Source organism: Olivibacter sitiensis DSM 17696 (assembly GCF_000427965.1).
GTDB classification, from domain to species: Bacteria; Bacteroidota; Bacteroidia; order Sphingobacteriales; family Sphingobacteriaceae; genus Olivibacter; species Olivibacter sitiensis.
On record NZ_ATZA01000033.1, the window covers coordinates 1 to 57,671 of the forward strand.

Here is a 57,671-nt window from a genome sequence, read left to right on the forward strand (position 1 = left end):
CATAGAATCACATCGGCTGAATATTCCGAACAGCATCGTCATGAGTTGTGTCCATGAATCAAAGGTCTTGTAATAGCGGTCAGACCGGTGCTTGCTCACAAGCATCTCAAATTTGTTCCTTGGAATAAAACCTAATAATTGTTTGAAGATTGGCTGACCGACTAATTTCTTTTCTGTATTTTTATCACTCATATTTTTAGTTTGTCGTAAAACCAAAATATGAAAAAAGGAGCTTGCCAGATATGGCAGCTCCTTAAATTATTTTTTGTCGGTCAGTAGTGATAGAGAATATTAATACAAGGTGAATTCCACGCGACGGTTTTGCTGACGACCTTCGGCAGTGGCGTTCGTGGCAATTGGTTGTGAAGGGCCGTATCCGGTAGCTTCTATGCGAGAAGCATTAGCTCCCTTGCTTACCAAGTATGCCTTTACGGCTTCCGCCCGTTCCTTGGACAAACGCATGTTTGTTTGCAAAGAGCCGGTGTTGTCCGTATGTCCTGCCAGCTTCAAGCTAAAGTTCTTCTCTACAAGTAGGGCCGCAACTTTATCCAGGCTCGCATAAGAAGTTGGACGTATGGTAGCCTTTCCTAGGTCAAACTCAAGGTTGTCGATGGCGTCCTTCACTACACGCCTGTCTTCCTCGGTAATTACTTTTTCTACCCTTTCGATTACCTTGGTTTCGTTTTTCATTTCAGGCAACGGACAACCAGAACCATCCACTTTCACGTCCTTAGGTGTATTGGGGCACTTGTCGAACCTGTTCGCTACGCCATCTCCGTCATCATCGTTGAGGTCGCTGTTCAGCTGATCTACTTCTGCCTTTAAGGCATCGCGTTCTGCTTTCAACTGATCATACTTGGTAGAATAGTCGTTGATGAGCGTGGCAACGGGATTGGAATTGCTCAAAGCTGGCTTGTTGCTGCTGCCAAGTGCAAATTCCAAACCGGCATGGGCATAGGAGAACACGTCGGTTCTATGGGCCGTACCAGTCCTTCCGTCAAAGCGTTGGTTGGCAAAGTTCACTTGATAGCCTAAATCGATATTGATACCTTTTCCTACTGCAAATTTCAGTCCTGCATCTACGGGAACAAACCATTTGGTTTTGGCATCAGCAGTAGACGAATTTCCGTTTTGTACGGTAGTAGTCTCGAAGTTCAACGCACCTACACCGATGGCGGCGTATGGTTTTACGAGACTATTGAAGAAGCGCCAGTTGGTATTGGCCAACGTAAACTCTCCCGACAAGGCGGCAGACCATGGGGTCTTAGCTTCAAACGAGGTGTTGGTCGAGTTGTCTATTCCGCCGACTTTGCCACCCATGTATTGGGCTTTCAGACCGAATGAAGGTGATATTTGCTTTTTAATGTAGGCACTGTAACCAACGTTATGCTCCAGTTCGTTGAAGCCATCTTGAAAAACACCCAATATGTTGGACTGGTTGAGCACACCTGCATTGATACCGATGGACCAAGTCCGATATTGGCTTTCAGGTCCAAGTGGCGTGGTGCCTTCAATGGATCCCGATTTGTCCACCTGTGCGAAAGCGGCACTTGTCAACAAAGCTGAAGAGATAAATAAGCCTGTTTTTTTTAAGTTAATGTTCATTCTATTTTCTATTTGTTAAGTGTTACAAATGTCCAATGGTCAATGTTCAGGCCAGTATTTTTAATAAAATTGTAAAATAGTGTAACTACTTGTACAGTAAATAATTATTTTGACAAAAACTGACTTTTTTGTCGGATTGGTCGAATAATGCGTGCTGTACTAAAAAACAAACAGAGAGCCTGCTTGTAGCGTCAAACTTCTTGCTGATGTTATTAATATGTGAACGTTTTTCTGTTCAGGTGGTGGTATTCCTGATTTTCTTCTGAGTACCAAAGTTGCGCAGGGGCATAGCCTAGGCAAAATTGATGAAGTACTTAAGCTTGGAATAGGAAACTTGTTTTGTTCATGTTACCCTATCATTTATAGGCGAATGTAATCCCGATCGTCGTCACTCAGGCCGTTTTCATCGTCCTCATCGTCTTGCTCTTCCGTGTCCTCCATGTCTATAAATCGTCTATCTTCATCAGATAGTTGCCGGCCGGCAGCTTTTCTTTTTGCCGCGATAAGTAGGCCAAAGAGCATTCCGAATGCCAAAGAGCCACCGATGACCAGTGACTTGGAAACAGACCGATTTCCCAAAAGCCAAAAAGACGCTTCTTCTCGGTTCTGCAGCAAGACAAGAATTGCAAATGTCGTTGCAATCAGTAAAACAATGGTTTTTATACGCATATGTGTTTGGTTATCGTCAATAAGTATAACTCAATCCATAAGTGAACACTACGGGGCGGGCGCTGCTCTCATTCACATAGATCATGCGGCACGCCAAGTCAAAATTAGGCAAATAAAACCGTAATAAGTTCATGTCCGAGCGCAATTCCAGCCCGAAGGTACGTGGGCGGTAGTTATTGTTTCTGCCAAAATTTTCGAAGTCGCTGAAAAAGCCGGCCCGAAATCGCTTGATATAGGCCAAATTGCCGATGGCCCAATCTGGATAGAATAGAGGGAAACGGTAATTGGCCAATAGCGTATTGGTCACATGGGTAGCCTGGAGTTGGTCGTATCCGCTCACCATTGGTATCTCATTTCGATTGCTGAATCCTCCATCGCCATATTGATAGTTGAAACGTAGTTGCAATGAGTGGTTGTTGACAATGCCAGGGAAATAAAAGGTGCTTCGGGCACTGAGGTAGGAACCCGACTGATTGGGATGAAGTATCAGGGTACGGTGCACCAAGTTGATGTTCTGCCCCCATTTGGGAGCTATATCGCGCAAGCTTTGCCTGCTGTTGCGGTTTATATAGTATTGGAATACGAGTGGATATTGTTTAGTGTTCGAGTCATTAACCCTCAGGCTGTAACCATAGCGTTCCAAATAGGCAATACCGGCTACCCATGCCATGTTGTACACGGTATTGAGCCGGTTAAAGCGCAGCGGGATGGTAGTGCTGAGGGTCCATTGGTTTTCCCTCCATCGTAATGGAATCCTTTCCCGATTGCTAGTCAGTGCACTGGTAAGTATGGCTCTGTTTTGGTATTCGAGGTTTATCTTGGGGTAATAGCGTTGGAAACTGAGATGGACGAAATAATTGCTCCTACTGATATTGGGATCGTATTCAAAACCGATTCGCGTTTGCAGGGTATTCAGTAGATTGTCCGATAGTAGCTGAAGTCCGGGCTTGATGTCGCCAATGTCAGAAAAGTCATCGCCCACGGGCGAGACACTGTGAAAATTAAAAAGATGCTTCCAATCGCTGTAAGAGCGGCTCTGGAATACTTGGTCCGGCACGCTGTCCAAGGCTGTTGTCCCTGCGTTCTTAGGCCGTAATGGCCTGCTGTAGTCTATGAACAGGTCGTGTTTGGCAACCGCTGCTTTTTCAAATAGCTCCACCCGCTTGACTTGGCTGATAAGGTGGCCCTTTGCCTGATAATCGTTGAACAAAAGCCTGTCCTTCTCTGCATCGTAAAAAGGATTGGAAGCTCCAAAGGAAGAGAAAGTCACCTGGAGCGGTTGACCCATCGGGGCTTTTAGAAGATAGATGTTTTGTATCCCCGAATAGTGCGCCTTAAAAACTATGCCCCATGGCGCGTACCTGGGGCGTTCTATTTCCTGGCGCTGCCAGGGAAGCAGAAAATACGAAGAGTCGGCTTTTAGATCGAATTCGATGAGGTTAGTGCCTTCTTTAGACCGCGCCAGGGCAATTATTTTCTTGCCGGTGGGGTGGAAGCTTGGCGTGGCCAAAACAACGCCTTGTGGGGCTTCTATTCGCGCCGTTTCTTTCCCGTTGTTCGAATTCAGTACGATTAGGGCATTTTTATTGTCCTCTGCCACCTCTATGGCTGCTATATAAGCATCATCACCGCTCACCGCAGGGGAGAATAGGCGGCTCTTGCTAGTAAGCTGTTTGTGTCGTTTCTCTGTCAAATCATAGGTCATTATAACTTGATAATTACGCTTGTGAAAACGCTTGTCGTAGCGTACTTCGTGCCATGCAAGTAGGTGCTCGCCGAGGCTATAATGTGCATCGGTCTGTGGCCCCACTTTAGTGAGGGGAGTGACCTCTCCGAGTGTGTCTATGGAAACAATGCTCGGTACACTATGGTAGCTCGTGAGCAAGGCAAATATAGAACCACTTTTACTCGTTTGTGGCAGTAAATAATTCTCCACATCGGTGCCGCTATTCTGAGGTAGGTGTGAATAGGGGAGCGTAGTACTCGCGTCGTCCTGCAAACGCCACAAGCTGTCTAGTTCCTGGCGCGTGGCACTGTGCCAAGAGTCGGTAGTTTTTCCGGTCAGCTTTTTAATGGACCGACTAATATTGTATGGGCGAAATGGATTGCTTGCCGCGTGTTCTAAGATCCCCTCGATACTTCCGTTTCCAAAGTCGCGCGCAAGCTTGGTGGTCATGAAATAACCAGATACATAGTAATTGGGAGTGATATCCTTGAACGAGCCGAAAATGTCCTTTTGGTAACTGTACTTTTTATTACTTAGTGTATTTGTTCTGTATGTCATCTCCCAAGATGGAAGCCTTCCACGGCCAGCATGACTTAGTAAGGTTTCATGCAAAACGGCATCACCTTCGTAGAACCAAGGAGGGAGGATGATGCCGAAAAAAGCAAGTCCCAATTGCTGGAGTAAAGGAGCTCTTGCATAACTGGCCATGTTGTCAAATTGAACTACATGCCGCCATTCGTGGATGGCCAAGCCGTCTAGCCAATCCTGGTAGTCGTTGCTTTGGGGTGGGGTGCTTATGAACTCCGAACGCCTTGGGGCAAGTTGTACAAAGCCGTTGGAAAAAAGATCAGCGCTCTGTAAGATGATGGAGATTTTGCGTGGCTTTTTGGAGTAGGAGAGGCCTACTTTGTCGATCATATGCATCAACGTATTGCTCAGACGCTGGGCCTCATTTTCCATTTCCTGCGCATAGATCAATTGAAAATTTTCCGTATTTATTTGCTTCCATTTTACACTAGGAGCATTTTGCTCACTGTCGAAAATTTGGGCAATACATGAATATGAACTAAATATTAATATATTAATAGCTATTGTTTTGATTATCAGGTTGTGTATTTTAATTTTCATTGCTTATTATGGTGATAGCTAATTAATTTAGTAATTCATATTGACGTTTTTGATGTTTATTTCTATTGTTTGTTTATATATTTATATTTATAAATCTGATTTATATGTATTTATTATTTTTTGTTGAAAGCTTTTAATCTACTTTTTACATCGTAAAAATAACCAAAAATTATTCATTTCGTTGATCTTTTACTGAATTTATTTCATGGCGGAAACATAACTATCTCAATACACTATCTGCTGCCTTTTCATGCCTTCGGAAAAAGACTTCGTTGACTTTAATTGCCCCACAGGTTGCAAGAATGGCTGGTGGGAAATGTCATGCACCTTTTCGACCGAAAGTCGTTTTTTACTGTTTTATTTAGTTTGGGAATTTTGTTTATGGTGACGAGAAGGCAATACCGTTTTTGTATGCTGTTGCCGTTTTTTTAGGGTGCTGATATTGGTGTTTTTGTGTCGTTCGATGGTCAGATGCTAAGGGGTGCTTTTCTTGCCTGCACAACTGCTGCTTGTTCTTTTAAAGACATGATGCCGGTATTGCTAGTTGTGACGCAACCGCTAGGTCGCATCTTAATGCCTACCACTATTTTGCCGATGGAGCTGTATGTCCAGACAGGTTAATTTCATTTTCTTTCGTGTGTTGAAAATCTGTTTAGTTCATCACTTAGTGTATTTTATTGGTTTTTTTAGTTTGTGTTTTACTGTTGTTTTTCTGGCTAAAGGAAAGAGAGATAATTCCATCTTGGAATCTACGAGGAGTGCCTACTTAAATGTGGGTTTTTACTTTGTTAGATCAATTTGGTTTTAGTCCTATGGACTACGGCGATCATAGGTTGGAATGTTGCGCTTTTTCCTAGGGGGGATGTTGGTGGTTTTCATCGGACAGCACAGGTATGGTTTATGATGTTTTATCTTTTTGCCATGCTATTGGGCTGGCTTTTTATCCTGTTGCCGATTAGGATTTCATTGGCCCAATGGCGGGTTTCAATCTTTGGGAAATACGTCGGTTTCATAGTAGATATCTTGTTGGTTATTCAATCGAGATAATTATATGAAAATACACTAAGTGTCTTTTTTTTCTTGAGCCAAAAAGGCGCTTCCAGTATGCCGAATGAGCATCGTTTTTCTTTTGTTTTTGGTTTATATTTTTCTCTTCGGAAGCAGCATTTTCGTTGAGGAAGATGGATCCAATTTGGTGGTAAATGGGCAAATGATGGAAGAAAATGAAACGTGTGAACAGGTTAAATTTTTTATTTTCGTGCGTTTTTCAATGGCACACTGTGTTTGTTGAGCCCAACTTATTGACATATGCTTTTACGATACTATTTGTTCTTTCTATATTTCTTTTGCCTTCTACATATCCATGCTCAAGTCCACCCTCGGTTTTTGGTTGGCGACAGTATTGAGAGGCCCGTGCCTCGCAAATCGAGGCTGGTATTTCAGCTCGAACATGAGAGTGGCGGGGAGTTGAAATTTGATGATAGGGCAAAGGTTTCTATGGCCGATTCGTATTACAACGCAATGAACTTTCGTATAGGTTGGCAGACTCAGTATAGCGATTCGGCCTCCCATATTTACCATGAGCTGTACAACTATCCCATATACGGCGTGGGTTTTTACAGCAGCACCTTTGGACTGGAACATGTGGGACATCCTTATGCCGTATATGGTTTTGTCTCGGTGCCCATCAGTCCCAAGGTGAACAGGAGATGGAATTTCAACTACCGCATAGCCTTGGGATTATCGAGTAGGTTCAATCCATATGACGCGGAAGAGAACCCGCTCAACCTGATTATCGGTACCCGAAACAATGTGTTCATTGATTTAGGGCTACAGGCTAGCTATATGCTTAGTAAACGTTTTCAGATAGGTTTGGGTACGGCGTTCCACCATTTTAGTAACGGGGCTCTGGTGCTGCCCAATACGGGGATCAACCTGTTGCCTTTGATGGCGTCTGTCACATACATTCCCAGCGATAAGCCTTTTGACTTTAGGAAGGATGAGGTACCGCCAATGTCACGCCTACATCAATTACATGTTCATTACGCTTTTGGGCTCAAACAAATCAGCCTGGAAAATGAAAAACAATACTTCAAATCGACCTTAGGCGTATTCTGGAGTGCCCATGCGGGTTATAAATGGCGCTTGGGGGCTGGGCTTGAAACTTTCTACTCAGGAAGTGGGAGAGACGCCGAAGTAGCTGGAGATCGTGTAAATAAGTTTGGTTCTTTGTTCTCTTCGGGAGCGGCTTTCTACATAGATCATGTGCTCACGCAACGCCTGTATATGAATGGAAATGCGGGATACTACCTGCATCGCAATCGATTCAACGGGGAAAGGACGCCGTACTATCTACGGATTGGAGTACGTTATAAGGTCTATAAGGACTTTTATAGCGGCGTATCTATTAAGGCGCATGGTGGGAAAGCCGATTTCATAGAGTGGACCAATGGCTATGCTTTTAAGTGGTGAAGAGGTGTTAAGGCGGTAGCGTGCAGGGTGATCTTCCTCATACCTTTTCCGTCTTATATTTCCTTGCCTTTAAATATGGGTAAAAGAATACGGCCGCCAATACAATACCTGCACCTATGTAAAATCCTAGACTCATTTCTTCTTTTTTTCCAAATATAATCCATGCCAAGACGATGCCATAAACGGGTTCTAGGTTTGTGGTAAGTGCTACCCGAAAGGCACTAAGCTCGCGCATCACTGCCACCCCGGCAACGTAGGCCACGGAGGTGCAAACCGTACCCAAAAGCAAGAGATAAAAAAAATCCATTAGCGTCATTTGCATGGATGACGCATCAAAACCACCTGTCATAAGAAGAAATAGTGAAAGCCATAGCCAAGCTCCAAGCATTTCATAAAAGCTAATGGTAGAGGCCTCGGTGGTTTTTACTAAGCGTGAATTCAAGATCGAAAAAAGGCTGCCCATCAACGCGGCACCCAATCCCGCCATGATGCCGGCAATATACTGTGTCTCGAACTTGAAAATGAGGTAGATGCCTGATATGATGATTAAGCCGATAGAGAGGTCGAGCCTCGCTATTTTTTCCTTGGTAAACAGCGGTTCCAAAAGAGCCGTAAACAGGGTAAGCGAAGAAAGGCACACCAGCGTGACCGATACGGTTGACAATTTAATGGACCAAAAGAACAAAAACCAATGTAGTCCTACCAACCCGCCTACGAAAAGAAATTTGAATAGGTCATTTGCGTGTACAGATATGGATTTGCCACTAAACTTGAAATAAACGAACAATGAAAGGAAAGCGATGAGAACACGGTACCATACTAGCTGTAGGGCAGAAATAGATATGAGCGATCCGAGGATACCTGTAAACCCCCAGACAACTACTGTGATATGCAGTATGAGCAGATTCTTGTTGATCTTCATTGTCGAGATGTTGTCGGGTTTATTTAGGAGCCTTGAAATATAGGTATAGGCTGACAGCTAGAAATATCATATTTGGGATGAACACAGCAATCAGCGGTGGCAGTCCTCCCTTGAGAGAGAACATGGTAGCAAACTGAATTAGAAGAATGTAAGTGAAACTCAGGGCAATACCTATACCCAGGCTGAGGCCTATGCCCCCGCGTACTTTTTTTGAGGAAAGAGCTACTCCCATGAGGGTAAGAATATACGCAGACAAAGGGGAGACGAATCTTTTGTATTTCTCCAACTTCAGGTCAACCATTAAACCGGTTCCTCTGATTTCTTCTTTTCGTATACGTTCGTTCAATTCTGATGTGGTCATGGCCGTGTAGATATTGTTACGTACCTCGAAATCTACAGGACGCATGTCCAATGTGGTGTCTTTTTCGGTCCCCTTGGTCATGGTTTCCTTTAGCCCATCGATGGTGCGGATAGAATAGTCATGAATCTTCCATTTTGTCTGCGTCGAATCCCAGGTAATGCGTTGGGCTATAAGCTTTTGTTTCAATTCTTGTCCTTCAAACTCTTCTATGATGAAGTTGTAGCCCACCTTACGCTCATTATCGAAATTGTCTATATACACAAAGGTGCCCGGGCTGATTTGCATATGGGTAGACACCTTGTTTCCGCCAGCATCGGGCTTGATATACACGTTGTAAAAGCCGTTGTAGAGCTTGTTGGTACGAGGTATAATAAACAAGGTAAAAAGATAAGTGGTGAAGCAGATGATCGATGCCGATATGAAGTAAGGACGGAGTAAACGCCTGAAACTCATTCCTCCACTCAATATGGGGACAATCTCTGTTTGATTGGCCATTTTGGCCGTAAAGAAAATGACAGCCACGAAGTTGATCAACGGGCTGAGCATGTTGAGGTAAAAAGGCACGAAACCGGCATAGTACTCAAATACGATTTTCTCCAGCGGCGCATGCCTTTTCAGGAAATCATCCAGACGCTCGGAAATGTCGAAAATGACGGCCACCACAGAAAATATCGCCATCGTGAACACGAAGGTCCCCAGGTACTTCTTGATGATATATTTATCAATGATGTTCATTTCTTTGTTAGTACCAAGTATCAAGACTGATTTTCCAGTTTGTCAGGATGCTTTAGTCTTTCAACTTTAGTCTCTATGCGCTGTCCAAGTTACAATCTTTCACCCAATTGCTTCACCATGCTGTTTTTCCATTCATAGAACGTGCCTTCCAAGATTTTGTTACGTGCCTCTTCCACCAGCCACATATAGAAGCGAAGATTGTGCAGCGTAGCGATCTGTGCTCCCAGCAGTTCCTTCGAATGGATGAGGTGCCTTAGATAAGATTTGCTATAGAACAGGTCGGTTGCCAGGTCGCTATCGGCATCTATGGGCGAGAAATCATCTGCCCACTTCTTGTTCTTGATGTTGATAATCCCCTTGCGCGTGAACAACATGCCGTTCCGGGCATTTCTGGTAGGCATCACACAGTCGAACATGTCTATGCCCAAGGCAATATTTTCCAGTATATTGATAGGCGTGCCCACGCCCATTAGATAGCGTGGCTTATCTCTGGGTAAAATATTGTTCACTACTTCGGTCATGGCGTACATTTCCTCGGCCGGTTCGCCTACGGACAGACCACCGATGGCATTGCCGTCACGACCATAGGAGGCAATTACCTCGGCCGATTTTTCCCTTAGGTCCTTGTACACCGATCCCTGTACGATAGGGAAGAGGCTTTGTTCATAGCCATACAGGGGCTCCGTATTGTCGAAACGTTCGCAGCAGCGCTGGAGCCAACGATGTGTCATGTCAATGGAATCTTTAGCATAGCGGTAGTCGCACGGGTAGGGCGTACATTCGTCAAATGCCATGATGATGTCCGCACCTATGATGCGTTGGGTATCCATTACATTTTCTGGCGTAAAGAGGTGTTTGGACCCATCGATATGCGAACGAAAGGTTACCCCCTCCTCCCTTATTTTCCTTACTTCCGTAAGGGAATAGACTTGGTAGCCGCCACTATCCGTGAGTATGGGCCTATCCCAGCTGTTGAATCGGTGCAGTCCACCAGCGCCGCGTATGGTATCCAATCCGGGGCGTAGGTACAGGTGATAGGTATTGCCCAATATGATTTGAGCTTTTATTTGCTCTTTCAGCTCGTGTTGGTGCACGCCTTTCACTGTTCCGGCAGTGCCCACAGGCATAAAGATGGGAGTCAGTATGTTGCCGTGGGCGGTTTCTAAGGTTCCCGCTCTGGCCTTTGAATGTATATCTGACGTTTGTAAGGTGAACTTCATGGATTTTTTGCCATCAATAGCAATGGCTGCTGCATTTAAGGATGCAAACTTAGGTAAAAAAATTATCTTTGCAGTTCCTTACCAGTACTTTTCAAACGGGGCCGTCCAAATCTTGTTTTTGGATACACTCATTGCAAAGGTTGGGTAGGAGAAAATTCAGATTAAAGATTTTCTAGTGTCTCTACAAGTTCTCTATTTTGCCCTTTTGATAATCGCGCTACTAGGTCTCTTGGTGCAATTTTACTTTATATTTGGCCCTCAAGGTGCTGTAAAGCGCATTGCACCCCGGGAACCAGAGGAAGGCGTTAAGCTGCCTGCCATATCCGTTATTATCTGCGCTCGCAACGAAGTAAGCAACCTTAAGCTCCATTTAACGAAAATATTGGAGCAAGATTATCCGCTATTTGAGGTAGTGGTGGTGAACGACTGCTCTACGGACGATTCAAAGTGGGTGCTAAAGGATTTTGAAGAAAGATATCCGCATCTTAAAATTGTGCATTTGGGCGAGAGCATCAAATTAAAGCATGGCAAGAAGTTTGCCGTCACCCTGGGCATCAAAGCTGCCCAGTACGATGATTTGGTCTTTACCGATGCCGATTGCTATCCTTCTTCCAACGAATGGTTGAGGTACATAGCTGCCAGCTTCGGTACGGACAAGGAAATCGTCTTGGGCTACTCGCCTTACGTGCGTGAAAAGGGATGGCTGAACGCTTATATTCGCTATGAGACTTTTCTTACTGCTGTTAACTACCTTGGCTTTGCTTTGCGCGGTAATCCTTATATGGGTGTAGGAAGGAACTTGGCCTACAAAAAGGAACTTTTCTTTCGCAATAAGGGTTTTGGATCCCATATGCACGTGCTCTCTGGAGACGATGACCTTTTTGTCAACCAAAATGCCACAGCAGCCAATACGGCTGTGTGCTTAGACGAGGGGTCATTTATGTGGAGTGAGCCGAAACATACCCTGAAGGAGTACCTAAGGCAAAAAAAGCGTCATTTTGGCGCTGGAAAATGGTATAAGGCAACAGATAAGAACATGTTGTCCGTCCAAGCGGGCAGTGGCTTCTTGTTTTATGTCTTTCTGTTCCTCGCTTTGTTTGTTCAATGGAACGGATGGCCTTTTGTGCTTGCTCTTTACTTGATACGGCTGCTAGGTTTGTATATCGGTTATACGGCATCGATGAAGAAGTTGACATTGGGCGACTTATTGGTCATTTTGCCTTTGCTGGATCTGCAGTATCAGTTGGGCAATCCATTGATTGCCGTTTGGACATGGCTGGGAAAGGAACAAGTAACATGGAGATAACGATACACGGATTATGGAGAAGGAAATAGACGCTAGCCTTATATTTAAGTATTTTCCAAGATTGACTGCATTGCAAAAGGAGCGTATGGAGGCACTTTATGGCTTGTACGAGCACTGGAATGCACAGATCAATGTGGTTTCTCGAAAGGACATCGATAGCTTGTATGAGCGGCATGTGCTGCATTCATTGGGCATTGCCAAATTTACGTCTTTTGTACCGGGCAGTACGATATTGGACGTGGGCACGGGCGGTGGTTTTCCGGGCATCCCTTTGGCCATCCTATTTCCGGAAGTGGAGTTCTATCTGGTAGATTCCATAGGAAAAAAGATCAAGGTGGTACAGGCGGTGGCCCGAGAGTTGGGATTGGACAATGTGGTGGCCCTGCACAGTCGGGCTGAGCAACTGGACGAGAAGTTTGACTTCGTGGTGTCTAGGGCCGTCACCCGGCTAAAGGAGTTTTATCCCTGGGTGCAAGGCAAATTCAAGAAAAAAGATGTCAACCCTATTCCTAACGGTATTTTATATCTCAAGGGCGGAGACCTGAAGGAGGAGATCAAGGAGTCCAGGCTGAAGGTGGAAAGCTATGCCTTGTCTGACTATTTTGAGGAGGAATTCTTCGAAACCAAGTATTTACTATATGTCCCTTGTTGATGCTGTTACCTAATACATATTGACATGGACTCTTCTAAAGACCAAACGGCGCAATTGCCTCAATCTCCTAAAAGCTGGCTTCCGGTCATTTGTTTGGCCTTTGCCGCATTTATTTTCAATACAGCGGAATTTATCCCCATTGGTCTTTTGACTAATATTGCCAAGGACTTCCATATGACCGAGTCGCGTGCAGGTATCATGATTACGATCTATGCCTGGGCCGTGGCAGTACTTTCCTTGCCGCTTATCCTGGTTTTCGCCAGAATGGAAAGCCGTAAATTGTTGGGGGTAGTGTTTTTTCTTTTTGTAGCCAGTAATATAGGGTCTTATTTTTCTAATTCTTTCGCCTTGCTTATGGTTTCTCGGCTTGGGGTGGCTTGTGCCCATGCTGTTTTCTGGGCTATTGCCTCACCACTAGCGGTACGAATAGCGCCTCCCGGCAAGCAATCCGCGGCATTGGGCATCATAGCTACGGGTACCTCATTGGCCATGATACTGGGGCTTCCCTTGGGGCGTACCATTGGTTTATATTTGGGCTGGCGCACCACTTTTTTGTCCATAGCCGTTATTGCGCTGCTCGTCATGATTGTATTGTTATGGGACTTGCCCAAGCTGCCAAGCAAAAACGCGAGCCCCCTACGAAGCCTTCCATCTTTGTTTCACAATAGGGCCTTGATTGAGGTTTACCTGCTCACGGCCATGGCCATTACCGGACATTTTTGTGCTTATAGCTACATCGAGCCCTTCTTGGCAAATATTGCCCGTTTTTCCGAACACCTGTCCACCTTTGTACTCTTGTTGTTTGGCCTTACCGGTATCTTTGGTAGTTTGCTGTTCTCTCGTTACAACGATGCACATCCTACCATGTTTACCTTTTTGCCCGTGGCGAGTATGTTTGTAGTACTACTTTTGTTATACCCTCTGTCGTTCAATGTCTTCAGCCTGAATGCGCTGTGTATGGTATGGGGTATTTCTATCGCAATTTTCAACTTGGCCTTTCAGTACAAGATTATACAGCTGGCACCGCAAAATACGGATGTTGCCATGGCCATTTACTCTGCCATTTATAATATTGGCATTGGTGGTGGCGCCTTTATCGGGGGACTTGTAGGCACGCACTGGGGCTTGCAGGAAATCGGTTTTGTGGGTGGCGGCATCACCTTACTAGCGCTCGTGTATGGCTTATGGATACTCAAACCGCAGCTAACGCAGCTGTTGGATAAAAGGACTCTGTAACTGTAGACAAAATTAAGCATTTGATGAAGAAACTCAATTACGCCTTGAGCTTACGGTCAATCTGCTGTTAACCAGATAGTTGACGTTAAATCATTTGGCTTTTAAGTATTGTTGTTTGATAATCAAAGGAAAAACTACTTTGTTTTGCCCGTATATTTCAAATGTTTATCTTTATATCCATCATGAAAATAGACTTGACGGGCAAAAAAGCATTGGTAGGTGGAAGTTCCAAAGGCATCGGTGCCGCCTCCGCTCTACTGCTGGCACAAGCCGGTGCAGAGGTGACGCTTATGGCGAGAGATGAAGACCAATTACATGCGACATGTGCACAACTGGACCGTTCACATGAACAAAAGCATGGATTTATAGTGGCCGATTTTTCTTATCCGGACGACGTACTGGCCAAGGTGAAGGCCCATATGGACGAAAGGGGAGGCTTTGACCTCTTAATCAATAATACGGGCGGGCCCAAGCCTGCTCCGTTACTGGCGGATCGGCCCGAAAAATTGGAACTTGCTTTCAGGCAGCATATCTTGATGAGCCAGGAACTGGCTCAACTACTGGTGCCCTATATGAAGGCCAAATTCTTTGGTCGTATTATCAATATCATCTCTACCTCGGTGAAAGCTCCCATTCCGGGCTTGGGTACCAGCAACGTAATACGGGGTGCCATGGCCTCTTGGAGCAAGACCCTGGCCACAGAGTTGGCCTCCTATGGTATTACTGTCAACAATGTATTGCCTGGAAGTACAGATACGGATAGGATACGTTCCATGGTGGCACAGCAGGCCGAGGAACAGGGTAAGAGCGAAGACGAAGTAAAGCAAGCAATGGAAGCACAAATTCCCATGGGTCGCTTTGCCCATGCGGAAGAAATTGCCGCTGCCGTGGTCTTCCTTGCCTCTTCCCAAGCTTCGTATATTACGGGCATCAACCTGCCAGTGGATGGTGGGAGGATGCCTTGTTTGTGAGTTGTGAGTTGTGAGTTTTAAAGGGCAACAATTAACCATTGATCATTAACAATTAACCATTAAAAATTGAATCAGGTTTACCGATTGGCATTTCCGAAGATCAAAGGGATAGGGCCTGTATATGGCAGGCAAGTCCTTGACTTGTTTGATGATGATCTGGAGGCTTTTTTCTCGGCCAGCAAAAAGGAATTGTTGCAGATCCCGGGCATCACAGAGCACACGGTAAGCAGCATCAAGGATAAGCTGCTATTGGAGGAGGCGGAGAAGGAATTGGCTTTTGTAGAAAAGCACCAGATCCAAAGCCTGTTCTTTACAGATGTGGACTACCCCACGCGTTTGTTGCATTGCCCTGATGCACCGTTGTTGCTGTTCTATAAGGGCAGTGTTGCACTCAATCAACCGCGCGTTGTCAGTATAGTAGGTACGCGCAATGCCACAGCTTACGGGCAAGAGTTGTGTGCCGCTTTGGTGGCTGGCTTGAAGGAATACGGCGCCTTGGTGATAAGTGGCCTAGCCTACGGCATAGATAGCCATGCCCATCGTGCCTGCCTGCAATATGGCCTGCCCACAATAGGTGTGCTGGGACACGGGCTCGACCGCATCTATCCCATGCAGCATAGGCGGCTAGCCATGGACATGCTGGACAATGGCGGCTTGCTTACGGAATATCGCTCCAATACCAATCCCGATAGACAAAACTTTCCCGCGCGCAACAGGATCATAGCCGGACTGGCGGATGTGGTGGTGGTGGTTGAGGCGGCCCTGAAAGGGGGAGCGCTCATCACGGCAGAGATAGCCAATGGCTATAATCGAGACGTATGTGCCTTTCCGGGCAAGGTGGGTGATGCCTATTCAGCAGGGTGCAACCACCTGATCAAAACGCATAGGGCACACCTCATCAGTGGGGTGAAAGACTTAGCGTATATCATGAACTGGGCGACTGCAGAGCACGTTCAGTCCGCTCACGGACAGCAATTGGCCATGCACCTTGATCTGAACGATAAAGAAAAACCGATTTATCAGTTGATCCAGCAACAAGAAAAGATAAGTATAGATGAACTGTGCCTGCAATTGCAAGTGCCACAGAGCAAAATCTCCATTACCCTGCTGGAAATGGAGATGAAAGGCCTGCTGGTGGCATTGCCCGGCAAAATGTATCGGGTACCTTGAGGCAGGTGGAAATTAAATAATAGTCAACACGACTTTCGTTATTTTATATATGACACCGTTTTGTGTAAGGTTAGTTTCTTCCCCGTGAGGACAAGCTCTCTCATTTCTGACGTATTTTCTATCTGCACGATGAATTTTGGCCCAGCATAGCTTGCACGTATTTCAAATGCACGCAATATGTCGAAATCGGGATATTTTGATTGGACGGTCTTAATTGCTTCTTGATCAATCTTATTATATGGATAATAGGTGACGGTATGTTTCCACACCCCATGATTGTCATAAAGACTCATATGGTTTAGCCCTTTGGCCTCAAATCTCGCAATGATTCCTGTTTCATAGACGAACCAATTTAAGGATGTATAATCACCGTGTCTTTTTTGGAAGTGTTTCCGTGCGGATGGATTCAGGCTCGTATTTCCCCGCATATCGTAAATTTTGGCGACTTTGCCTTTTTCTTTCGGATCTGTATAGGCATAAAGGGGCTCGTCTTTTATTCCTTGTGCCGTAGCGGCTTTATAGCCGACGAATACAGTCATGATCATAACTGCAATTCCGATTAAGCTCTTTTTCATATTTTTTATTGATAAGTGATACCATCTGTTTTCAATCTTTTGGAAACTATAGTCGTCCCCTACGTTTCGCTTGCTGCAAATAAAGCCCAATGACTACTGGGAATGAAGTGATTTTCGACCATCTACGGTTTATTGGACGAAATAATGTCAAAGGCCGTTGAGGGTCATTTGTCGTGAATAAAAGGTTATTGGTCTAAAATTTCTGTATATAACTGATTGATTCCTAAATTTGTAAGCAAAAGCCAATTATGAATACCGACTCTACCTATAAATGTTTCAGTTCTCAATATTCATTTGTCGTTGCGTTCTGGTCGTTGTACTTCCTCTACGAATGGTTGACGCAAGCCTCTATGAGCGACGAATATGCAAGATATCTGCTTTGGGCCAGCGTTATGGTGCCCATTACCATGCTTACCGGACTGCTCATCGTGCATCTTTATTTTAACAGGTTTTATATGAGGGGTAGGAAGGAACTGTTCTGGATATGTTTGGTATTGACCATACTCATTGCCTTGGTACTGAGGCGGTGGTTTTATTATGGCTATACCTATCCACGTTATTATCCCGAACTGTTGGTGCAACCTTTCTTTTATTTGCCCAAGATGATTATCGATATGGTCAATATGTGCCTTATCGTCGCACTTTATTCGCTGATTCACTTCTTTAGGGCCTATTTTGAACAACAAAAGCTTACCGAAAGCTTGCAAAAGGAAAACATCAGGTCGGAACTGGAGCTTTTGAAGATGCAGGTACATCCGCACTTTATCTTCAACACGCTGAATAATATATACTCCTTCTCTATTCAGCAAAATCCAGCAACTCCAAGCCTCATACACGGCCTATCCACGTTCTTGGACTACAACCTCTATTCTTCCAAGCAACATACCGTGGCCTTGGAGACTGAATTGGAATATATCAAAAATTATATGGAACTGGAGAAGATTCGATGTGCCAACAGACTGGATATTTCCGTAAATACATTAACGCCTATTACTGGCTTTCATATCAGTCCAATGCTCATTTTGCCATTCATCGAAAATGCATTTAAGCATGGCGTGGCAAAGGAGAAAAGCGCGTCTTGGATTCGGGTAGATGTTGCAGTAAGACAAGATAGGCTGAAGCTAACGATCGAAAACAGTTGCCCAACAGGGGCTAATACCACGGCTGATAAACGATCGGGTATAGGTCTCCAGAACGTAAAGCGACGCTTAGAGATACTCTACGACGGGTCGCATAAAATCGATTTCCTGAAAAGTGAGGGTGCTTTTTTGGTCATTCTAGAACTTCCAAATATAGTAGTATGAACGCGCAAAGCCTTATCAGATGTATCGCTATTGATGATGAACCACCTGCTCTGGAGCTGTTGGTATCCTATATTTCCAAAGTGCCTGCATTGGATCTACGCTATTATACGACCAATCCATTGGATGCGTTTGGCTATATTCAACAATATCAGGTAGATCTATTGTTTATAGACATCCAAATGCCCCATTTAAATGGGCTCGAACTGCTGAGGTCGCTCGCCGTGAAGCCACAGATTATCGTCACCACAGCTTTCAGGGATTACGCGGCCGAGTGTTTCGATCTGGATACGCTTGACTTTCTGTTGAAACCCTATCGTTTTGACCGTTTTTTGCGAGCTATTTCCAAATATAGAAAATTCATGTCTCTCAATATTGATCTAGAAACTAGTAAAATAGAAGAGACAATACCCGATGCTCCATACATGTATTTCAATGTCAACAAAGAAATGGTCAAGATTTTCTTGGCAGACATTATTTATATTGAAAGCATTAAGGACTACATCAGGATTGTCACTGAAAAAAAGACGATTATCACCTATCAGCGTATCGGTTATATGGAGCAAAAGCTTCCGGAAGCAGATTTTGTCAGGGCGCATAAATCCTATATAGTAAACTTGAACCGGATATCTTCCAAGCGAGGCAATAATATTTCCTTGGGTAAGGTCACTATCCCAATAGGCAGGAACTACAAAAACAAATTGCACGAATTGTTCAGTAGAAAAATGGAAGAAATATAGCAAAGAGCTCTCTTTTGCCACATCCAGTATCATTATCTGTTTTATTTGTCTATTTTTATTGTCTAAATTTGATAAATCATTACCTATCTTGCTTCTTCATTGCTTAATGGGATGTAAAGCGAAAAAATAGGTGGTGGGGAGGTGGTATCATTAGAGAATCATAGCTATTGAAAACGATGTCGGTCCTTAAAAACAGAAAATTGCTTCGTTTCTCGTTTTTGGTGCTTATGGGTACAGCAATGGCTACATCCCTATCTTTTGCCCAGGTTAGAATTACGGGACGCGTGACCGATGCCATAACCGGAAAAGGCGTTTCTGCGGTGACGGTACGCATGCTGCATACCTCCATAGGTGCCGCTACGGACAGTGCAGGCTACTACGCGATATCGACCGGCGTTTCTACGGGCACGCTTCAGTTCACGGCATTGGGATTTAGGTCTGTTACTAAATCGTTGCCGGAAGGAAGCGTTGTAGAGGTCAACGTGCAACTGGAGCAAAATATAAACCAGCTTCATGAAGTGGAGATAGGGACTAAGCGCCCTATTCCTAAACACGATCGCTCGGCGGCCGAGCTTATACGTAAGGTGATAGGTCGCAAAAAGCAGAACAGGATGTTGAGATTTGACGCTATCTCGTTTCAAACCTATGAAAAGCTGATGATCGCATTTGCGGATATTCCCCGGGTTTTGGCCAATAGTTCGCTCAGTAAGGGATACCGCTTTGCTCTGGAAAATGTAGATACCGTATCGGTTCCGGGCAGGGCCCTGGTTCCCGTTTACCTCGGGGAGTCTTTTGCGCTACATTTCAAGGGCCGGTTTCCCAAGATCAATCGGACGCTGGTCACAGCTGAACAAAAGACCAAGCTGGACGAACGTTATGTGAACAATGAAAACTTGAATACCTATTTTGATTTTCTGAACAAGGAAGTGGATATCTATGACAACGATATACTGATTCTCGGTCGTCCATTTCTGAGCCCCATTGCCGAAAGCGCCTTGCTCTTTTACAACTACTATGTGACCGATACTGTTGATGTAAACGGGGCAGGTTTTGTGGAGGTAACTTTCCTGCCTCGAAATGATAAAGACCGCCTGTTTTCGGGCAAGCTCCACGTCTCTATGGATGGCAATTATGCTATTGGACAGGCCGATTTATCGGTAGATGACAAAGTCAACGTAAACTGGCTTAAGTCGATCCGTATTTTTCAGCGTTTTGGACAGCAGGAAGGAGCTTACCTGCCAGAATCGTGTGAAATTACGACCGTGATGAGTGTAGGGAAAGAAAAAGGAGGGGTAGTAGGGCAGCTGAATGTGATCTATAGCGACTACGATACGAAAGGGGACGTTCCCCCAGAACTGAAGTACAAAGCATATATGTCCTACGATGCAAAAAAGGATACCTTGAGCGAGGCAGAGTGGGCGAGACGACGGCCTATTCCCCTGTCTACGGCCGAGGCCAACACCTATTCCAATATAGATAGCCTGAGCAGCAGCCCATCCTTTATCCGTACCTTGCGGCTAGGCTACCTGGCCACTAAAGGATATTGGTACCAAGGACCAGTTGAATTTGGTCCTTTTGGGCGTATCGTCCACCACAATCAACAGGAAGGTACGCGTATTCGTTTGGGTGGGCGCATTACGCCGGAGCTTTCCGATAAGTATTATTTGGAAGGATATATGGCCTATGGCTTTGGAGACAGGCAATTTAAGTATTATGCTGGAGGTGCCTATACGCTGAACCGGCGCGAAGTGGGACGATATCCGAGTCATTACCTACAAGTATCCTTGCAGAAAGAAGTGAACCAACCTGGCGAGAAGCTCGGATTTAACCACAAGGACGAATTCTTGAGGTCGTTTCGTAGGGGCAACCAAGATTATTGGCTGTACAATACGGTATTCAACCTGGGCCATGTCGTCGAATTTGGCAACCATTGGATGCTGCAAACGCATTATAGCGCGCATAAGCAGCGGCCCGCCGGGAATATCCATTTCTTCTCTGCAGCCAACACAAATGATACCTTGCGGGCGGTGAAGACCTCTGAATTGGGGGTTTTGCTGCGATGGGCTCCTTATGAGGAATTTTTTCAACAAAAGCTGGATAGGAAATACCTTACCAACAAGCATCCCATCTTTACCTTCAGTTATAATATGGGGATTAAGGGTTTATTGGGAGGCGAATACAACTACCACGCCTTGCGCTTCAACGTTTCCAAGCGCTTTTGGCTGTCCCAGCTTGGATTGGCAGATGTAAACCTAGGTGCCGGTTATATATTCGGGGCTTTGCCTTTTCCACTGCTGGATATTCCAACGGCCAACCAGACTTACCTTACGGTGCCAGATGCCTTCGATCTGATGAACAGCATGGAATTTGTAAACGACCAATTTATCAAGATGACCGTCAGGTATCGCATGCTTGGATTTGTATTTAATAAGATTCCATTGTTGAGCCGTTTGAAATGGAGGGAAACTTCTCAGCTTAGCGTGCTTTATGGTGGCCTCCGCAATGAAAACCTGCCTGAGTATAATCCCGAAGTATTTCGTTTTCCGACCTATTCGAATAATGTACCGGCGACATTTGAGATGGGCAAAAAGCCCTATATGGAATGGAGCATAGGTATTGAGAACATTTTTAAATTGTTGCGGATAGAGTATGTGCGTCGCTTGTCTTATCTTGATCATCCCAACATAGACGGGTCGGGCATTCGCTTTACTATAAGAAGTGGTTTTTAATTCTTCCGACGCCATTAAAATACCAAAAGTAGTTGTTACTTCCTTGCTTATTTACTATGGAAGGATTTACTTACTTTGAATTCTTCAAAGTCCAGTACCGATAACCCAAAATGGCTTTTTCCGTCTTGGTTAGCTTTGCTGGGTCCTTGTGGATGAGGCTCGGCAGTATCTTATTGTTGAGGCTCACGATAGCCTTGAATATGTTTTTCTTGATTTTCATAATACGTGTTCTTAATTGCTATAGGGAAAAGAACAAGAGAAAAGGGGCCAATGTTTTCAATGCGTTGAAAACATTGGCCCCTTTTATGGGCGGACTTTTATTGTCTATTGCTGCGGAAAAGCAAAAGATGGGGGTAAAGCATCATCTTTTGCTCCCCAGTTTTTATTGGGATGCTTGCCCATCACAAATTCCAGTTTACCGCCCTTGCTGAGATCCTCATGGCTGATCCATGATTTGTTCCAGTCCTTCCCGTTCAATTTGGCCGACTGTATGAACTTGTTTTCCGGATCATACTCATGACATACAATCTCGAAGGTTTTGCCATTGCCCATATGAAGTTTGGCATTTTTGAACGTAGGACTGCCAATGACATACATAGGCAGACCCGGTGTCACGGGATACAGACCCAACTGGGAGAATACCACGAAAGCCGTCATGCCGCCTCCATCTTCATCGCCGGGTATGCCCATGAGGTCGTTCCTGAACCACTGTTTCAATAGCGTGCGTATGCGTTTTTGCGTTCTCCAGGGTTGGCCGGCATAGTTGTACAAGTAGGGGATGTGCAAGCTCGGCTCGTTGGCCATGGAAAATTGACCTACATTGCCCGTATGATCACCAAATTGGTGGTAGAAGTCTGGTTTGCCCTTGCCCAATGGCGTGTCGTACATCTTTTCCAGCTCATCGACAAAAGATTGCTTGCCGCCCATCATTTTCACCAGGTCGGCAATGTTGTGCTGCACGTCCCAGCGGTATACCCAGCCATTGTTTTCATCATAGGCTTCACGGGCACCGATACCGCTCGAATAGCGGTAGTCAAAGGGTTGGATGAAGTTGCCGTCCTTGTCCTTTGGGTGAAAGAACTTAGTTTCTTCGTTAAATACCTTATGGTAATTGAGGCTCCGATTCAGAAAGTAATTGTAATCGTCTGTTTTACCCAATTCCTTGGCTATCTGTGCCAGGCACCATTCGTCATAGACCGTCCCCAGCGTAACTGCTATAGGTTGTCTTTTTTCCCATGAATGCACTTCAGGCACGGTTTCCTCGGCGCCTGGCGGCAAAGCCGGGAAATAGCCGTTTTCCTTGAAGAACTCGTCGAGCACCCCTGCTTTTTTACCAGACCACGGAGCCAGTGTTTTTTCCGTTATGCCCGCCTTACAGGCTTCATAGGCCTTCTCGAGGTCAAAACCTCTTAGCCCTTTGTTATAAGCATCTATAACGGTGGCCACGCCATGGTTGGAGTTCATGCGGCGGCTATCGCCATTGACTTCGGGAAATGTGGGCATCCAGAAGTGGTCCATTTGCTCGGCCATGCGGATGAAGGAGCTGATCATATGCGTTTCCATCTCCGGTTCCATGATGACACGCAAGGGATGCGTGGCGCGATAAGTGTCCCAAATCCAGTCGTCCGTGTAGAACGGTATGCCATTGTCGTCATGCACTGTGCCGTCAAAAGCACTGAAATATTTTCCATCTTCGGAAATGCATATCATACGTTCGTAGGTGCGGTAGAGCGAGGTGTAAAAAACGGTCTTTTGATTATCGTCATCCCCATCGATGGCTATTTTGCCAAGGGTCTGGTTCCAGGTATTTCTTCCTTGTTCGGCTATTTTGTCCAGTTCATAGTCCTTGATTTCCCTTTTCAGGTTCTTCTCTGCCTGTTGCTCGCTGATGAAACTGATGCCGTATCTCACCCTTAGTTTTTTTGTGTTTGGGGCAAATTGCAGCACGAGGGCGGCATCCTTGCCTTCCACAATGTTCGACTGGGTATTTATTGTTCCATTTTCCAATGCGCCACTTGCCGATGGCGTGGCCTCCGTTTCTACGTAGATGTATACCTTGGTATTGTTGCCTATACCCTGATAACCGCTGATGCTATTGCCCTTTGCCTGAAGTTTACCGTCGCCTGAGCTTAAAAGTAGTATGGGAGCCTGCTCATCGGTGAATTGCAATTCATATATGGCCGATTGATGGGAAGGGGCATACCTCACGCCAATGCCGTAGTCGTCTAGGTCTACGCTATAATAATAGGGCTTGGCCACCTCATTGTCATAGCCATAAGCCACGAAGGAGGGGAGTTGTTCCGCGGCGCCCTGATAAGGACTTAGCTTGAAAGCCGATTTTCCCCTATGGCTGGTCACTATAAGAGGCAGACCCTTCAGCTTGTTGCCCGTGAAATCATCCCGTTCTGGATACACGCGCAACATACTGTTGGGCAAGTGCACAGTAGGGTAGGTGGGAACCAATAAATGGCTGATGTTGCCAATGTAGGAATTTACATAATCTACCGCTTCCTTCTTGCTTTGTCCATAACCCGATAAGTGAACCAATAGCGTGAAACTAATAAAGGCTAGGCCACGTAAACAGATTTCTTTCGTTTTTTTCATTCGAGTTTTTTCTGGTTTTGATCGTTCAATAATTTTAGATATAAATTGGTTTTATTTTATTTCCATGAAAAATAAAACGTTTTAGCAAAACTAAATAAAAATATGGAAATAAAAGAGCTGGAAAATTGAACGAAGTGTTAATGGTTGGGCAATTTTTATTCTTACCAAAGCAGTTTTGTATAGATTGATTTTTTTGCAAAAATGGTTTATATGACTTTTAAAGACAGGTCCTTTTATGTAGTGTTGGGTTTGGTGTGGTCTTTTAGGTAGTCGGTATACATCAAAAGCTGGGCTGAACAAAAATAGTCTCTTCATCTTGGGATTTCAGAAAACAATTCAATTTCAGCCATGTTGCTTGTGTAAGCTGATTATATTTCGTCTAGCCATATTTACCTTAGAGTAGGCGAAAATATACCATAAGGCGCACCATCTATTTTTCATACATCTATCTATAAAAACACCATGACTAAGAAAAATTCACAGAAAAAAGGCAATAGCAAGGAGGACAAGCTATTGGCGCACACCGAGGACGGTAAGGATCAGTTCTTGACCACCAACCAGGGAGTGAGGGTCAACGACAATCAAAACTCGCTGAAGGCTGGTGAAAGGGGGCCATCGCTGTTGGAGGATTTTATCCTCCGGGAGAAGATTACCCATTTTGACCATGAACGCATACCAGAGCGCATCGTACATGCGCGCGGTGCAGGGGCACATGGCGTATTTAAGCTATACGATTCGCTTTCCAAGTATACGAAGGCCGGTTTTCTGACGGATACCGCCAGGGAGACGTCGGTATTTGTACGGTTTTCTACTGTGGCGGGCTCGCGTGGGTCTACTGACCTAGCCAGGGATGTGCGCGGATTTGCCGTAAAGTTTTATACAGACGAAGGGGTGTTCGACCTGGTAGGCAATAATATTCCTGTATTCTTTATTCAGGATGCAATGAAATTTCCAGATCTTATCCACGCCGTGAAACCCGAGCCGCACAACGAGATTCCCCAGGCGGCCTCTGCTCATGACACTTTTTGGGACTTTGTATCGCTCATGCCAGAGTCTGCCCATATGGTACTGTGGACCATGTCTGACAGGGCCATCCCGCGCAGCTTTCGCATGATGGAGGGTTTTGGCGTGCATACCTTTAGGCTGGTGAACGAAGAAGGGAAAAGCACCTTCGTGAAGTTTCACTGGAAACCCTTGCTTGGCATGCATTCCGTGGCTTGGGACGAGGCTCAGAAAATATCTGGAAGGGATCCCGATTTTCACCGTCGCGACCTGTGGGAAGCCATTGAAAGCGGTGATTTTCCGGAATGGGAACTTGGCGTGCAATTGATAGACGAGGCCGATGAGCATAAATTTCCTTTCGATCTGCTAGACCCCACCAAGATAGTCCCCGAAGAACTGGTGCCAGTACAAAAAGTAGGGAAGCTGACACTGAACCGAAATCCAGACAACTTCTTTGCCGAGACCGAGCAGGTGGCTTTCCATCCGGGACATGTGGTACCGGGCATCGATTTCACAAACGATCCATTGTTGCAAGGCCGGTTGTTCAGCTATACGGATACGCAGCTCAGTCGGCTTGGCAGCCCAAACTTTCACGAAATACCCATCAATAGATCCATTGCCCCGGTACATAATAACCAGCGAGATGGACATATGAGGCAAACGATCAATAAAGGAGTGACCAGCTACCAACCCAATAGCCTTGGCGGTGGTTGTCCCTATCAGGCAATGATTGCCGATGGTGGTTTTTCTTCCTATCCCGAGCGTATCGATGCCAATAAGGTAAGGGATCGCAGCGAAAGTTTCAGTGATCACTTTAGTCAGGCCACCCTGTTTTACAACAGCCAATCGGCATACGAGCAGCAGCACATCATAGAGGCCTATAGTTTTGAGTTAAGCAAGGTCAACTACCCACATATCCGCAAGCGTGTACTGGGCTTGCTATCTGCCATAGACAAGAGTTTGGCGACAGCAGTGGCCTCTTACCTGGGTATGGAAGTGCCCGAAGAACTAGAAAAGCCAATAAACGAAGGTATTCCGGCCGATGCTGATAAATCAAAGTACGAGCCAAGACAGGTGAAGCAGAAATCGGCCACTTCACCTGCATTGAGCATGGCCAATACGATAAAAGATAGTATTGCCACGCGGAAGATCGCTTTTCTCCTAGCCAATGGAGCCGATGCAGATGAGCTGACTACTGTCAAAAAGGCATTGGAAGAGGCGGGTGCTGTAGTGGAAGTCATAGCACCCAGAATAGGCGACATTCCACTCAGTGAGGGGACGACAACAGCAAAGCATAGTTTCCTTACCGCCAGCTCTGTTTTGTTCGATGCGGTGTTTATTCCAGGGGGCAAGTCGAGTATAGAAAGCCTGAAAGCCGAACCCGACGCCCTGTTGTTTGTTAATGAGGCCTATAGGCATTGCAAGGCCATTGCCTTGAGCGGCGATGCTAAGGACTTTCTGTCTGCTACTTCATTGGCAAATGCCAAAGAAGATCCGGGACTTATCGTTCAGCAGAACGATTTGGGTACATTGGCAAAGCACTTTATCAAGGCCATTTCACAGCACCGTGTTTGGGAAAGGGAGACCAAGCGCAAGGTGCCAGCCTAAGGTATATATCTTTAAAAACCAAATTAAAACAGCGCATTGGAAGAACAATGCGCTGTTTTTGGAGATAAGAAATCCGTTCTTTGCGCCAAAGAATTTATAAAATTTTAACGCGGCTTTTTTTGCTATGTTTCAACGGGGTTATCCCAATACAAAAGTTTGCCCTTTCATTGGGATTTCCACTCGGTAACCCTTTTCTTCGAGGTCGTTTTTTAGCGCTTCCATGCTTATGGGTTCGCCATGCACCAAAAATACGTTTTTGAGCTTATTGTTGTCTTGTTGCAGTACGTTATTGACCAGGTCATTATGGTCGCCATGTCCACTCAACGCATCGGTGCGCTGTATCTTGGCGAAGACCGAAAGATCGCGATGACGTAGTTTCACGATGGGATCGCCACGTAGTAAGCGATTGCCCAAAGTTCCCGGCGCACAGTAACCTATGAAGAGGATGGTACAATAGTAATTCTGGATATTGTTATATAAGTGATCCTGTATACGTCCACCCTCCAGCATCCCTGCAGAGGAGATAATAATACAAGGCTCGTAATAATTGGAGATTTCCTGACTTTCCTGCAGGTCTTCCACATACCTCAGGTTATCGAAGCTGAATTGGTCGCCCTCCCGAGCATAAAATTCCTGGGCCTCTTGATTCAGTAGGGAATTGAATCTTCGGTAAACCTCGGTGGCGTAGTTGGCCAAAGGACTGTCTACAAAGATCTTGACCATGGGCAACAGCCCTTTACTGAAAATGCGATTGAGGCTATATACGAGGGCTTGTGTGCGACCAATACTGAAAGCTGGGATAATTAATTTTCCCCGTGTTTTGATACAGGTCTCCTCAATGGCCTTTAGCAAGACCTCTTCCAGATTTTGGTCGCTATGCCAACGTCCTCCGTAGGTCGATTCGCTGATAAGATAGTCGACCTGTGGAATAGGTTCGGGGTCTTGTAAGATTGGGTAGCCCTTACGGCCTATATCGCCCGTGAAGGCAATGCGTTTGGTCTTGCCCTCATCTTCTATTTCAAATACGACGGCTGCTGCGCCCAAAAGGTGCCCAACGGGAATAAATGTCACTTGGATACCGTCCTTTATATGAAACGGTTTTTTGAAAGCAATGGTCACAAAACGGTCCGCTGTTTCCATTACGTGCTTTTGGAGGTAGAGAGGAGGGTTGTGAAAGGTCACCGTACGGTTTTTTCGTTTTACCTTTCTTCTTTCCTTTCTCATAAAAATATTGACCGAGTCCAGCATAAGCAATTCGCCCAATCTTGCCGTAGGGGCTGTGCAAAGCACTTGTCCTGCAAAACCTTTCCGCACCAGTGTGGGGATATTGCCCGAATGATCGATATGGGCATGCGTCAACACAACGAGGTCGATATCGGTAGGGCTGAAGGGAAAATCCTCGTTTTTCAGCATATCATTGTTGCCATGCTCGTAGTCTAGGCCACAATCGACTAATATTTTATAGCCGTCTATTTCCAAGAGATGCATGCTGCCGGTAACCTGCTGAGCGGCACCCCATGTTGTCAATTTTATCATGGTATAATATCTTGGGCAGTAAACAAACTACTGCCATTAGCTGCAAAATAAGGAAATTTGGGGGGAATTAGAAATGTTCTTCACACGACTTTCTGCTCCTGTTGTAGGCCGCAAAGGTATCTGTAAAGGCCATTCTCATTGAGTAGCAGTTCATTGTGCGTACCACATTCCACCACGCGTCCTGCATCTATGACAATGATTTTATCTGCTTCGCGTATGGTGGATAGCCTATGTGCTATGATGATGGAGGTGCGGCCTTTCATGAGTGATTCCAGCGCCTGTTGCACCAGACGTTCGGACTCTGAATCGAGAGAGGAGGTAGCTTCGTCCAAGATCAGTATGGCGGGGTCTTTCAGAAGGGCCCTTGCTATGGCAATACGTTGGCGTTGGCCACCGGAGAGTTTGACGCCACGTTCACCTACCATGGTGTCATAGCCTTCGGGAAAAGCCTCTATAAAATGATGGGCATTAGCTTTGCTTGCCGCTTCTATTATTTCTTCGTCTGAGGCACCCAGTTTGCCATAAGCGATATTTTCTTTGATGGAACCACCAAATAGCAATACATCTTGCGGTACAATGGCCACTTGGTTGCGAATGTCAGTCAATTTAAAAGAGAGAGCTGGACGCTCGTCAAAATAGATCTGGCCTGCCGTCGGGTCGTAAAAGCGGAGTATTAAAGAGGCTAAAGTAGATTTTCCGGTGCCACTCGGGCCTACGATGGCCACTTTTTCTCCTGCATCTAGGTCAAAGGAGATATCTTGCAGCACGGGCACCTCTTTTCTCGAAGGATAGGAAAAACCGACATGTTCAAAGCGCAATTGGCCTGCAATGTGTTCTTTTACTTGATTATCTTCGGCCACGATGGATACATCTTCCCGTTTTTCTTCCAATATTTCAACGACACGCTCAGTAGCACCCACGGTTTTTTGTACGGTGGCATAGAGCTCGGGGAAACTGCCCATAGAGCCCGCTACAAACAAGGAAGAGATGATATAGGTCGTAAGGCTGCCCACCGTTAGCTCGCCTGTTGCAATGAGCGAAGCACCGTACCAGATGACGGCCACGACGGCACCAAATATGCAAAACAAAATAAAGCTGGCAAATAAGCCACGATAACTTGCTCCTTTTAAAGCCAGATTAACCACGGACTGTAAGGAATTGGCGTATCGTTTGGCCTCATAGGCCTCGTTGACAAAAGCCTTTACATTGCTAATGCCTTGCAAGGTCTCTTGAACAATGGTATTGGACTCGGCAAGTTTATCCTGTGCCTTTCGGCTTAGATTGCGGATAAAACGACCGAAAAAAGCCGCTACAACAACTACAACAGGCAAGATGGCGAGATTGAGCATGGTGAGCTTAATGGACACGATAAACAAGAAACAGATACCACCAATAAGCAATATACCCTGCCTGATCATCTCGGCAAAGGTAGTGGTCATGGTATCCTGTATCTGACTCAAGTCAGACGATAATCGGCTATTTAATTCACCCACCCTGCGGTTGGCGAAAAAATCCATGGGTAGGGTGATGAGGTTAAAATAGGTGTCTTTGCGTATATCGGCCAAGGTGCGTTCGGCAACTTCTACGAATAGACGGATTCTGAAAAAGGAAATAAAAGATTGGAAGGCAAGTATGCAAAAGGTGACGACTCCTATGGTCTTCATATCGCTTGGTATGACAGCAAGAGTCTGCTCGCCCTGTGCCGCATCCACCATGCTTCCCATGAGGGCCGGAAGAGCCAAAAGTGACAAACTGGAAAGTACGAGGAAAAGAAACCCAAAGAAGAACTTTAACCGGTAAGGTCTTAGATAAGTCAATAATTTACCAATGTTTTTGATTGATTTTTTGTTGATCTTCGCTTTCGGGAAATCATCTTGGGAACAATCACCGCTGTTTAATCTCGCTCTTGCCATTAATCAAATGTCCTTAACAAAGGACAAAAGTACTGACAATATCTCTCTTGCCAATCACTGCAACGTCATTTATTGGTTTTGAGATACCAGATGTGAGATATGAGACATCAGATAGGGGACTAAATAACGAAATGCTTTAGACTTTCACGTCCAGCTCAATGGATGTCTTTGTTCTTGCTACTTGTTATTCTATATCTCATTAACAGTACAAGGAGTAATAAACTTAGGGTACCCAAACCGACACACAGCAACAGGTAGATGCTGTTCTCGCTGCGTAGGGCATTGATCTCCGTTTGCCGGTCGTCATTGGCTTTTTGCAGTTTGCTGATGGTGTTGATGTAGCCGTTGATACGGTTGCCCGATAAGCTGACCTGCTCTTCTATGTTTTTTCTTTCGATATCCTTGAAGTCCAGCAGGGCCCGCGTCTCCTTAAAGATGAGTTCGTCGTTTTGTACAATCTGCTTCAATATATCTATCGAAGCTTGCATGTCTTTCTTGGTTTTCAGTCCAAAAATGCCTGTTTTTGCCTTTAGGCTCTTATCAAAATCGCCAAATCTACTGCTTCTTTCTTGCAGTAGCTGGTTTATTTTCTGTCGTTGTATATCATAGGCACTACTGTCGCGTTGGGCAAATACATTGCCAATACCACTGATGATGAGTACGAACGAGATAAAGACCTTTGCGATGAAATTGCCCATATTTGTACTATTTAAAACTTATAACGTACAACGTATAACTCACGATCCTAGTCTCGCTTATTAAAAAAAGTGACCAGTATAGTATCATTAAGCCCCATGCCTAGGAGCCCCGCGGCTTTGCCTCTGTTGAGGGCGATTTCAAGGTGATTGCTGATGCCGAATAGACATAGCTTTTCGCCATTCTCTACCTCATTGTAATGCCAGCTGAGATTTTTGATGGTCTCATTTCTCCTAAAAGCCAGTTCGAAATTACGACCTTTTTGCACTTTATTGAACAATTCCTTGCTAATGTTTGTGATGATGTTTTCGAACGAATCGATGTATATGACACTCCCGCGTATGGTGTTGTCGGTAATGGTTGGTTGCAATACATTCTTCAATACAATGTCATCGATGGGATCACCTATTTCGCCTAATTTGCCCCCTTGTGCCAAGTGGCTGGCCGCCTTAGCGAAAATATCTGTAAGAGGGAAGTGGAGGAATTTGAGATCCTGAACTATATTGAGCTCCACGATTTCATCGGGTTTGCACTCAAAGATGAGTGAAAATATGCCGCTATCGGCACCAACGAAATAATGGTTTTCATGCCTAATGGCCACATAACGCACATTTTCACTGAATACCGATTCTATACCAATAAGATGGACGGTCTCATCTGGGAAAAATCTATACGCATTTTTCAATACAAAAGCTGCCTGTTGTATGTTGAACGGCGCTATGTTGTGTGAGATGTCTATCAGCTGGGCATTGGGATATAGGCTGATGATGCTGCCCTTGAGGGCAGCCTGATAAAAATCCTTGTATCCCAAATCTGTTGTAAGCGTAATGATGCCCATATGCAGTTTAAACCCCTCGTGTTGACACGATCAAATCCCAAAGGACAAACTTAGATAAATTGTCTTTCAGATGCAATTTACTTAGAAGCATAAGAGAGCAATTCGTCCGAAAGTCACTGACCACTTAAACTGGGTTGAAAATAGCCTGTTATAGCTACTTTTATTTGTGCCTTTATTTTAGTAATCTTGCCTTTGTTTTGCTATGCAAACCTAGCACGAATTTTCAATATTTAGTATTTGGTCAATGCAAAATATCTGAATTCCTTGATACACAAAACGAAAATGGTAGGGCCTTGTTTGCTGGTCTGAGAAAAAATGAAAGAATAACAAATTATCCGTATAGATTTGAACGAGTTACTAGTTAAATTGGAACAGGTAGATCCTGTGATGCTATGGGGAGCACAAAATGAACATTTTGAGCTTATCAAAAAATACTTCCCAAAATTGAAACTCGTAGCAAGAGGAAATGAGCTGAAGGTATTAGGCGAAATGGATGAAAGCCAATTGTTTAAGGAGAAGTTTAATAACATATTGCAGCATTTGGAAAGGTTTCATTCGTTGAGTAGCAATGATATAGAGCATATTCTTGATGCTAGTCCCGCTGTGAATCAAGGAGTGGCAAGCACCGTGGAGAAAGCTTCTACTTCGTTTGGTGGCGAGCCGATAGTCTATGGACCCAATGGTATTGTGGTGCGGGCGCGTACGGCAAATCAGCGCAAGATGGTGGACAGCATTATCAAAAATGACGTATTGTTCGCTATTGGCCCGGCCGGTACGGGTAAGACCTATACTGCTGTGGCACTTGCTGTGCGTGCTTTGCGCAATAGGGAGGTAAAACGGATTATCCTTACAAGGCCGGCAGTGGAAGCTGGCGAGAACTTAGGTTTTCTGCCAGGAGATTTAAAAGAAAAGGTAGATCCCTATCTGCGTCCGCTGTACGATGCCCTGGATGATATGATCCCGGTGGAGAAACTAAGGATGTACCTAGAGAATAGAACCATCGAGGTGGCTCCCTTGGCTTTTATGCGTGGGCGTACATTAGATAATTGTTTTGTGATACTAGACGAGGCGCAGAACGCTACCGAGATGCAGCTCAAGATGTTTCTCACACGTATGGGGCCTACCGCCAAATTTATCATCACCGGTGATATCACCCAGATAGACTTGCCCAAAAAACAGCAATCTGGCCTGCATAATGCCCTGAAGTTATTGGATCATATAGAAGGCATAGATATGATTTACCTTAGTGGCGCAGATGTGGTAAGGCATAAGCTGGTGAGACGTATTTTGGAAGCTTACGGAGATATAGATTAATAAATAAAGGTTTTTTGATGAACGTTATAAAAGAAACGCATTTCGAATTCCCTCGGCAAACCGCATTTTACAAGGGAAAAGTGAGAGACGTATATACTATTGAAGATAAATTTTTGGCTATGGTGGTCACCGATCGCATCAGCGCGTTTGACGTAGTGCTGCCAAGAGCCATACCTTACAAAGGGCAGGTGCTCAATCAGATTGCCGCACGTTTTTTGAAAGCTACGGAAGATATTTTACCCAATTGGGTTATCGACGTGCCAGATCCCAGTGTCACCATTGGGCGTATAGCAAGTCCATTTAAAGTAGAAATGGTGATAAGGGGATATCTCTCCGGACATGCTTGGCGCGAGTACGCGGCAGGAAAACGGGAGGTATGCGGAGAGAAGCTTCCAGATGGCTTAAAAGAAAACGATAAGCTGCCTCAGCCCATCATTACGCCTACCACAAAGGCCGCTGTGGGCCATGATGAAGATATCTCCAAAGCGCAGATCTTGAAGCAGGGCATAGTAAGTGAGGCGGATTATGAGCAACTGGAAGCATATACCAAGGCACTTTTTCAGCGCGGCACCGAGCTTGCCAATAAGCAAGGGCTTATCTTGGTCGATACCAAATACGAGTTTGGAAAAATAGGCGATACGATTTATCTCATCGACGAAATCCATACACCAGATTCGAGCCGCTATTTTTATGCGGATGGCTATGCAGACTTGCAGGAGAAAGGACTGCCACAGCGGCAATTGTCTAAAGAGTTTGTGCGTAAATGGCTTATGGAGAATGGATTTCAAGGTAAAGAAGGGCAGGCAATGCCGGGAATGTCCGATGAACTGGTGCTTTCTATCTCCGAGCGATATATTGAGCTATATGAACACATAGTAGGAGAAAAGTTTGTGCGTCCGGATATAGGCAATATAATAGAGCGTGTGGAACAAAATATTCTACGAGCAATAGAGAAATTGAATTAAAAAAAAGAAAGGGTTTGTGGTATGAGATTTTCAATAGATAAACACGACCGCTATGTGGTATTGAAACCTCTGGAAACGATATTAGACGGTGAAAAGGCCCAACAAATAAAGTCGGAGTTTATTTTGCTGAATACAGATGGGCAGCGAAATATCGTGCTGGACCTTTCTGAAATAGAACATGTGGACTCTTCCGGTTTGAGGTGTGCGCTAATGGCTCATCGCTTGTGCAAAGCGGCGGGAGGGGTTTTTGTCATGTGTTGCGCGAACGAGGAACTGAGGCGGCTCATCAGCCTGTCTCAATTGCAAGATGTACTAATGAACGTGCCCACTACGCAAGAAGCGGAGGATATTATTTTCATGGAAGAAATTGAGAAGGAGCTTCGCGGTTCCGTAGAGGAATAGTTCTGACTGGATGAAATTTGAGTTAACGATACTTGGGAGCAATTCCGCCACACCGGCGTTTGGGCGCAATCAAACAGCTCAGATACTCAACAGCAATGAGATTTTTTACCTGATAGATTGTGGGGAGGGGACGCAGCTGCAGCTACAGCGTTTCGGCCTGAAATCCAGTCGCATCAAATATGTGTTTATTTCCCATTTGCATGGTGATCATTACCTAGGCCTTGTAGGACTCATATCCTCCATGCACCTTAACGGACGCAAGGAGGCGCTCCATGTTTTTGGTCCTGAGCCTTTGCTGGAAATCATACAGATTCAACTGCGCTTTTCTGAAACAATTTTGAGCTACCCCTTGCATTTTGAAGCTACAGACCCTTTGCAGGAAAGCTTGATATTGGAAAATGATGACCTATATGTGTACAGTTTTCCTTTGCAGCATCGCATCCCATGTACGGGGTTTCGGTTTGTGGAGAAAAAGCGCTTGCCGCATATATTGAGGGAGCGTGTCGAAAAACTGGGGATTCCAAAAGTGTTCTATTCGAAAATAAAGCGTGGTATGGCATATACAGATCAAAACGGGCTGACCTATCCCGCCAGTGAGCTGACAGTACCTGCACCCATGCCCAAGTCATATGCTTTCTGCTCAGATACGGTGTGCTCTTGGAGTTACCTTGAATCCATACGGGGAGTAAATTTGCTTTATCACGAAGCTACTTTTCTGCAAGAGATGCAGGCAAGGGCCCTGGAAACCTATCACACCACCGCATTCCAGGCAGGCGAAGTAGCTTTGAAAGCAAATGTACAGTCCTTGCTCATCGGCCACTTTTCCTCCCGATACCGTGATTTGGATCCCTTGCTTGCAGAAAGCAAATCTGTTTTTGCTAATGTCAAGCTGGCCATAGAGGGACAAACGTACGAGATTATGTAGAGACGGATGATCATCCATCTCTACGGTCATTAATTATTCTTACGTCCAAAAATAGAGAAATGAACGTAGCGTCCTGGATTTTCACGGAGATCTATCATCAAGCGGTCGAGATTTTTCGATGATTTGTTGAGGTTGTCATACAACTCTTCGTCATTGAGCAGAAGACCTAATGACCCCCTGCCTTCGTTGATGTTAGAAACAATGGCCTGCAGGTCGGCTACTGCCTGGTTGGCATTGTTGATGGTTTTCTCAAAATCGGCCCTTGCTACCTTGTCAGATACCTCTTCTAAGTTACTGAAGATAGCGTCTATCTTGGGTCCATTATTCTTGAAATGATTTGAAATCGACTCTGCATTGGCTAGTATAGTGCTAACCTTTGCCTTTTGAGTTCCCACCAATTCATCAAGTTGAGAGGTTGTGTTCTCCAAGGTGCTAAGCGAATTGGCAATGCTATGGATACTTCTGTTGAAATCTTTCCTGAAACCGGGATTTAATGTGCTGTGTATGTCATTTAATACAGAATCCAAGGTAGCAACCACTGCCTCGGCCTTCTTTTGTACCGGTTCCACTTGATCTAGGAAGTTCTGTTGGATATTGGCCCTAAGAGTATCCCCGTCTTGGGCATAGCTTTGGCTATTTCCCAATTCAAAAACAATGGCCTTGCCTCCCAGCAAGTCCGTACTGGCCAGCCTTGCCATGGTATTGGCAGGGATGGCATAATCGCCCTTGATTTTAAAAGTAGTGAGGATAGTACCATCGGGACGGAGCTTCATGCCGGCCACCCGGCCTATACTATAACCGTTGACCATCACAGGTTTTGAAACCGTAAGACCATCGACACGCGTATATACGGCATAAAATGTGTTCTCGCTGGAGAATACATCATTTCCCCTTAAGAAACTGTATCCTATTATAAGCACAGCTATGGCTATTGTTGCCATGATGCCTACCTTGGTTTCGTTAGATATTTTCATCAAGTAATGTTCAAATCAATTCTTCGGTTCAACAAGTAAAAGCTAACAATTGTTTAATTCTCCACTTGTTTTTTGTATGTTTTTATGGCATTGAGCAGATTGTTTGCAATTTCTTTCCTGCCAGACTCACTGTTCATGTAGCGTTCTTCCTCCGGGTTACTGATAAATCCGATTTCGGTGAGCACAGCGGGCATGCCTGCTGCTGCCAGTACCGCAAGACTCTGTTCTTTCACACCGCGGTTCGTCCTGTTGGATTTAGCGTACTCCCGTTGTACCAGATCGGCAAACTTAATACTTTGATCGCGATAGGCATTTTTCATCAAGGATAGGATAAGAGCTCCTTCGGGATCATTGGGATCAAAGCCTTGGTAGTTTTCCTTATAGTTCTCCTCCAAGAGGATGGAGGCATTTTCACGCATGGCTACATCTTGTTCTCCAAGTCTGTTGAATCCAGACACAAAAGTCTCCGTTCCCGATGCCGATGTGTTTTGGGACTTTACAGTTTTATACACAGGGACCCGTTGTCCACGCTTGTTTTTGGTATACCCCGTTCTGACCCTTTTAGAAACTAAGGGCATCGAGTTACAGTGTATGGAAATAAATAAATCAGCCTTGTTGCTATTGGCTATCCCAATACGTTCATATAATTCTATAAAGGTATCCGTGGTGCGGGTATAGATGACCTTGACATCTGGAAGTTCGCGTTTGATGGCGTTCCCCAGCTCTAAAGCCACCTGCAAGGCCACATCCTTTTCCTTACTGATCAGACCGTGTGTGGCGCCGTCTTTTCCTCCGTGACCCGCATCTATCACCACGGTTTTGAAGCGATAAGGTGTCTGTGAAAAGCAGTCGTGTATGACTAAAATGTTAAAAAATATAAATAAACAATATAAGGAACAGATTTTAGTTATAGAAGTATTCATTAGTATCTTACGTGGTTAAAATAAAAAGCTTTTGTATTATAATGCTATAATTAAAAACTTATTGTATGCTTTTTAAAAAGCCCTACTTTTGGTGACGGTTTTTTCACTAATTTTGGGGCGCATAAAAAAACAATACAGATGCAAAAATAATATTCACAACTCAATTTGAAGTCGCTTACTGTTTTTTTTAATTATATTTTATTTTTTTCTGTTTTTTTCTTCGCAAATGTCTCCATGGCGCAGCAACTCATTGTGGGCGACTCGGTAGATATTTTGAAGAATAGGCAAGATACTGTCCCTCCTCCACGAAGGGCAGTGGCTAGAGATAGTACCTCTACTGGTATCACAGCGATGGTGCAGGCGATGGCCGACGATTCCAACAGGATGGATAAAAAGAACAACATAGCCTACTTCTACGGTAACGCCAAGGTGAAATACGAAAGTTTTGAGCTAACGGCAGATTATATTATGGTCGATTACGACAAGAATTTGCTTTTTGCGAGTGGCCTTGTGGACCATAACGGAAAATATCGAGGCCGACCAATATTCAAGGACGGTGCAGAAGCCCCCATAAGTGTCGATTCGGTATATTATAATTTCGAGTCGAGAAAAGGACGGACATTCAACGTCTTTACCGAGATGGATGGCTCGTCTATGCAAGCCGAAGAGGTGAAGCGAAACGAGTATGGCGAGCAGTCCATCAGACATGGATTCTATAGTACCTGCAACCTGCCGTATCCACATACGCACTTCGGCTTCCGAATCAGTAGGGCCATCGTGACAGACAAATTGGTGGTAGCTGGTCCATCGTACATTGAGTTTGAAAACGTGCCGGTGCCTTTCCCGCAGTTGCCCTTCGGCTTTTTCCCCAAGACAAACAAACGATCCTCCGGATTTTTGTTTCCTTCTTTCGGCGAAGATTATACACGTGGTTTTTTCGCAAGAGACGGAGGATGGTACTTTGCCATCAATGATTATTGGGATACCGAGGTGCGAGGCACTTGGTATACAAAAGGCTCGTGGGAGGCCAATACGAGGGTGCGTTACAAAAAGAACTATAAATATGATGGTGGTTTCACCCTGCGATACGCCTCTACCAACAATGGTGTGGAAGGGTCGGCCAACTATACGACCAATAAGGACTTTAACATTACCTGGAACCATTCTCAACGACAAGAGGCCAACCCGGGGACTTCTTTCACGGCATCGGTCAATGTGGGTACGGGATCATACTTCCAGAATACGGCTGCCGGTGGGTCGTATAACTATGAGCAGATCTCGCGGAGGAACATGAATTCAAGTATTGCCTATGGCAAGGTGTTTGCCGATGGGAAACTCAATTTCACATCGAGTTTTAGCCATAGACAGGATATCAGCTCGGGTACCCTATATCTACAGTTACCTACTTTTGCCCTTAATGCTACCTCCTTTAATCCCTTTGATTCAAAGGATAGGGTAGGTGAGCAGAAGTGGTATCAGCGTATCAATATGGGCTATAGTATGCAGGGATCCAATACCATTAATACGACCGAGAGCGAACTTTTTAAATCAGGATCATTACAGAAATTCCAAAACGGTATTCAGCAAAATATTCCGATCAATCTGTCACTGAACGTAATGCAATATTTTCAATTCAATACCAGTGTCAACTATACCGAAAGGTGGTATCTGCAATCGGTGCGCAGGTGGAGGGAAAACACGCCTGGTGGGTTTGAGATGAGAACAGATACGGTACGAGGCTTTAATAGGGCATATGACTATTCCATGTCGAGTGGTTTTTCCACAAAAGTATACAGCATGGGCCAATTTAACAAAGGGAAAGTGGCAGCCATACGCCATGTGATCACCCCCTCTGTCAACCTCAACTACCGTCCAGATTTCTCGGATCCGAAGTATGGGTTTTATCGCAATTATATAGATGCTTCTGGTGTCGAACAAAAGTATTCTATCTTTGAGGGGGCAGTCTATGGTGGGCCAGGTGCTGGCAGATCTTTTGGCATAGGTTTTAGTGTAGATAATAATGTAGAGGCAAAAGTAAGAACGAAAAGTGACACGGCAAATGCCTTCAAGAAAATCCCCATTTTGCAGGGCTTGACTTTTTCGGGCAATTACAATATGGTGGCCGACTCTTTCAAGCTCTCTAATATTTCGATGTCTGGCCGTACTGCTCTCTTTGATCAAAAACTTGGACTCAACTTTAATGGTACATTCGACCCTTATAGCATAGACCCAGCTACGGGAAGGCGGGTGAATCGATTTGCTATCAAAGACGGAAGCCTTGCTCGACTGACCAATTTTGGGATCTCTACCAGCTTTAGCTTCAATCCAAAGGCAGCGCAAAGCAGAAACGACAATTTGAACGAGTTGGACCAGCAACGACCCAATATGACGCCCGAACAGCAGCAGGAGCTGAGCAGGATCAGTTCTGACCCCAACGCCTTTGTGGACTTCAATATCCCCTGGAACGTCGCTGCTTCATTCAATTTTCAGTACAGCAAATCCGGGTTGAATGCCAACTATACGAGTACCATCAATATCAATGGAGATCTGAATGTCACTCCAAAATGGAAGGTACAATATAATAGCGGTTATGACTTCATTCAGAAAAAGATTAGCCTAACACAGTTGAGCATATACCGTGATTTGCATTGTTGGGACATGTCGTTCAGCTGGATTCCATTTGGTATGTATAGGAGCTATACCTTCAATATAAAGGTGAAAGCTTCCATCTTGCAGGATTTGAAGCTCAACAAACGGAATGATTATTATAACAGTTTTTAAGTTAATATCGTTTAGTGATCCTTACACCTTAATCCCTGGACCTTAAACCTACCAGTCTCATATCTAAAATAAAAAATCCGACAATGAACCTCGAAATCATCACTATAGGAGACGAAATATTAATAGGTCAAATCGTAGATACCAATTCGGCTTGGATGGCTCAGCAACTGAACAATATAGGTATAGAGGTTGGACAAATTGTTTCTGTGGCCGACGCTGGAGAGGCTATCACAAAGGCATTGTCCGATGCCAAGGAAAGGGGAGTGCAAGTAGTTATTTGTACGGGTGGCCTTGGTCCTACGAAGGATGATGTGACCAAGCAGACCCTGGCATCCTATTTTCAGTCGGATTTATATAGGGACGATCGAGTTTTGGCCCACGTGACCCAGTTTTTCGAACGTTTGAAAAGACCTATGCTCGAAAGTAACAAGAGGCAAGCAGATGTGTTGCGAAAGGCAGAGGTGCTATTCAACGCAGTTGGCACCGCTCCGGGGATGTTGGTGCGAGACGATCCTACTTATTACTTTTTCTTGCCCGGGGTTCCCATGGAGATGATGTACTTGATGACGAATGAAGTATTGCCCATGCTTGCCCATTTGCCAGGTATCCGACCAATTATTCACCAGACAATTTTGACCGCAGGTATTGGCGAGTCTTTTCTGGCCGAAAAGTTACGCCCATTGGAAGACCGGCTGCCTAGCCATATTCATTTGGCCTATTTGCCCAAATATGGGCAGGTACGCCTGCGACTCACTGCAAAAGGCGAGGATGAAATCAAGCTGCGCGATGAAATGGAAATTTACCAAAAGCAGCTGCAGGCATTGGTGCAACCATATGTGGTTGGAGAAGGCGATGCCACGTTGGAGGAACACATCATTCGTCTGCTGGACGAAAACAAGCTGATGTTGAGTACCGCAGAAAGTTGTACCGGTGGATATGTGGCCCACCTCATTACAAAAATAGCAGGGAGCAGCTCTGTTTATCGGGGAGGAGTTGTGAGCTATAGCAATGAGTTGAAAATGGATGTACTGGGCGTTCCTTCGGAAGTACTGGACCAGTACGGTGCCGTAAGCCAAGAGACTGTCGTGGCCATGGCTACCGGTGCCAAACAACGCTTTGCTACCGACTATGCCGTGGCAACTACGGGTATTGCGGGGCCAGGAGGTGGTACCGAGGAAAAGCCAGTTGGTACGGTTTGGATTGGTATTGCCGGCAAGCAGAAAGTGGTAACCAAAAAGCTGCAGTTGAGCAAAGTGCGGGAAACAAATATAGAACGGGCGTCCGCGCAGGCAATGCTCCATTTATATTTGTTGCTCAAAGAAGAAATAGACCCATCAATGCCTGCGACAAAACAGCACTAAATTAATTAAAGTATATTCTTCAAAAGAGTTTGTGATGACTCGTTTTTACGGCAACGATTCCTTTCGTTGCTTATGGGACATGCTGCGCTCATCAATCTGTTAAAAGACGCCTGTTCCCAGACTTCAACTTTAAATAACGATGTGGAAAAAATAAAGTTTTGAGACTTAGTGGGATGTTGATAAATAGCCATAAGTGAATAACTTCTTTGCCCGCTTACTTTGCATAAAGTATCTATAATGGCTATGTTTGATCGGTTTTGAGCTCTTCTGCTTCTCATCTGCAGGGGGCATTTTGAGGAGATTTTACATGGGACCAGCTTTGCTGGTTTGTTTAATGCTTAAGGATAAATGAGTTATAATCTTTTGTTGCCTAGCATGGGCGAAAGTGTTTCTGAAGCTACCATTATTAAATGGTTGAAACAGCCAGGAGACCGAGTAGCTGTTGACGATATCATTGTAGAGATTGCCACAGATAAGGTGGACTCCGAGGTGCCTTCTCCTGTTTCCGGCGTCCTGTTAGAACAGCGATTTCAAGCAGATCAAGTGGCCCAGGTGGGCGATGTAATCGCTATCATTCAAGAAGATGGGGAAGGCGAAGCTGAAGAGCAGGCAGTAGACAATGTTTCTTCAGAGCCATTGCCTATGGCTACGGAGACCGAGGGATCTTCGGAAACAATTCCAGGTCTCGACCAACTTCCAACCAATGACGATGTACAAGAAGTAAGCAGGGAAAGCACGGGCAGTTCGGATAGGTTTTATTCTCCCTTGGTAAAGACAATAGCCGAAAAGGAGGGCTTGAGTATGTCCGAATTGGACAATATAGAAGGATCTGGCTTGGACGGAAGGGTGACCAAACAAGATGTATTGGCTTACGTAGAGGGCAAGAAAGGGAGTCCCGCTGCCCAAACAAGGCCAACGCCTATAGAACAAAGTCCTTCTTTCCAAAAGGACGCTTCCGATAGTGTTCCCGACAAATTGCACAGTGAAACTTATACCACGAGATCTATCAGTGGCGATGACGAAATTATCGTGATGGATAGGATGCGTAGGTTGATAGCGGATCATATGGTGAAAAGTGTGCAGACCTCACCACATGTATGTTCTTTTGTTGAAGCCGACGTTACCAATATCGTAGAGTGGCGCAACAAGGTAAAAGCTGCCTTTGAAAAAAGGGAAAACGAAAAGATTACTTTTACGCCTATTTTCATAGAAGCGATAGCGCGGGCTTTGAAGGCTTTCCCTATGATCAATATCTCCGTAGACGGAAACAATATTATTAAAAAGAAGCATATCAATATAGGGATGGCTACCGCACTTCCTAGCGGTAATTTAATAGTACCTGTTATAAAGAACGCGGATCAGCTGAATTTATTAGGTCTGGCAAAATCCGTTAATCACTTAGCCAAAAAAGCCAGAGGAAACAAACTTGATCCTAGTGATGTGCAGGATGGTACGTTTACGCTTACGAATATAGGTTCGTTTGGAAATGTCATGGGCACTCCCATTATCAACCAACCTCAGGTGGCAATAATGGCCGTAGGTGCCATCAAGAAGAAGCCTGCGGTAATTGAAACGCCGCAAGGAGATCTTATTGGTGTTCGGCATATGATGTTTCTGTCCATGTCCTATGACCATCGCGTGGTAGATGGCGCCCTTGGGGGAATGTTTATTAGAAAGGTAGCCGACTATTTAGAAGCTTGGGACCCGAATCGGGAGATTTAAGCTCCTTGTTTTTCCTGGGCAGTATTTGCTGGTTTCCTAAGCTAGTTATTGGTTTTTCTTCTGTATCTGAAGAATAGCAATACAGATGAAAACATGAGCCCAATGGTGAGGCCGTACCAAATGCCAATAAGCCCCAACGATGTATATTTGCTAAGGATATAGGCCACTGGAATGCCAATGACCCAATAGCTGACAAATGCTATAAAAGTGGGCACGTTGACATCGCTAACGCCACGTAATATGCCTAGTCCAACAACCTGTGTCCCATCAAACAATTGGAAAATTCCCGCCAGTAACAAGAGTTGTGAAGCAATGGCCACTACCGCTTTGTCTTGCGTAAATATGTGTGGTAAGAAATTGTTGAACAGGATGAAGACCAGTGCCGTAAAGCTCATGAATAGGATAATGATATGATAGCTGCTGGAAGCATACATTTTAAGTCTGTAGCTGTTTTTCTTGCCATAGCTGGTACCTACGCGGATGGTGGCCGCTGCCGCTACGCCGCTGGCCATCATATAGGTGGACGAAGCCAGCTGTATGGCCACTTGGTGTGCTGCCTGTGCCTCGGCACCAAAAGTACCGGCCAATATGGCTGCCGTAGCAAATGCTCCTATTTCAAATACATATTGCATAGCTACAGGAGCCCCTATTCTCAATAGCTTGATGGCCCGTCCGCTTTCGATGAACAGCCATGAAAAGCCCTGTATGTACTGCTTGAAGATAGGTGCCTTGAATAGGTAAATCCCCATAGCAAGGGACATCAATATACGGTCTATCAATGTTGCATAGCCCACGCCACGCACGCCCATGGGAGGGATGCCAAACATCCCCTTGACGAAGACAATAGCCAGTATGATATTCAGTACATTGCCCCAAATGGTAATGTTCATGGCTTGTCTGGTGAAGCCGAGCCCTTCGGCAAATTGCTTGAAGGCACTGAAGATCATCAGGGGAAATATAGATAGACTCAGAATCAATAAATAGGGTTTCGCCTCTTTTACCACTGCTGGGCTCTGTCCCAAATGATCGATAACGGCCATGGAACCAAAATAGACCAAAAGAAACAAGGCGATTCCCGTAAGTGCGTTGATGGCTATGCTGTTGCTGAGCAGCTTGGCACATTCAATATAATTCTTTCGGCCATTTTCCTGTGCCACTAAAGGGGTGATGCCATAGGCTATGCCAAGGCCTAGCACCAATACGATCATGAAAACACTATGCACCAAGGAAACCGCTGCCAAGGGAATAGTACCGGCAAATTGTCCCACTACGATGCTATCTGCTGTTTGTACCAAGGTATGGCCAAGTTGGGAAATGACGACAGGTGCAGCAACCACCAGGCTACTCCAATAGTAGGGCTTGTATTTGGCAAAAATGGTTTTCACAAATTCCACTCAGTTTTATAGGAGCTGGCAAAGGTAGGGATTTTAGTTGATTGGGCAGGCAGCTCTTAGTTATTGGGTGTACGACAATTGCAGTAATTGACTGTTGTATTATATTGCCCAAAGCACACAATAGCTTTCGCTAGTTCAGCTAAGGTCTTCGTTTGTGGTTTTTTGGCACTTTGAGAAAAGAACGCTATGTCCAAAATGTAGGCAAAACGGATTTTTGTCGTCTTATCCGCTTTATTGTCCACATCAATTGGATTTTGTTCCCAATATCAAATAGGCATCGAACAATACGGATAAAGATGAGTGGGCGTACACGGAAAGAAACGTTCGATATCTATGCCAGTTGGGTCTTAAATCAATTTAATGTCAGGCATGAAACTGAAATCCTTGGTGTTGTAGGTATAAAGCGGAATTTGGTGAACGACAGCTGTAGCTCCGATGATAGGATCTGGTATTTGCAGGCCGTGACTTAGTCTGAATTTTTCTATCAGTTCTGTTGCAAGCCTAGACGTTGCAATATCGATTTCTACGACATCATAATACTTAATCTTCTTTTTCATCTGGGTCAATTCGGCCTTATTAGCCATCCCTTGATAAAGTTCCATGACAGTGATTACCGAAAGTACAATTTGTTCTAAACCGATTTCCTGTAACTGGAGTATCGTTTCCTGTCGCCCGTTAAAGGCATAGATTAAAATATTTGTATCGCATAGAACCATATATTATCCGATAGGTTGGTTCCGCTGCCAAGCGTCTTTACGAATACTCTCCAATGACCTCGGACTGCTTGCCCAAATGCCGAATAATCCTTGGGGGTCAATTTTTTTGTTTCCTTTGCTTAGAGGAATAGCAATGTCCAAATCACTAGGTGGTATGACTTTAACCGTGTTTATCTTAAATGCCTTAAATAGAGCAGACAATTTTTCCAGTTCGCTATTGCTATCTATTTCAATGGTTATTCTCATGATAAAGCCTCCTCCTAATCTGATTCATTCAAACTAGAAATAACAAATTTAACAATATTGACCTTAAAAGCAAAGCAGTTAATGTCCCAATGGAACAAAGCCGATGAAACTTCTTTATACAATCTGATGCAAAGGCTGGTTTGGTATACCCTTAATAATCCACCAAAATTCATCATCAAATAGCCACGTTATAGAATTCTAATCTTTATTTTGGATAAAAATTAATAGCTTTGAAGAATAAATGGGGCGCATATGCGTTCCAGATGAGAAGTAGTTAAGGAATGTCAAGATGTTAGGCTCAATATTGTTGTTTTTGAATATAGGCACCCAGGAAATGATCCTGATCATAGGTGCAGCACTTTTATTGTTTGGGGGGAAGAAATTGCCCGAATTGGCCCGTGGACTCGGCAGGGGGATTCGCGAGTTTAAAGATGCTTCCGAATCGATCAAACAGGACATTAATGACCAGATCAACAATTACGGCAAAGATTTGAAGGTAGACCTCGACGAACCACCAAAGAAACTGGAAAGTTACCATCCAAGTAATGAATTCCCAACACCCACCGATCAGGATGCGGTGAAAACGGATGATGAGCACCTAAGTGAGGAGGGGACAGCTCCCGAAATAAAAGAAGATTTCAGTGATGGAGGATACCGCCAACCCGATTACGATAGTGGACACGGTACTCCGAAAAATACCCAAAAGGAAGAACATCCCGTGCTGAAAGCCGCTAGGCAAAGCAACAATGAAGCATAATTTAATTCCTGCTATCCTGCATAACACAAAGTGTTTTTCAACAAACTTGCATAAGTGAGGTATTAGCAGCATTTTCGCATGCTAATTTTTTTGAAATTGAACATCGAACGCGAGAACGCTTGCGAGTAGAGTATTTGAATCGTTATGCTAGAACATGAATTGAAGATTGCCCAGGAGTTGTCGGTAGGAGTAAAGCAGGTGAAGGCTACGGTTGCCCTGCTGGATGAAGGTGCTACCGTTCCGTTTATTTCCCGATATCGAAAAGAACTCACGGGAAGCTTGGACGAAGTGCAAGTGGCTGCCATCCGTGATCGGATGACGCAATTGCGTGATTTGGACAAACGTCGGGAAGCCATATTGAAATCCTTGACGGAAATGGGCAAACTGACTCCAGAGCTGCAACAGAGAATAGAAGGGGCGGAGAGCATGACCGTGCTGGAAGACCTTTATCTACCCTATAAACCCAAAAGAAAAACCCGCGCCAGTGTAGCAAAGGAGAAAGGACTGGAACCGCTGGCTAGCAAGTTATTGGCACAGGAGATAGGCGACATTGGCCTTTGGGCCGAAGCTTATTTGAACGGGGAGCTGGGGGTAAACACCATAGACGAAGTCTTGGCAGGAGCAAGGGATATCATCGCCGAGCAAGTGGCCGAAGATGCAGAACTCCGAGCGAAGGTGAGAAAGGTTTTTGAGGAACAAGGTACTTTTGTGTCTCGCGTGGTATCGGGCAAAGAAGAAGAGGCCATCAAATATAAAGATTATTACGAGTGGAAAGAACCACTGAAATCTGCTGCTTCCCATCGTATATTGGCCATGCGCAGAGGGGAAAAGGAGCAGTTGCTCTATCTCGACGTAGAGGTGCCGGATGACGATATCGTGTCGTTGATGGAACGCCAGTTCGTTACGGCTGCCACGGCGGCTTCCGAGCAGGTGAAAATGGCCGTTCAGGACAGCTATAAGCGGTTGCTGAAATCGTCTATGGAGACGGAGGTACGCTTGTCCAGCAGGAAAAAAGCCGACGAAGAGGCCATAAGGGTATTTGCCGAAAATGCCAGGCAACTGTTGCTTGCTGCTCCCCTGGGCAGTAAACGAGTGATGGCTATCGACCCGGGCTTCCGTACGGGATGCAAGGTGGTATGCCTCAATGAGCAAGGCGATTTGTTGGAAAATACCACGATCTACCCACATACGGGCGGTAGTAGGGTAGCAGAAGCCGAAAAAACCCTAAGGCATCTCGTACAGCAATACGATATTCAGTCCATAGCCATTGGCAACGGAACCGCAGGGCGCGAAACAGAGAGCTTTGTGCGTAAAATGCAACTTCCAGACGTTGTTATTGTGATGGTCAATGAAAGCGGAGCTTCCGTTTACTCGGCTTCCGAAGTGGCCAGGGATGAATTTCCTGATTATGATGTCACCGTAAGGGGAGCCGTATCCATAGGCAGGAGACTGATGGACCCATTGGCCGAGCTGGTGAAGATAGATCCAAAATCTATCGGTGTGGGACAGTACCAGCACGATGTGGACCAAAACAAGCTGCTGGAATCCCTTTCCAATACGGTGATCAGCTGCGTGAATGCCGTGGGTGTGGAGCTGAATACGGCTTCCAAGCAACTATTGTCCTATGTCTCCGGACTTGGGCCTGCCCTGGCAAATGCCATCGTGGAATATCGTAATCAGCATGGCGCCTTCAAAAAAAGGGCCGATCTGAAAAAGGTACCCCGCCTGGGCGAAAAGGCCTTTGAGCAAGCAGCTGGTTTTCTCCGCATTAGAGGCGCCGAGCATCCTCTGGACGCCAGTGCCGTGCATCCCGAACGCTATCCATTGGTAGAACGTATGGCCGGAGATTTGGGAGTAGGGGTGGCTAGCTTGTTGAAAGAGGAAAAGCTAAGAAAACAGATTCCTTTGCAGTCTTATGTGAACGAGGAGGTAGGCCTTCCTACCTTGAATGATATTTTGGCCGAACTGGCCAAGCCGGGGCTAGATCCCAGAGAAAAGTTTGAACAGTTTAGCTTCACGGAGGGGGTGAACAGTGTGAGTGACCTAAAAGTGGGGATGAAGCTGCCGGGTATCGTGACCAATATTACCAATTTCGGTGCCTTTGTGGATATTGGGGTGCATCAAGATGGTTTGGTGCATCTGAGCGAGCTGGCCAATCGTTTCGTCAAGGATGCCAACGATATCGTCAAGGTACACCAACCTGTGGAGGTAACCGTCATTGAAGTGGACGAAAAGCGCAACAGGATATCCCTAAGCATGAAGGAAAGCGTTGCACCAGCTGCCACCAATAAGAAAGAAAGGCATCAAAACCCTAGGCCAAACGACCGTAAGCCCCGCAACAATAAGTCTCAGGAAAATGATATGGCCCTGAAATTGGCTGCGCTGAAAAATAAGTTCGGTTAAGCTTGTTCTGTCTAAAATGGTATTATAAAGTCAATACAAATGGGAATGGCTCTCCATTTGTATTGACTTTTCTGGTTCTATATCTATCAAGATTTTATGGCAAAGCCTATTCATGGCCAATACAGAATAACGTTTCGTCACGGTTGATTGCTGGCGTACCTACTTTATACAATATTATGCCCGTTTCAGGTGATATAATGTCCGTCATTTTAGTTCCGAACAAATTAGTTATATATCCTATTGTTTGTCCCTTGGAAATAGTATCTCCACTCTTTGCATCGCTATAAAAAATGCCTTTTGTTGGCGCTCTGACATAGCTCTGTTTGTTTATCCATAGCTGTTTGGCAGGCGTGCTCGGGGAGGGGGATGCCGCATACATGTCCATCCTATGGAGCATGTTGTAGATGCCCTTTTTAATTTCCCGTACAGCCTCTGCCTGTACATTCCCCAGCTTGCCTGCTTCTATGCTAAGGGCCGTAATGCCTTGCTTAGCAGCCTGCTTAAAGGCATATTCAGCCTGCTGCAATGGGCTAAGATTGTAATCATAAACTACATTGTGTGCGAAGCCTGCCACTTGCGTGAGTTCGCGGGCCAGTTGGGTTTGTGCTGGCGTATCTTTGCGGTCATAATAGCATACAAAAGGCAATAGGTCTTCATTGGCGTCGCCACCATGGACGTCCAGAAAAACGTCGCAAGGAGGAATGACCGCTCTGGTGATAAAATCTGCGAGTCGCTGGGTGATGCTTCCATTGGGGTCGCCTGGAAAAGCTCTGTTCAGGTTTTTTCCATCCTGTGGATTGACAAAAACGGCCCTTCCAAAGAATCCTGGCGTATTGGCAACGGGTACGATGATAAGCGTGCCGCTCAATGGGTGGGGGTCAATTTCGGCAAGCAACTCTTGAACCGCCACAATGGGTGGGTATTCAAAGCCATGTATCCCTGCCGTAATACCAAATGTAGGGCCCGCTTTTACGCCCTTTATAATGGTGATGGGCAATTCGAGCTCATTTTCCGAGTCGCTTATTTGGAATACCGTATCTTTTCTTGTGCCTTTTGGCAGATTGTTTACGTCCAGGAACATGCTTTGTGCCCCTGCTATATGGCAGAGACTCTGTAATATAATCGTGGAAAGTAATGCTATCACTATTTTCATCTTGTGGATTTACTGATCGTTTGGAATATGCTCCTAATCTCGATAAATATAGGCATGTTTTCTTGCTGACCACGTGAGCTTCGTTTGTGAAGCAATATTTTTCCTAGCCTAGATTGCATTCTTGATGTCATGATTTTCATTGTGTATGTGATTTATATTCTACAATTTGTTGTTATATATGACTTATATTCGTTTTTATTGTTAATAATTTGTATTTAATTCTTTTTTATTAGATTTGTATCATGGATATAATTAATGAAATTATGCTTGATAAGATAGATTTAGAGATTCTCCGGCTGTTGCAGGAGAATGCTCGTATAAGCAATGCGGAACTGGCTCGTGAGCTGGGTATGGTGCCCTCTGGCATGCTAGAACGAGTAAAGAAGTTGGAGCAGAAAAACGTCATTCTGCATTATCATACACGTATCAACCCCGTTGCTCTTAATCAGAATATGCTGGCTTTTGTATTTTTGAAAGTCTCGCCGGCCAATGACTATAAAGTAACGGCTACTATACTTTCGGATGTCCCGGAAATACAGGAAATACACCAACTGGCGGGTGATGATTGTTATTTGCTGAAAATTCGTACTTATGATACCACTTCACTGATGCATATCATGCGGAATAGTATCAGCAAGCTGCCTCATATCCTTAGTACCCGAACGACTATTGTCTTGGAAACGGTAAAGGAGCAACAACAAATGGTAATACCTCAAAATAAATAGCTATGAATCTACCTGCTCATGGTCGTCCCAATTCAATGCTTGTTTTAGTTGCCTTTGCAATTATATATATTGTATGGGGGTCAACCTATTTCTTCATTAAGCTGGCACTGGAAAGCTTTCCGCCGTATATGTTGGCATTTTTACGTTTTGGTTTTGCAAGCCTGATGATGTTGGGATGGTGCTTAGTCAAAGGGGAGCGCTTATTTGAAGCAAGAAGTCTGATAAATGCTTTCATCATAGGTGTTTTATTGCTGTTCTGCGGAAACGGGGCGGTAGTGCTGGGTGAAAAGGTGCTGCCGAGCGCCGTAGTTGCGATACTCTGGTCGTCACAGCCTCTATCTTTCGTGGTGATGGACAGCAAGAACTGGCGTTCAAATTTCAAGAATAAATTGACCTTGGTTGGCTTAGTACTGGGGTTTTTGGGAGTACTGATGCTTTTCGGCGGGCAGTTAAGCTCAATATTTACGTCTGGCACCGCAGATTTTCATATGGGAGGAATGTTCTTGGTGATAGGTGGTACCATTGCCTTCTCGGCTGGCTCGCTATATGCCAAGCATCATCCCACGACTTTGGCTCCTGCCGCTAACATTACATGGCAGATGCTGGCGGCCAGTACGGTGTTCCTTGTTTACAGTATCTTCAATGGCGAGTTCGCGCTTGTGGAATGGAGGCAGGTTACGGGCCTTTCTTGGATGGCTATTTTCTATCTTGCCATATTTGGCTCCGTCATTGCCTTTAGCGCCTACGTGTGGCTATTAAGTGTACGACCTGTTACGCAGGTGAGTACATTTGCCTACGTCAATCCTGTGGTGGCCATTATCTTGGGAGCAGCATTTGCTGAGGAGCACATCTCTTTATTGCAATTTGGTGGATTGCTTATCATCCTTATCAGCGTTTTGTTTGTTAACCTATCTAAGTATAAGGGATGGCGATTTTTGCGCTACTTTCGCCCCAAACGAAGAAAAGACATTGAATCGAAGAGCTGCAAGATAGAAGCGGAGTGCAAAATTTGTTAGATAACAATAAGGAATGACTGTCACAAAGTAGATAATTTCATCAAAGGCTAAAGATTCATCCGGTTAAACTATTGCATATGGCCTAATAATTGGTCTCTTACTTTTATGATTTTTAATTTTTAATTTTGGTTTTTGCTTAGGATAAGAACAATGATGAAAATAGAAGAAGTCTTGAAGACAGATAAATTTGAGAACGACTACCACAAGGCAGTACTGAATATTGTCTATACAAGCAATTATGTAAATGGGCTACTGAAAGTGCCTTTGAGCAAGCAAAAAGTAACGCTACAGCAGTATAATATATTGCGTATATTAAGGGGGCAGTACCCCAGTCCAGCTACGGTGAATCTCATCAAAGAAAGGCTTTTGGACCATATGTCCGATGTATCCCGCATCATAGACCGCCTGGTAGAAAAGCAATTGGTATCTAGGAAGGTATGCCCCAGTGATAGGCGGGCAGTAGATATATGCATTACCGATAAGGGCTTAGCCTTATTGGAAAAGCTCGACCCTTTAATGTCTGTCCATTCCGTTTTGGACAATAACCTGACAGATGAAGAATGCCTCCAACTCAATTATTTGCTGGACAAATTGAGGGGCTAGAAAGCCAAACTCAGTAGGGCGATTCCCATACCAATGAGAATAACTATCATCTTCTTACGATTGAAATGCTGGTGATTGGCAGAAGAAGATTCAAACAATATCGTGGTGGAGATATGCAGGAAAATACCCACTACTACGGCCATGATCCTATCATAGTATTGTTCGATTTGCCACAACTGGCTAGAACTGATAAAGAGGCTGAACAAGAAACCCAATGGCGACATCAGGACGAATATGGCCAGATACGTTACTATTTTGGCCTTGCTTAGTGCGGCCTGCATTAACAAGCTACAGAGAGCAAAGGCTGCTGGAATATGGTGCAAAGCAATGCCAAACAACAATTGACCCTGGCTGTCTTTTGCCAATGGCATGCCTTCCAGGAACGCATGGAGGCAAAGACTCACCATCACCCCAATGGGAAATGCGGCCTCGTGATGGTGCTCGTGGGGATGCATATGGCCATGCTCCACTCCTTCAGAAAAACGTTCTAAAAACAACTGAAAAAGAAAACCTCCCAACACGTATATCCCTATGATGTGGGGATCGCTACTGCTGTGGTCATAGATATCCGGAATAAGATGGATAATAGTGATGGCAAACAGATAGGAGCCGCTGAATGAAAGTAAGAGCTTCAAGAGCTCGGTACTGTCCTTTCGAAACAAGAAAACACCTAGTCCCCCAACAAACGCAGAGGTAAATAATACCGCTATTGTCAGAAAAATCATCTTATGGTCTCCACTTGGTGTTTGGAAATACGCGGTTGCCATTTAATAAACAGCCTGGCCATCCAATAGCCTATAACGCTTCCAAGTAGGGCACCACATATAATATCAAACGGATAATGGACACCCACGTAGATTTGTGCAAGGCAGATAAGGCTTGCCCATGTATATGCCAAATAAGAAATGTATTTCCATGATCGCCGGAAAACCATGCTCAGGAATACGGCAATGGCGAAGTGATTGCTGGCATGTGAGGAGGGCATACTATAACCTGCTCCGCAACGCACTCTAGGTACTATTTCCTCCTGCAATGTAAGTTCATTACATGGCCGTACTCGTTTGAAAATGGGCTTTAATACAGATGCAGAAATGAAATCGGCAAGTCCTACGGTAACTATTAAGCAGAGTATCATGGCTGCCCCACGTAGCTTGAAATGACGTATAGTGAATATAATAATGAACAAATAGACAGGAGTCCAAGTGTACTTATTGCGTAAAATGGGCATTAGCCAGTCAAACACTAGGTTTGAAGCACCTTGGTTGATGGCCAAGAAAACTAACTCATCTAAATCTTTTAATTGCTCTATCATTTTGTCGACAAATATAGTATCAGTTATAGGTCTGTCATGGATAATGCGTCCAAAGATACGTTTATTGGCCGAAATATTTCATTCGAAAAATATTTGTTCCTTAACGGCCTCATGGAACCGCACATGAATAGGATGTTTTTTGCTTTTAGCAATTTCAACCAATCATTTGTGTTTTATTGAAAATTGGTCAAACGTTTGCGGAGCTGTGCATTAACAGAAAATTTATACTTTTACCAACCAAAAGTATATAAGATGACACTCATAAAAAGCATATCCGGAATACGGGGAACGATAGGAGGAAAAATAGGAGAGGGGCTCAGCCCGTTAGATGTCGTGAAGTTTTCCGCTGCCTATGGGCACATTGTCACCGAAAGGACAGGCATAAAAAAAATTGTAGTGGGCAGAGATGCCCGTCTATCTGGTCCCATGATACTCCGTCTGGTAGTTTCTACCTTGCAGGCGCTGGGAATAGAGGTGGTCGATTTGGGGCTGTCTACTACGCCCACCGTGGAATTGGCGGTGCCCATGGAAAAGGCCGCTGGAGGGATCATCCTAACGGCAAGCCACAACCCGGCACAGTGGAATGCCTTGAAATTGCTCAACGATACGGGTGAGTTCATCAGTGATGCAGATGGGAAAGCTGTACTGGCATTGGCCGAGGAGATGGATTTTGACTTTGCGGATATCCATGGTTTGGGGACATGGGTGGAGGATAATAGCTATCTGCAGAAACACATTGACGAGGTGCTGGACCTTGATACCGTTGATGCAGCAGCTATTGCTGCTGCGGATTTTTCCATTGTCGTAGACGCGGTCAATTCCAGTGGAGGAATATTTGTGCCCGCCCTATTGGAAGCATTGGGCGTAAACGTCATTCATAAGATTCATTGCGAACCTACTGGCAACTTTCAGCACAATCCGGAGCCTTTGGCAGAAAACCTGACCGACTTGGCAAAGGCGGTTGTGGAGCAAGGGGCTTCTTTGGGCATTGCCGTAGATCCAGATGTAGATAGGTTGTGCTTCATGATGGAAAACGGAGAGCTCTTTGGAGAGGAATATACCTTAGTGGCAGTGGCAGACTATGTATTGGAACAAACAGGTGGAGGCAACACGGTGTCCAACCTGTCATCGACAAGGGCATTGCGGGATGTGACCGAAAAGCATGGCGGGCAATATTTCGCTGCCGCAGTAGGAGAGGTAAATGTAGTAGCCAAGATGAAAGAGGTAAATGCCGTGATAGGGGGAGAAGGAAACGGAGGCGTTATCTATCCTGCCACACACTATGGACGAGATGCCCTAGCCGGTATCGGCGTATTCCTGACACTTTTGGCAAAAAGGGGAGTTTCCATCTCTGAGCTAAAAAAAACTTACCCAGCTTATTTCATGTCCAAGAACAAGATCAATCTGACGCCAACGTTGGATATCGATGGGCTTTTGAGCAAAATGGAAGAAAAATATGTCCACGTGCCGCATAGTAATATAGACGGATTGAAAATCGATTTTAAGGATTCGTGGGTGCACTTGAGGAAATCAAATACAGAGCCGATTATCAGGGTATATACCGAAGCAACCAGCCAAGAAAAAGCCGACGATTTAGCCGAACGGATTATTTTGGAGATCAGGGCGATTATTGATTGATTGGTCATTGGTTTATTATCGGGATGTAAAATATTATGCCCGTACCAAGCTTTAGTCTCTCAGCTTTGGTCTTTCGGCTTTATCTTTTTAATTTTGTTTTTTTAATCGGAATCATGCGAATATATCTAGATAATGCGGCCACTACGTCGATAGATCCCACTGTCCTTGCCGAGATGGTACTAGTGATGCAAGAGCATTATGGAAATCCAAGCTCCATCCATGCGGATGGAAGAAAGGTACGAACCCTTGTTGAACAGGCCCGTAAAAAAGTGGCGTCCCTTTTGAATGTATCTCCCGCGGAGATTTTCTTTACTTCTGGAGGCACTGAAGCAGATAATATGGCAATAAGGCGTGGTGTGCTTGACTATGGCATTACACATGCTATCAGCTCACCGTTAGAACATCATGCGGTTTTACATACCTTAGAAAAGCTCCAGGATGACGGGCATATCAAGCTGAGCTTGCTTGATGTAGATGATAAAGGCCATATAGATGTTGAGCAGCTAGAAGATTTGTTGAAGAATAATGATCGCACTTTTGTTTCGTTGATGCATGCCAATAATGAAGTAGGCACTTTGACGGATATTGCACTTATATCAGAAATTTGCAGGAAATATGATGCTATTTTCCATAGCGATACCGTACAGACAATGGGGCACTTTGTACATGATTTTAGCGCATTGAATGTTGCTTTTGCCACAGGTGCTGCCCATAAGTTCCATGGGCCTAAAGGTGTAGGATTTTTATATGTCAATCATCAGTATAAGATCAACCCCCTTATCTACGGCGGTGCACAAGAGCGCAATATGCGTGGTGGTACGGAAAATGTGTACGGGATAGTGGGCTTGGCAAAGGCGCTTGAGCTCGCCTATGCCCATATGGATGAGCACAGGAAACATATTCAAGGGTTGAAAGACTATATGCGCCATGAGCTGCTTCAATCCATTCCGGGCATCAGCATCAATGGGGAGCAAGATCCAGACCATAGTTTGTACACGGTTTTGAATGTCTCGTTTCCAGAGATGGAAATGGCGGATATGTTGCTGTTCAACTTGGATATAGCGGGGATTTCTGCCTCTGGAGGCAGCGCCTGTAGTTCCGGTTCAAACATAGGTTCGCATGTGCTGCATGCCATGGGGATAGATAAAAATAGACCATCCGTACGTTTCTCGTTCAGTAGAAGCAATACAAAGGAAGAGATAGATGTGGTCGTCTCAAAATTGAAAGAGCTCTGCCTAGAGAAGGTCTGATCCCAGCAAAGCAAACTTTTTGCCTTCAGAGATGTTGCTTAAGTACATCATCAATTGAAAAACATTAGAAGGAGGGTAAAAACATGAGTGATCAAGTGAAATATGCGAAGGACGAAGCACAGAAAAAGGCGCTAAGTCCTGAGAATAAGAAAAAGGAAGAAGACAAAAAGAATGACGATCCGGCATTGATTCAGGATGTCATTGATAGCAAGGACAGCTTTACGGAGCGCCCCCATAAAAGGACACATGTGCGTTCCGAAGATTCCACACCTGATACAATATAGACTTTGTGTCAGTAAAAAAGGGTTGCTTTTCAAAAGAAAAGCAACCCTTTTTTACTGAGCTAGCATCCATGTACTCACTGGTAAGAAAAGGTTAGTCATTGATGATTTAATCATTAACTAACATGTTTAAGAAAAGTACTTATTTTATGTTTCATTTGTCTCCTATCTACGATAAAGTCCAAGAAGCCGTGTTCCAGTACAAATTCGGCCGTTTGAAAACCTTTAGGCAAATCCTTTTTAATCGTTTCCTTGATGACCCTTGGACCCGCAAAACCAATTAAGGAGCCAGGTTCACTGATGTTGATATCTCCCAGCATCGCATAAGAAGCGGTGACTCCACCAGTGGTGGGATCCGTAAGGAGCGATACATAAGGCAATTTTGCTTCGCTAAGTAGGGCAAGCTTGGCCGATGTCTTGGCCATTTGCATCAATGAGAATGCCGCTTCCATCATACGTGCGCCGCCAGATTTGGAAATAAGGAGAAAAGGAAGCTTATTTTTGATGCAGTAATCAATAGATCGAGCAATTTTCTCTCCTACCACAGAGCCCATGGACCCACCTATAAACGTAAAGTCCATACAGGCTATGACTAATTCTTTGCCTTCCATTTTACCATGCGCGCAACGGATAGCATCATTCAATCCAGTTTTGGCGTGGCTTTCTGCAATACGCTCGGGGTATGGTTTTGTATCTACGAAATGGAGCGGATCTCCAGAGGTAAGGTTAGCAAACAGTTCCGTGTATTCGTTTTCATCGAAAAGAATGGAAAAATAGGCTTCAGAACCAATCCGTATGTGGTAACCGCAGTATTGGCAGACATATTTGCTTTCTATTTGTTCTGATTTCAATAGAGGTTTTTTGCAAGATGGGCATTTGTTCCATAGCCCATCAGGAGCCTCTTTTTTATTTTGTGTTTCCGTGCTGATACCGGCACGCTCTCGTTTAAACCAAGCCATTCACAATAATTTGTTGTCCGTGCAAAGTAACAAAAAATTGTCCATACCTGTAGTATATCCCCCACAATAATGATGGCGGTGTTTGATGCCTAGTCTGTTTTGCCGTTACATTGACCAATATAGTTCGCAAGGTCTG

Annotated in this window: 49 protein-coding genes (1 of these 49 running past the window's edge); 25 read left to right on the forward strand and 24 right to left on the reverse strand. The window is 44.8% G+C overall.

Annotated features, from left to right (window positions below; translation table 11 throughout):
- The 4 genes from A37S_RS24940 to A37S_RS0115795 all read right to left on the reverse strand — a co-directional run.
- Positions 1 to 192: DUF4372 domain-containing protein (locus tag A37S_RS24940; RefSeq protein ID WP_028298797.1), on the reverse strand; the 192-nt coding region annotated here is incomplete at its 3' end.
- 99 nt (positions 193 to 291) lie between these two features.
- A complete protein-coding gene (locus tag A37S_RS0115785; protein ID WP_028297829.1) occupies positions 292 to 1,605 on the reverse strand; it encodes an OmpA family protein in 1,314 nt (437 codons plus the stop codon).
- Positions 1,606 to 1,965: 360 nt separating this feature from the next.
- Entirely contained in the window at positions 1,966 to 2,274 is a 309-nt protein-coding gene (locus tag A37S_RS24945; protein ID WP_036602814.1) for a hypothetical protein, read from the reverse strand.
- Between the two features lie 16 nt (positions 2,275 to 2,290).
- Positions 2,291 to 5,128: a hypothetical protein gene (locus A37S_RS0115795; RefSeq protein WP_051293231.1), complete on the reverse strand. Its 2,838-nt coding sequence runs from the start codon at positions 5,126 to 5,128 to the stop codon at positions 2,291 to 2,293.
- Between the two features lie 1,308 nt (positions 5,129 to 6,436).
- Between A37S_RS0115795 and A37S_RS24950 the strand changes: the two genes are divergently transcribed.
- Positions 6,437 to 7,600: an acyloxyacyl hydrolase gene (locus tag A37S_RS24950; RefSeq protein ID WP_084163937.1), complete on the forward strand. Its 1,164-nt coding sequence runs from the start codon at positions 6,437 to 6,439 to the stop codon at positions 7,598 to 7,600.
- Positions 7,601 to 7,637: 37 nt separating this feature from the next.
- Here A37S_RS24950 and A37S_RS0115815 read toward each other — a convergent pair whose 3' ends face one another.
- The 3 genes from A37S_RS0115815 to tgt all read right to left on the reverse strand — a co-directional run bounded on the left by A37S_RS0115815 (position 7,638) and on the right by tgt (position 10,838).
- Positions 7,638 to 8,522, reverse strand: a complete 885-nt coding sequence (locus tag A37S_RS0115815; RefSeq protein WP_036602817.1) for a DMT family transporter — start codon at positions 8,520 to 8,522, stop codon at positions 7,638 to 7,640.
- 19 nt (positions 8,523 to 8,541) lie between these two features.
- Positions 8,542 to 9,618: an LptF/LptG family permease gene (locus tag A37S_RS0115820; protein ID WP_028297834.1), complete on the reverse strand. Its 1,077-nt coding sequence runs from the start codon at positions 9,616 to 9,618 to the stop codon at positions 8,542 to 8,544.
- Positions 9,619 to 9,707: 89 nt separating this feature from the next.
- The gene (tgt, locus tag A37S_RS0115825) at positions 9,708 to 10,838 is read right to left on the reverse strand and encodes a tRNA guanosine(34) transglycosylase Tgt (protein WP_028297835.1); all 1,131 of its coding nucleotides are present in this window, start codon (positions 10,836 to 10,838) and stop codon (positions 9,708 to 9,710) included.
- A 175-nt stretch (positions 10,839 to 11,013) separates the two neighbouring features.
- Here tgt and A37S_RS0115835 point away from each other — a divergent pair, with 175 nt between their 5' ends.
- The 5 genes from A37S_RS0115835 (at position 11,014) to dprA (ending at position 16,173) form a co-directional block, all read left to right on the forward strand.
- On the forward strand, positions 11,014 to 12,144 hold the full coding sequence (locus A37S_RS0115835) for a glycosyltransferase (RefSeq protein ID WP_028297836.1): 1,131 nt from the start codon (positions 11,014 to 11,016) through the stop codon (positions 12,142 to 12,144).
- A gap of 13 nt (positions 12,145 to 12,157) precedes the next feature.
- Positions 12,158 to 12,796 carry a 16S rRNA (guanine(527)-N(7))-methyltransferase RsmG gene (gene rsmG, locus A37S_RS0115840; RefSeq protein ID WP_028297837.1) on the forward strand — a complete coding sequence of 213 codons (639 nt, stop codon included), beginning with the start codon at positions 12,158 to 12,160 and terminating at the stop codon, positions 12,794 to 12,796.
- 24 nt (positions 12,797 to 12,820) lie between these two features.
- The gene (locus tag A37S_RS24955) at positions 12,821 to 14,032 is read left to right on the forward strand and encodes a sugar transporter (RefSeq protein ID WP_051293232.1); all 1,212 of its coding nucleotides are present in this window, start codon (positions 12,821 to 12,823) and stop codon (positions 14,030 to 14,032) included.
- A 182-nt stretch (positions 14,033 to 14,214) separates the two neighbouring features.
- Complete coding sequence (locus A37S_RS0115850) at positions 14,215 to 15,003, forward strand: SDR family oxidoreductase (protein ID WP_028297838.1); 789 nt, start codon at positions 14,215 to 14,217, stop codon at positions 15,001 to 15,003.
- 66 nt (positions 15,004 to 15,069) lie between these two features.
- On the forward strand, positions 15,070 to 16,173 hold the full coding sequence (dprA, locus tag A37S_RS0115855; RefSeq protein WP_028297839.1) for a DNA-processing protein DprA: 1,104 nt from the start codon (positions 15,070 to 15,072) through the stop codon (positions 16,171 to 16,173).
- Positions 16,174 to 16,211: 38 nt separating this feature from the next.
- Here the strand turns inward: dprA and A37S_RS0115860 are convergent, their stop codons facing one another.
- The gene (locus tag A37S_RS0115860) at positions 16,212 to 16,748 is read right to left on the reverse strand and encodes a hypothetical protein (RefSeq protein WP_157278717.1); all 537 of its coding nucleotides are present in this window, start codon (positions 16,746 to 16,748) and stop codon (positions 16,212 to 16,214) included.
- Positions 16,749 to 16,996: 248 nt separating this feature from the next.
- Here A37S_RS0115860 and A37S_RS0115865 point away from each other — a divergent pair, with 248 nt between their 5' ends.
- From A37S_RS0115865 to A37S_RS0115875, 3 genes are all read left to right on the forward strand, one after another.
- Positions 16,997 to 18,052: a sensor histidine kinase gene (locus A37S_RS0115865; RefSeq protein WP_036602819.1), complete on the forward strand. Its 1,056-nt coding sequence runs from the start codon at positions 16,997 to 16,999 to the stop codon at positions 18,050 to 18,052.
- A complete protein-coding gene (locus A37S_RS0115870; RefSeq protein WP_028297842.1) occupies positions 18,049 to 18,789 on the forward strand; it encodes a LytR/AlgR family response regulator transcription factor in 741 nt (246 codons plus the stop codon). The genes A37S_RS0115865 and A37S_RS0115870 overlap by 4 nt, the downstream gene beginning before the upstream one ends.
- 176 nt (positions 18,790 to 18,965) lie before the next feature.
- Positions 18,966 to 21,518 (forward strand): DUF5686 and carboxypeptidase-like regulatory domain-containing protein, encoded by a 2,553-nt coding sequence (locus A37S_RS0115875; protein WP_028297843.1) that lies wholly within the window; start codon positions 18,966 to 18,968, stop codon positions 21,516 to 21,518.
- Positions 21,519 to 21,588: 70 nt separating this feature from the next.
- On the opposite strand, the gene A37S_RS27140 is transcribed toward A37S_RS0115875, so the two are convergent.
- Positions 21,589 to 21,738, reverse strand: a complete 150-nt coding sequence (locus A37S_RS27140) for a hypothetical protein (RefSeq protein ID WP_157278719.1) — start codon at positions 21,736 to 21,738, stop codon at positions 21,589 to 21,591.
- Between the two features lie 104 nt (positions 21,739 to 21,842).
- Positions 21,843 to 24,122 carry a GH92 family glycosyl hydrolase gene (locus A37S_RS24960; RefSeq protein ID WP_036602824.1) on the reverse strand — a complete coding sequence of 760 codons (2,280 nt, stop codon included), beginning with the start codon at positions 24,120 to 24,122 and terminating at the stop codon, positions 21,843 to 21,845.
- 462 nt (positions 24,123 to 24,584) lie between these two features.
- On the opposite strand from A37S_RS24960, the gene katE reads away from it, so the two are divergent.
- On the forward strand, positions 24,585 to 26,732 hold the full coding sequence (katE, locus tag A37S_RS0115890; protein WP_028297844.1) for a catalase HPII: 2,148 nt from the start codon (positions 24,585 to 24,587) through the stop codon (positions 26,730 to 26,732).
- 138 nt (positions 26,733 to 26,870) lie between these two features.
- Here katE and A37S_RS0115895 read toward each other — a convergent pair whose 3' ends face one another.
- The 4 genes from A37S_RS0115895 to A37S_RS0115910 all read right to left on the reverse strand — a co-directional run bounded on the left by A37S_RS0115895 (position 26,871) and on the right by A37S_RS0115910 (position 31,715).
- Positions 26,871 to 28,265, reverse strand: coding sequence for an MBL fold metallo-hydrolase (locus A37S_RS0115895; RefSeq protein ID WP_028297845.1), 1,395 nt, complete (start codon positions 28,263 to 28,265; stop codon positions 26,871 to 26,873).
- A gap of 83 nt (positions 28,266 to 28,348) precedes the next feature.
- Positions 28,349 to 30,181, reverse strand: coding sequence for an ABC transporter ATP-binding protein (locus tag A37S_RS0115900; RefSeq protein ID WP_028297846.1), 1,833 nt, complete (start codon positions 30,179 to 30,181; stop codon positions 28,349 to 28,351).
- Between the two features lie 155 nt (positions 30,182 to 30,336).
- Entirely contained in the window at positions 30,337 to 30,879 is a 543-nt protein-coding gene (locus A37S_RS24965) for a hypothetical protein (protein WP_051293233.1), read from the reverse strand.
- Between the two features lie 47 nt (positions 30,880 to 30,926).
- The gene (locus A37S_RS0115910) at positions 30,927 to 31,715 is read right to left on the reverse strand and encodes an SAM hydrolase/SAM-dependent halogenase family protein (RefSeq protein WP_028297847.1); all 789 of its coding nucleotides are present in this window, start codon (positions 31,713 to 31,715) and stop codon (positions 30,927 to 30,929) included.
- Between the two features lie 345 nt (positions 31,716 to 32,060).
- Between A37S_RS0115910 and A37S_RS0115915 the strand changes: the two genes are divergently transcribed.
- Genes A37S_RS0115915 through A37S_RS0115930 form a run of 4 tightly spaced genes read left to right on the forward strand, consistent with a single transcriptional unit; the run spans position 32,061 to position 35,321 of the window.
- Entirely contained in the window at positions 32,061 to 33,029 is a 969-nt protein-coding gene (locus A37S_RS0115915; RefSeq protein ID WP_028297848.1) for a PhoH family protein, read from the forward strand.
- A 17-nt stretch (positions 33,030 to 33,046) separates the two neighbouring features.
- Positions 33,047 to 33,994 (forward strand): phosphoribosylaminoimidazolesuccinocarboxamide synthase, encoded by a 948-nt coding sequence (locus A37S_RS0115920; RefSeq protein WP_028297849.1) that lies wholly within the window; start codon positions 33,047 to 33,049, stop codon positions 33,992 to 33,994.
- 21 nt (positions 33,995 to 34,015) lie between these two features.
- Positions 34,016 to 34,396, forward strand: a complete 381-nt coding sequence (locus A37S_RS0115925) for an STAS domain-containing protein (protein WP_028297850.1) — start codon at positions 34,016 to 34,018, stop codon at positions 34,394 to 34,396.
- 10 nt (positions 34,397 to 34,406) lie between these two features.
- A complete protein-coding gene (locus A37S_RS0115930; RefSeq protein WP_028297851.1) occupies positions 34,407 to 35,321 on the forward strand; it encodes a ribonuclease Z in 915 nt (304 codons plus the stop codon).
- A gap of 29 nt (positions 35,322 to 35,350) precedes the next feature.
- Here the strand turns inward: A37S_RS0115930 and A37S_RS0115935 are convergent, their stop codons facing one another.
- Together A37S_RS0115935 and A37S_RS0115940 are read right to left on the reverse strand one after the other, a co-directional pair.
- On the reverse strand, positions 35,351 to 36,295 hold the full coding sequence (locus tag A37S_RS0115935) for an MlaD family protein (protein WP_028297852.1): 945 nt from the start codon (positions 36,293 to 36,295) through the stop codon (positions 35,351 to 35,353).
- Between the two features lie 53 nt (positions 36,296 to 36,348).
- Positions 36,349 to 37,218 carry an N-acetylmuramoyl-L-alanine amidase family protein gene (locus A37S_RS0115940; RefSeq protein WP_028297853.1) on the reverse strand — a complete coding sequence of 290 codons (870 nt, stop codon included), beginning with the start codon at positions 37,216 to 37,218 and terminating at the stop codon, positions 36,349 to 36,351.
- 234 nt (positions 37,219 to 37,452) lie between these two features.
- Here A37S_RS0115940 and A37S_RS0115945 point away from each other — a divergent pair, with 234 nt between their 5' ends.
- The 3 genes from A37S_RS0115945 (at position 37,453) to A37S_RS0115955 (ending at position 43,082) form a co-directional block, all read left to right on the forward strand.
- On the forward strand, positions 37,453 to 39,999 hold the full coding sequence (locus A37S_RS0115945) for a putative LPS assembly protein LptD (protein WP_245586407.1): 2,547 nt from the start codon (positions 37,453 to 37,455) through the stop codon (positions 39,997 to 39,999).
- Positions 40,000 to 40,082: 83 nt separating this feature from the next.
- Positions 40,083 to 41,360 carry a competence/damage-inducible protein A gene (locus A37S_RS0115950; RefSeq protein ID WP_028297855.1) on the forward strand — a complete coding sequence of 426 codons (1,278 nt, stop codon included), beginning with the start codon at positions 40,083 to 40,085 and terminating at the stop codon, positions 41,358 to 41,360.
- A 348-nt stretch (positions 41,361 to 41,708) separates the two neighbouring features.
- Positions 41,709 to 43,082 (forward strand): dihydrolipoamide acetyltransferase family protein, encoded by a 1,374-nt coding sequence (locus tag A37S_RS0115955; protein ID WP_028297856.1) that lies wholly within the window; start codon positions 41,709 to 41,711, stop codon positions 43,080 to 43,082.
- A 41-nt stretch (positions 43,083 to 43,123) separates the two neighbouring features.
- Here A37S_RS0115955 and A37S_RS0115960 read toward each other — a convergent pair whose 3' ends face one another.
- From A37S_RS0115960 to A37S_RS0115970, 3 genes are all read right to left on the reverse strand, one after another.
- The gene (locus A37S_RS0115960; RefSeq protein WP_028297857.1) at positions 43,124 to 44,467 is read right to left on the reverse strand and encodes an MATE family efflux transporter; all 1,344 of its coding nucleotides are present in this window, start codon (positions 44,465 to 44,467) and stop codon (positions 43,124 to 43,126) included.
- Positions 44,468 to 44,823: 356 nt separating this feature from the next.
- Positions 44,824 to 45,192 (reverse strand): type II toxin-antitoxin system VapC family toxin, encoded by a 369-nt coding sequence (locus A37S_RS0115965; protein ID WP_028297858.1) that lies wholly within the window; start codon positions 45,190 to 45,192, stop codon positions 44,824 to 44,826.
- Positions 45,193 to 45,195: 3 nt separating this feature from the next.
- Positions 45,196 to 45,438, reverse strand: coding sequence for a hypothetical protein (locus tag A37S_RS0115970; RefSeq protein WP_028297859.1), 243 nt, complete (start codon positions 45,436 to 45,438; stop codon positions 45,196 to 45,198).
- Positions 45,439 to 45,727: 289 nt separating this feature from the next.
- Between A37S_RS0115970 and A37S_RS28160 the strand changes: the two genes are divergently transcribed.
- Complete coding sequence (locus A37S_RS28160; RefSeq protein ID WP_084163938.1) at positions 45,728 to 46,195, forward strand: Sec-independent protein translocase subunit TatA/TatB; 468 nt, start codon at positions 45,728 to 45,730, stop codon at positions 46,193 to 46,195.
- 144 nt (positions 46,196 to 46,339) lie between these two features.
- A complete protein-coding gene (locus A37S_RS0115980) occupies positions 46,340 to 48,598 on the forward strand; it encodes a Tex family protein (protein WP_028297860.1) in 2,259 nt (752 codons plus the stop codon).
- A 106-nt stretch (positions 48,599 to 48,704) separates the two neighbouring features.
- Here the strand turns inward: A37S_RS0115980 and A37S_RS0115985 are convergent, their stop codons facing one another.
- Complete coding sequence (locus A37S_RS0115985) at positions 48,705 to 49,751, reverse strand: succinylglutamate desuccinylase/aspartoacylase family protein (protein ID WP_028297861.1); 1,047 nt, start codon at positions 49,749 to 49,751, stop codon at positions 48,705 to 48,707.
- Positions 49,752 to 49,993: 242 nt separating this feature from the next.
- Between A37S_RS0115985 and A37S_RS0115990 the strand changes: the two genes are divergently transcribed.
- The 3 genes from A37S_RS0115990 (at position 49,994) to A37S_RS0116000 (ending at position 52,095) form a co-directional block, all read left to right on the forward strand.
- On the forward strand, positions 49,994 to 50,476 hold the full coding sequence (locus tag A37S_RS0115990; protein WP_028297862.1) for an Lrp/AsnC family transcriptional regulator: 483 nt from the start codon (positions 49,994 to 49,996) through the stop codon (positions 50,474 to 50,476).
- 2 nt (positions 50,477 to 50,478) lie between these two features.
- Positions 50,479 to 51,492 carry an EamA family transporter gene (locus tag A37S_RS24975; protein WP_084163939.1) on the forward strand — a complete coding sequence of 338 codons (1,014 nt, stop codon included), beginning with the start codon at positions 50,479 to 50,481 and terminating at the stop codon, positions 51,490 to 51,492.
- Positions 51,493 to 51,642: 150 nt separating this feature from the next.
- Positions 51,643 to 52,095, forward strand: coding sequence for a MarR family winged helix-turn-helix transcriptional regulator (locus tag A37S_RS0116000; RefSeq protein WP_342663604.1), 453 nt, complete (start codon positions 51,643 to 51,645; stop codon positions 52,093 to 52,095).
- Here A37S_RS0116000 and A37S_RS0116005 read toward each other — a convergent pair.
- A complete protein-coding gene (locus A37S_RS0116005) occupies positions 52,092 to 52,820 on the reverse strand; it encodes a ZIP family metal transporter (RefSeq protein ID WP_028297864.1) in 729 nt (242 codons plus the stop codon). The two genes, A37S_RS0116000 and A37S_RS0116005, sit on opposite strands and share 4 nt — an antisense overlap.
- Positions 52,817 to 53,407, reverse strand: a complete 591-nt coding sequence (locus A37S_RS0116010; RefSeq protein ID WP_028297865.1) for a phosphatase PAP2 family protein — start codon at positions 53,405 to 53,407, stop codon at positions 52,817 to 52,819. The genes A37S_RS0116005 and A37S_RS0116010 overlap by 4 nt, the downstream gene beginning before the upstream one ends.
- 252 nt (positions 53,408 to 53,659) lie before the next feature.
- Here A37S_RS0116010 and glmM point away from each other — a divergent pair, with 252 nt between their 5' ends.
- The 3 genes from glmM to A37S_RS0116030 all read left to right on the forward strand — a co-directional run bounded on the left by glmM (position 53,660) and on the right by A37S_RS0116030 (position 56,579).
- Positions 53,660 to 55,045: a phosphoglucosamine mutase gene (gene glmM / locus A37S_RS0116020; protein ID WP_028297866.1), complete on the forward strand. Its 1,386-nt coding sequence runs from the start codon at positions 53,660 to 53,662 to the stop codon at positions 55,043 to 55,045.
- A 113-nt stretch (positions 55,046 to 55,158) separates the two neighbouring features.
- The gene (locus tag A37S_RS0116025; RefSeq protein ID WP_028297867.1) at positions 55,159 to 56,295 is read left to right on the forward strand and encodes a cysteine desulfurase family protein; all 1,137 of its coding nucleotides are present in this window, start codon (positions 55,159 to 55,161) and stop codon (positions 56,293 to 56,295) included.
- Between the two features lie 83 nt (positions 56,296 to 56,378).
- Complete coding sequence (locus A37S_RS0116030) at positions 56,379 to 56,579, forward strand: hypothetical protein (protein WP_028297868.1); 201 nt, start codon at positions 56,379 to 56,381, stop codon at positions 56,577 to 56,579.
- Positions 56,580 to 56,692: 113 nt separating this feature from the next.
- On the opposite strand, the gene accD is transcribed toward A37S_RS0116030, so the two are convergent.
- Both accD and A37S_RS0116040 read right to left on the reverse strand, forming a co-directional pair.
- Entirely contained in the window at positions 56,693 to 57,535 is an 843-nt protein-coding gene (gene accD / locus A37S_RS0116035; protein WP_028297869.1) for an acetyl-CoA carboxylase, carboxyltransferase subunit beta, read from the reverse strand.
- Between the two features lie 89 nt (positions 57,536 to 57,624).
- A protein-coding gene (locus tag A37S_RS0116040; protein ID WP_028297870.1) for an HAD family hydrolase crosses the window boundary here: on the reverse strand, positions 57,625 to 57,671 show its end. Its footprint extends 667 nt past the window's final position; the window shows 47 of its 714 coding nt (coding positions 668–714); its start codon lies off the right edge, out of view; the stop codon is at positions 57,625 to 57,627.

Coding starts and splice junctions, on each gene's coding strand:
- A37S_RS0115940 (WP_028297853.1), bottom strand. CDS start 37,218: ATGAATACTTCTATAACTAAAATCTGTTCCTTATATTGTTTATTTATA.
- A37S_RS0116000 (WP_342663604.1), top strand. CDS start 51,643: ATGATGAAAATAGAAGAAGTCTTGAAGACAGATAAATTTGAGAACGAC.
- A37S_RS0115875 (WP_028297843.1), top strand. CDS start 18,966: ATGTCGGTCCTTAAAAACAGAAAATTGCTTCGTTTCTCGTTTTTGGTG.
- A37S_RS0115970 (WP_028297859.1), bottom strand. CDS start 45,438: ATGAGAATAACCATTGAAATAGATAGCAATAGCGAACTGGAAAAATTG.
- A37S_RS0115860 (WP_157278717.1), bottom strand. CDS start 16,748: ATGAAAAAGAGCTTAATCGGAATTGCAGTTATGATCATGACTGTATTC.
- A37S_RS0115920 (WP_028297849.1), top strand. CDS start 33,047: ATGAACGTTATAAAAGAAACGCATTTCGAATTCCCTCGGCAAACCGCA.
- A37S_RS0115870 (WP_028297842.1), top strand. CDS start 18,049: ATGAACGCGCAAAGCCTTATCAGATGTATCGCTATTGATGATGAACCA.
- A37S_RS0115990 (WP_028297862.1), top strand. CDS start 49,994: ATGGATATAATTAATGAAATTATGCTTGATAAGATAGATTTAGAGATT.
- A37S_RS24965 (WP_051293233.1), bottom strand. CDS start 30,879: ATGGGCAATTTCATCGCAAAGGTCTTTATCTCGTTCGTACTCATCATC.
- A37S_RS0115820 (WP_028297834.1), bottom strand. CDS start 9,618: ATGAACATCATTGATAAATATATCATCAAGAAGTACCTGGGGACCTTC.
- A37S_RS0115785 (WP_028297829.1), bottom strand. CDS start 1,605: ATGAACATTAACTTAAAAAAAACAGGCTTATTTATCTCTTCAGCTTTG.
- A37S_RS24955 (WP_051293232.1), top strand. CDS start 12,821: ATGGACTCTTCTAAAGACCAAACGGCGCAATTGCCTCAATCTCCTAAA.
- A37S_RS24975 (WP_084163939.1), top strand. CDS start 50,479: ATGAATCTACCTGCTCATGGTCGTCCCAATTCAATGCTTGTTTTAGTT.
- tgt (WP_028297835.1), bottom strand. CDS start 10,838: ATGAAGTTCACCTTACAAACGTCAGATATACATTCAAAGGCCAGAGCG.
- glmM (WP_028297866.1), top strand. CDS start 53,660: ATGACACTCATAAAAAGCATATCCGGAATACGGGGAACGATAGGAGGA.
- A37S_RS0115955 (WP_028297856.1), top strand. CDS start 41,709: ATGAGTTATAATCTTTTGTTGCCTAGCATGGGCGAAAGTGTTTCTGAA.
- A37S_RS27140 (WP_157278719.1), bottom strand. CDS start 21,738: ATGAAAATCAAGAAAAACATATTCAAGGCTATCGTGAGCCTCAACAAT.
- A37S_RS0115795 (WP_051293231.1), bottom strand. CDS start 5,128: ATGAAAATTAAAATACACAACCTGATAATCAAAACAATAGCTATTAAT.
- A37S_RS0115950 (WP_028297855.1), top strand. CDS start 40,083: ATGAACCTCGAAATCATCACTATAGGAGACGAAATATTAATAGGTCAA.
- A37S_RS24945 (WP_036602814.1), bottom strand. CDS start 2,274: ATGCGTATAAAAACCATTGTTTTACTGATTGCAACGACATTTGCAATT.
- katE (WP_028297844.1), top strand. CDS start 24,585: ATGACTAAGAAAAATTCACAGAAAAAAGGCAATAGCAAGGAGGACAAG.
- A37S_RS0115815 (WP_036602817.1), bottom strand. CDS start 8,522: ATGAAGATCAACAAGAATCTGCTCATACTGCATATCACAGTAGTTGTC.
- rsmG (WP_028297837.1), top strand. CDS start 12,158: ATGGAGAAGGAAATAGACGCTAGCCTTATATTTAAGTATTTTCCAAGA.
- A37S_RS0116025 (WP_028297867.1), top strand. CDS start 55,159: ATGCGAATATATCTAGATAATGCGGCCACTACGTCGATAGATCCCACT.
- A37S_RS0116010 (WP_028297865.1), bottom strand. CDS start 53,407: ATGATAGAGCAATTAAAAGATTTAGATGAGTTAGTTTTCTTGGCCATC.
- accD (WP_028297869.1), bottom strand. CDS start 57,535: ATGGCTTGGTTTAAACGAGAGCGTGCCGGTATCAGCACGGAAACACAA.
- A37S_RS0115865 (WP_036602819.1), top strand. CDS start 16,997: ATGAATACCGACTCTACCTATAAATGTTTCAGTTCTCAATATTCATTT.
- A37S_RS0115985 (WP_028297861.1), bottom strand. CDS start 49,751: ATGAAAATAGTGATAGCATTACTTTCCACGATTATATTACAGAGTCTC.
- A37S_RS0115935 (WP_028297852.1), bottom strand. CDS start 36,295: ATGAAAATATCTAACGAAACCAAGGTAGGCATCATGGCAACAATAGCC.
- A37S_RS0115965 (WP_028297858.1), bottom strand. CDS start 45,192: ATGGTTCTATGCGATACAAATATTTTAATCTATGCCTTTAACGGGCGA.
- A37S_RS0116030 (WP_028297868.1), top strand. CDS start 56,379: ATGAGTGATCAAGTGAAATATGCGAAGGACGAAGCACAGAAAAAGGCG.
- A37S_RS0115930 (WP_028297851.1), top strand. CDS start 34,407: ATGAAATTTGAGTTAACGATACTTGGGAGCAATTCCGCCACACCGGCG.
- A37S_RS0115910 (WP_028297847.1), bottom strand. CDS start 31,715: ATGGGCATCATTACGCTTACAACAGATTTGGGATACAAGGATTTTTAT.
- A37S_RS0115925 (WP_028297850.1), top strand. CDS start 34,016: ATGAGATTTTCAATAGATAAACACGACCGCTATGTGGTATTGAAACCT.
- A37S_RS24950 (WP_084163937.1), top strand. CDS start 6,437: ATGCTTTTACGATACTATTTGTTCTTTCTATATTTCTTTTGCCTTCTA.
- A37S_RS28160 (WP_084163938.1), top strand. CDS start 45,728: ATGTTAGGCTCAATATTGTTGTTTTTGAATATAGGCACCCAGGAAATG.
- A37S_RS0116005 (WP_028297864.1), bottom strand. CDS start 52,820: ATGATTTTTCTGACAATAGCGGTATTATTTACCTCTGCGTTTGTTGGG.
- A37S_RS0115850 (WP_028297838.1), top strand. CDS start 14,215: ATGAAAATAGACTTGACGGGCAAAAAAGCATTGGTAGGTGGAAGTTCC.
- A37S_RS0115980 (WP_028297860.1), top strand. CDS start 46,340: ATGCTAGAACATGAATTGAAGATTGCCCAGGAGTTGTCGGTAGGAGTA.
- A37S_RS0115945 (WP_245586407.1), top strand. CDS start 37,453: ATGGCGCAGCAACTCATTGTGGGCGACTCGGTAGATATTTTGAAGAAT.
- A37S_RS24960 (WP_036602824.1), bottom strand. CDS start 24,122: ATGAAAAAAACGAAAGAAATCTGTTTACGTGGCCTAGCCTTTATTAGT.
- A37S_RS0115900 (WP_028297846.1), bottom strand. CDS start 30,181: ATGGCAAGAGCGAGATTAAACAGCGGTGATTGTTCCCAAGATGATTTC.